General features: G+C 64.0%; 53 protein-coding genes, 2 tRNA genes and 1 pseudogene (1 of these 56 cut by a window edge). 28 read left to right on the forward strand and 28 right to left on the reverse strand.

Features of this window, described 5'->3' with window-relative positions:
* Positions 1–137: 137 nt before the first annotated feature.
* From nadB to radC, 4 genes are all read right to left on the reverse strand, one after another.
* Complete coding sequence (gene nadB / locus FVF58_RS41370) at positions 138–1,736, reverse strand: L-aspartate oxidase (protein WP_149675419.1); 1,599 nt, start codon at positions 1,734–1,736, stop codon at positions 138–140.
* A gap of 245 nt (positions 1,737–1,981) precedes the next feature.
* Entirely contained in the window at positions 1,982–2,149 is a 168-nt protein-coding gene (gene rpmG / locus FVF58_RS41375; protein ID WP_006050116.1) for a 50S ribosomal protein L33, read from the reverse strand.
* Between the two features lie 10 nt (positions 2,150–2,159).
* Positions 2,160–2,393, reverse strand: a complete 234-nt coding sequence (gene rpmB, locus FVF58_RS41380; protein ID WP_007180631.1) for a 50S ribosomal protein L28 — start codon at positions 2,391–2,393, stop codon at positions 2,160–2,162.
* Positions 2,394–2,633: 240 nt separating this feature from the next.
* Entirely contained in the window at positions 2,634–3,422 is a 789-nt protein-coding gene (gene radC, locus FVF58_RS41385; protein ID WP_149675420.1) for a RadC family protein, read from the reverse strand.
* 212 nt (positions 3,423–3,634) lie between these two features.
* Between radC and FVF58_RS41390 the strand changes: the two genes are divergently transcribed.
* The 7 genes from FVF58_RS41390 (at position 3,635) to FVF58_RS41420 (ending at position 10,814) form a co-directional block, all read left to right on the forward strand.
* Positions 3,635–4,090: an FKBP-type peptidyl-prolyl cis-trans isomerase gene (locus tag FVF58_RS41390; protein WP_149675421.1), complete on the forward strand. Its 456-nt coding sequence runs from the start codon at positions 3,635–3,637 to the stop codon at positions 4,088–4,090.
* 2 nt (positions 4,091–4,092) lie between these two features.
* Positions 4,093–5,052 carry a 4-hydroxy-3-methylbut-2-enyl diphosphate reductase gene (gene ispH, locus FVF58_RS41395; RefSeq protein ID WP_149675422.1) on the forward strand — a complete coding sequence of 320 codons (960 nt, stop codon included), beginning with the start codon at positions 4,093–4,095 and terminating at the stop codon, positions 5,050–5,052.
* Between the two features lie 543 nt (positions 5,053–5,595).
* Positions 5,596–6,795: a branched-chain amino acid ABC transporter substrate-binding protein gene (locus FVF58_RS41400; RefSeq protein ID WP_149675423.1), complete on the forward strand. Its 1,200-nt coding sequence runs from the start codon at positions 5,596–5,598 to the stop codon at positions 6,793–6,795.
* Positions 6,796–7,023: 228 nt separating this feature from the next.
* The gene (locus FVF58_RS41405; protein WP_149675424.1) at positions 7,024–7,974 is read left to right on the forward strand and encodes a branched-chain amino acid ABC transporter permease; all 951 of its coding nucleotides are present in this window, start codon (positions 7,024–7,026) and stop codon (positions 7,972–7,974) included.
* Between the two features lie 26 nt (positions 7,975–8,000).
* Entirely contained in the window at positions 8,001–9,170 is a 1,170-nt protein-coding gene (locus FVF58_RS41410) for an ABC transporter permease subunit (protein ID WP_149675425.1), read from the forward strand.
* A gap of 115 nt (positions 9,171–9,285) precedes the next feature.
* The gene (locus FVF58_RS41415) at positions 9,286–10,098 is read left to right on the forward strand and encodes an ABC transporter ATP-binding protein (protein WP_149675426.1); all 813 of its coding nucleotides are present in this window, start codon (positions 9,286–9,288) and stop codon (positions 10,096–10,098) included.
* Positions 10,098–10,814 carry an ABC transporter ATP-binding protein gene (locus FVF58_RS41420; protein ID WP_149675427.1) on the forward strand — a complete coding sequence of 239 codons (717 nt, stop codon included), beginning with the start codon at positions 10,098–10,100 and terminating at the stop codon, positions 10,812–10,814. Before FVF58_RS41415 ends, FVF58_RS41420 begins: the two co-directional genes overlap by 1 nt.
* A 113-nt stretch (positions 10,815–10,927) precedes the next feature.
* Here the strand turns inward: FVF58_RS41420 and FVF58_RS41425 are convergent, their stop codons facing one another.
* From FVF58_RS41425 to FVF58_RS41440, 4 genes are all read right to left on the reverse strand, one after another.
* Entirely contained in the window at positions 10,928–11,398 is a 471-nt protein-coding gene (locus tag FVF58_RS41425) for a GNAT family acetyltransferase (RefSeq protein ID WP_149675428.1), read from the reverse strand.
* 18 nt (positions 11,399–11,416) lie between these two features.
* Positions 11,417–12,601, reverse strand: a complete 1,185-nt coding sequence (locus FVF58_RS41430) for an acetylornithine transaminase (protein ID WP_149675429.1) — start codon at positions 12,599–12,601, stop codon at positions 11,417–11,419.
* Positions 12,602–12,710: 109 nt separating this feature from the next.
* Positions 12,711–12,914, reverse strand: coding sequence for a hypothetical protein (locus FVF58_RS41435; protein WP_149675430.1), 204 nt, complete (start codon positions 12,912–12,914; stop codon positions 12,711–12,713).
* A 57-nt stretch (positions 12,915–12,971) separates the two neighbouring features.
* Positions 12,972–14,003: a CDP-6-deoxy-delta-3,4-glucoseen reductase gene (locus tag FVF58_RS41440; protein WP_149675431.1), complete on the reverse strand. Its 1,032-nt coding sequence runs from the start codon at positions 14,001–14,003 to the stop codon at positions 12,972–12,974.
* 95 nt (positions 14,004–14,098) lie between these two features.
* On the opposite strand from FVF58_RS41440, the gene FVF58_RS41445 reads away from it, so the two are divergent.
* Positions 14,099–15,139: a Rossmann-fold NAD(P)-binding domain-containing protein gene (locus FVF58_RS41445; protein WP_149675432.1), complete on the forward strand. Its 1,041-nt coding sequence runs from the start codon at positions 14,099–14,101 to the stop codon at positions 15,137–15,139.
* Positions 15,140–15,387: 248 nt separating this feature from the next.
* On the opposite strand, the gene FVF58_RS41450 is transcribed toward FVF58_RS41445, so the two are convergent.
* Positions 15,388–15,576, reverse strand: coding sequence for a hypothetical protein (locus FVF58_RS41450; RefSeq protein ID WP_149675433.1), 189 nt, complete (start codon positions 15,574–15,576; stop codon positions 15,388–15,390).
* 167 nt (positions 15,577–15,743) lie between these two features.
* The gene (locus FVF58_RS41455) at positions 15,744–16,454 is read right to left on the reverse strand and encodes a pseudouridine synthase (protein WP_149675434.1); all 711 of its coding nucleotides are present in this window, start codon (positions 16,452–16,454) and stop codon (positions 15,744–15,746) included.
* Between the two features lie 94 nt (positions 16,455–16,548).
* Here FVF58_RS41455 and FVF58_RS41460 point away from each other — a divergent pair, with 94 nt between their 5' ends.
* The 10 genes from FVF58_RS41460 (at position 16,549) to poxB (ending at position 29,474) form a co-directional block, all read left to right on the forward strand.
* Complete coding sequence (locus FVF58_RS41460; protein WP_149675435.1) at positions 16,549–17,802, forward strand: MFS transporter; 1,254 nt, start codon at positions 16,549–16,551, stop codon at positions 17,800–17,802.
* Between the two features lie 172 nt (positions 17,803–17,974).
* On the forward strand, positions 17,975–18,949 hold the full coding sequence (locus FVF58_RS41465; protein ID WP_149675436.1) for a MurR/RpiR family transcriptional regulator: 975 nt from the start codon (positions 17,975–17,977) through the stop codon (positions 18,947–18,949).
* Positions 18,946–19,941, forward strand: a complete 996-nt coding sequence (locus tag FVF58_RS41470; protein ID WP_149675437.1) for an isoaspartyl peptidase/L-asparaginase family protein — start codon at positions 18,946–18,948, stop codon at positions 19,939–19,941. Before FVF58_RS41465 ends, FVF58_RS41470 begins: the two co-directional genes overlap by 4 nt.
* Before the next feature lie 71 nt (positions 19,942–20,012).
* The gene (locus FVF58_RS41475) at positions 20,013–21,935 is read left to right on the forward strand and encodes a dipeptide ABC transporter ATP-binding protein (RefSeq protein ID WP_149675438.1); all 1,923 of its coding nucleotides are present in this window, start codon (positions 20,013–20,015) and stop codon (positions 21,933–21,935) included.
* A 175-nt stretch (positions 21,936–22,110) separates the two neighbouring features.
* Positions 22,111–23,673, forward strand: a complete 1,563-nt coding sequence (gene gsiB / locus FVF58_RS41480) for a glutathione ABC transporter substrate-binding protein GsiB (RefSeq protein WP_149675439.1) — start codon at positions 22,111–22,113, stop codon at positions 23,671–23,673.
* Positions 23,674–23,804: 131 nt separating this feature from the next.
* Positions 23,805–24,725, forward strand: coding sequence for a glutathione ABC transporter permease GsiC (gene gsiC, locus FVF58_RS41485; protein ID WP_149675440.1), 921 nt, complete (start codon positions 23,805–23,807; stop codon positions 24,723–24,725).
* Between the two features lie 7 nt (positions 24,726–24,732).
* Positions 24,733–25,638, forward strand: coding sequence for a glutathione ABC transporter permease GsiD (gene gsiD / locus FVF58_RS41490; RefSeq protein ID WP_149675441.1), 906 nt, complete (start codon positions 24,733–24,735; stop codon positions 25,636–25,638).
* Positions 25,635–26,750, forward strand: a complete 1,116-nt coding sequence (locus FVF58_RS41495) for a DmpA family aminopeptidase (protein WP_149675442.1) — start codon at positions 25,635–25,637, stop codon at positions 26,748–26,750. Before gsiD ends, FVF58_RS41495 begins: the two co-directional genes overlap by 4 nt.
* Positions 26,750–27,583, forward strand: coding sequence for a M55 family metallopeptidase (locus tag FVF58_RS41500; RefSeq protein WP_149675443.1), 834 nt, complete (start codon positions 26,750–26,752; stop codon positions 27,581–27,583). The genes FVF58_RS41495 and FVF58_RS41500 overlap by 1 nt, the downstream gene beginning before the upstream one ends.
* Before the next feature lie 166 nt (positions 27,584–27,749).
* Positions 27,750–29,474 (forward strand): ubiquinone-dependent pyruvate dehydrogenase, encoded by a 1,725-nt coding sequence (gene poxB / locus FVF58_RS41505; protein WP_149675444.1) that lies wholly within the window; start codon positions 27,750–27,752, stop codon positions 29,472–29,474.
* Positions 29,475–29,584: 110 nt separating this feature from the next.
* On the opposite strand, the gene FVF58_RS41510 is transcribed toward poxB, so the two are convergent.
* Complete coding sequence (locus FVF58_RS41510) at positions 29,585–30,508, reverse strand: alpha/beta fold hydrolase (protein WP_149675445.1); 924 nt, start codon at positions 30,506–30,508, stop codon at positions 29,585–29,587.
* A gap of 210 nt (positions 30,509–30,718) precedes the next feature.
* Here FVF58_RS41510 and FVF58_RS41515 point away from each other — a divergent pair, with 210 nt between their 5' ends.
* On the forward strand, positions 30,719–32,104 hold the full coding sequence (locus FVF58_RS41515) for an amino acid permease (RefSeq protein WP_149675446.1): 1,386 nt from the start codon (positions 30,719–30,721) through the stop codon (positions 32,102–32,104).
* A 185-nt stretch (positions 32,105–32,289) separates the two neighbouring features.
* On the opposite strand, the gene FVF58_RS41520 is transcribed toward FVF58_RS41515, so the two are convergent.
* Both FVF58_RS41520 and hemN read right to left on the reverse strand, forming a co-directional pair.
* Positions 32,290–32,374, reverse strand: a tRNA-Leu gene (locus FVF58_RS41520).
* 106 nt (positions 32,375–32,480) lie between these two features.
* Positions 32,481–33,869: an oxygen-independent coproporphyrinogen III oxidase gene (gene hemN, locus FVF58_RS41525; protein ID WP_149675447.1), complete on the reverse strand. Its 1,389-nt coding sequence runs from the start codon at positions 33,867–33,869 to the stop codon at positions 32,481–32,483.
* Between the two features lie 263 nt (positions 33,870–34,132).
* Between hemN and FVF58_RS41530 the strand changes: the two genes are divergently transcribed.
* The 3 genes from FVF58_RS41530 to FVF58_RS41540 all read left to right on the forward strand — a co-directional run bounded on the left by FVF58_RS41530 (position 34,133) and on the right by FVF58_RS41540 (position 36,078).
* The gene (locus FVF58_RS41530) at positions 34,133–34,411 is read left to right on the forward strand and encodes a YkgJ family cysteine cluster protein (RefSeq protein ID WP_149675481.1); all 279 of its coding nucleotides are present in this window, start codon (positions 34,133–34,135) and stop codon (positions 34,409–34,411) included.
* A gap of 146 nt (positions 34,412–34,557) precedes the next feature.
* A complete protein-coding gene (locus tag FVF58_RS41535) occupies positions 34,558–35,151 on the forward strand; it encodes a DUF1439 domain-containing protein (protein WP_149675448.1) in 594 nt (197 codons plus the stop codon).
* A gap of 90 nt (positions 35,152–35,241) precedes the next feature.
* On the forward strand, positions 35,242–36,078 hold the full coding sequence (locus FVF58_RS41540) for an undecaprenyl-diphosphate phosphatase (RefSeq protein WP_149675449.1): 837 nt from the start codon (positions 35,242–35,244) through the stop codon (positions 36,076–36,078).
* Positions 36,079–36,165: 87 nt separating this feature from the next.
* On the opposite strand, the gene trmB is transcribed toward FVF58_RS41540, so the two are convergent.
* The 5 genes from trmB to FVF58_RS41565 all read right to left on the reverse strand — a co-directional run bounded on the left by trmB (position 36,166) and on the right by FVF58_RS41565 (position 39,596).
* A complete protein-coding gene (gene trmB, locus FVF58_RS41545) occupies positions 36,166–36,957 on the reverse strand; it encodes a tRNA (guanosine(46)-N7)-methyltransferase TrmB (protein ID WP_149675450.1) in 792 nt (263 codons plus the stop codon).
* A 405-nt stretch (positions 36,958–37,362) separates the two neighbouring features.
* Positions 37,363–37,436: transfer RNA gene (locus FVF58_RS41550), tRNA-Gly, on the reverse strand.
* Between the two features lie 73 nt (positions 37,437–37,509).
* A complete protein-coding gene (locus FVF58_RS41555) occupies positions 37,510–38,073 on the reverse strand; it encodes a YggT family protein (protein ID WP_149675451.1) in 564 nt (187 codons plus the stop codon).
* 188 nt (positions 38,074–38,261) lie between these two features.
* On the reverse strand, positions 38,262–38,582 hold the full coding sequence (locus FVF58_RS41560; protein ID WP_149675452.1) for an EthD family reductase: 321 nt from the start codon (positions 38,580–38,582) through the stop codon (positions 38,262–38,264).
* 78 nt (positions 38,583–38,660) lie between these two features.
* Positions 38,661–39,596, reverse strand: coding sequence for a Rossmann-like and DUF2520 domain-containing protein (locus FVF58_RS41565; RefSeq protein ID WP_149675453.1), 936 nt, complete (start codon positions 39,594–39,596; stop codon positions 38,661–38,663).
* Between the two features lie 797 nt (positions 39,597–40,393).
* Between FVF58_RS41565 and FVF58_RS41570 the strand changes: the two genes are divergently transcribed.
* Together FVF58_RS41570 and FVF58_RS41575 are read left to right on the forward strand one after the other, a co-directional pair.
* Positions 40,394–40,699 (forward strand): hypothetical protein, encoded by a 306-nt coding sequence (locus tag FVF58_RS41570; RefSeq protein ID WP_149675454.1) that lies wholly within the window; start codon positions 40,394–40,396, stop codon positions 40,697–40,699.
* 172 nt (positions 40,700–40,871) lie between these two features.
* Positions 40,872–41,837 carry a threo-3-hydroxy-L-aspartate ammonia-lyase gene (locus FVF58_RS41575; protein ID WP_149675455.1) on the forward strand — a complete coding sequence of 322 codons (966 nt, stop codon included), beginning with the start codon at positions 40,872–40,874 and terminating at the stop codon, positions 41,835–41,837.
* A 57-nt stretch (positions 41,838–41,894) separates the two neighbouring features.
* On the opposite strand, the pseudogene FVF58_RS41580 reads toward FVF58_RS41575, so the two are convergent.
* A pseudogene (locus tag FVF58_RS41580) lies at positions 41,895–42,573 on the reverse strand (LysE family translocator).
* Between the two features lie 41 nt (positions 42,574–42,614).
* Positions 42,615–44,183: a UbiD family decarboxylase gene (locus FVF58_RS41585; RefSeq protein WP_149675456.1), complete on the reverse strand. Its 1,569-nt coding sequence runs from the start codon at positions 44,181–44,183 to the stop codon at positions 42,615–42,617.
* 607 nt (positions 44,184–44,790) lie between these two features.
* On the opposite strand from FVF58_RS41585, the gene FVF58_RS41590 reads away from it, so the two are divergent.
* On the forward strand, positions 44,791–45,984 hold the full coding sequence (locus FVF58_RS41590; RefSeq protein WP_149675457.1) for a lytic transglycosylase domain-containing protein: 1,194 nt from the start codon (positions 44,791–44,793) through the stop codon (positions 45,982–45,984).
* 214 nt (positions 45,985–46,198) lie between these two features.
* Here the strand turns inward: FVF58_RS41590 and FVF58_RS41595 are convergent, their stop codons facing one another.
* The 8 genes from FVF58_RS41595 to FVF58_RS41630 form a co-directional block, all read right to left on the reverse strand.
* Entirely contained in the window at positions 46,199–47,395 is a 1,197-nt protein-coding gene (locus tag FVF58_RS41595; protein ID WP_149675458.1) for a pyridoxal phosphate-dependent aminotransferase, read from the reverse strand.
* Between the two features lie 143 nt (positions 47,396–47,538).
* Entirely contained in the window at positions 47,539–47,973 is a 435-nt protein-coding gene (nusB, locus tag FVF58_RS41600; RefSeq protein ID WP_149675459.1) for a transcription antitermination factor NusB, read from the reverse strand.
* Entirely contained in the window at positions 47,970–48,476 is a 507-nt protein-coding gene (gene ribH, locus FVF58_RS41605) for a 6,7-dimethyl-8-ribityllumazine synthase (RefSeq protein ID WP_054037335.1), read from the reverse strand. The genes nusB and ribH overlap by 4 nt, the downstream gene beginning before the upstream one ends.
* Before the next feature lie 49 nt (positions 48,477–48,525).
* Positions 48,526–49,659, reverse strand: coding sequence for a bifunctional 3,4-dihydroxy-2-butanone-4-phosphate synthase/GTP cyclohydrolase II (ribBA, locus tag FVF58_RS41610; protein ID WP_149675460.1), 1,134 nt, complete (start codon positions 49,657–49,659; stop codon positions 48,526–48,528).
* Positions 49,660–49,869: 210 nt separating this feature from the next.
* Positions 49,870–50,484, reverse strand: a complete 615-nt coding sequence (locus FVF58_RS41615) for a riboflavin synthase (protein ID WP_149675461.1) — start codon at positions 50,482–50,484, stop codon at positions 49,870–49,872.
* Between the two features lie 15 nt (positions 50,485–50,499).
* Positions 50,500–51,657, reverse strand: coding sequence for a bifunctional diaminohydroxyphosphoribosylaminopyrimidine deaminase/5-amino-6-(5-phosphoribosylamino)uracil reductase RibD (gene ribD / locus FVF58_RS41620; RefSeq protein ID WP_149675462.1), 1,158 nt, complete (start codon positions 51,655–51,657; stop codon positions 50,500–50,502).
* 66 nt (positions 51,658–51,723) lie between these two features.
* Positions 51,724–53,007 carry a glutamate-1-semialdehyde 2,1-aminomutase gene (gene hemL / locus FVF58_RS41625; RefSeq protein ID WP_149675463.1) on the reverse strand — a complete coding sequence of 428 codons (1,284 nt, stop codon included), beginning with the start codon at positions 53,005–53,007 and terminating at the stop codon, positions 51,724–51,726.
* Between the two features lie 138 nt (positions 53,008–53,145).
* Positions 53,146–53,796, reverse strand: coding sequence for a hypothetical protein (locus FVF58_RS41630; RefSeq protein WP_246217446.1), 651 nt, complete (start codon positions 53,794–53,796; stop codon positions 53,146–53,148).
* 268 nt (positions 53,797–54,064) lie between these two features.
* Between FVF58_RS41630 and FVF58_RS41635 the strand changes: the two genes are divergently transcribed.
* The 3 genes from FVF58_RS41635 to FVF58_RS41645 all read left to right on the forward strand — a co-directional run.
* Complete coding sequence (locus FVF58_RS41635) at positions 54,065–55,285, forward strand: Bcr/CflA family multidrug efflux MFS transporter (RefSeq protein WP_149675464.1); 1,221 nt, start codon at positions 54,065–54,067, stop codon at positions 55,283–55,285.
* 252 nt (positions 55,286–55,537) lie between these two features.
* Positions 55,538–55,768, forward strand: a complete 231-nt coding sequence (locus tag FVF58_RS41640; protein ID WP_149675465.1) for a hypothetical protein — start codon at positions 55,538–55,540, stop codon at positions 55,766–55,768.
* Between the two features lie 250 nt (positions 55,769–56,018).
* Positions 56,019–56,395: the 5' portion of a RidA family protein gene (locus FVF58_RS41645; RefSeq protein WP_149675466.1), read on the forward strand. It continues 25 nt past the right edge of the window; only the first 377 of its 402 coding nucleotides appear in the window; it begins with the start codon at positions 56,019–56,021; its stop codon lies off the right edge, out of view.

The following is a 56,395-nucleotide window of genomic DNA, read 5'->3' on the forward strand; positions in this document are numbered from 1 at the left end:
TACTTCGACCGGCTGGGGGTACCCCGACTCTCCTAACCTCAACTCCCCGAACCGCCCGGTGCGGACCCGCATGCCGGGTGGTGTGGCAGGGGTACGGCCTCATAGCCGTCCCCTATGCCGATTTTAGCGCATCGCCATCACACGTTGCGATTGCGCACGTATTCCGGCGATAGAACCGTCGGCAGCGCTTTGGGCAACGTGGCCGGCCAGTCGCGGCTGAAATGCAGGCCGCGGCTCTCACGCCGTGCGCGCGCGCCCTCGACGATCAACGACGCGACGTCGACCAGATTGCGCAGTTCGAGCAGATCGCGGCTGACCTTGAAGTTCGCGTAATACTCGTGAATTTCATCACGCAGCAGCGCCAGCCGATGCTTCGCGCGCGCGAGCCGCTTGTCGGTGCGCACGATGCCTACGTAATTCCACATCAGCCGCCGCAGCTCGTCCCAATTGTGCGCGACCACCACTTCCTCGTCGGGGTCGGAGACGCGGCTTTCGTCCCAGTCCGGCAGCGGGGCATGGACTGCCGCGCTGAAACCTTCTTCCTCGATCGCTTGCGCAGCGGAGCGGCCGATCACGAGGCATTCGAGCAGCGAGTTGCTGGCCAGCCGGTTCGCGCCGTGCAGGCCGGTGCAGGACGTCTCGCCGACGGCATACAGCCCGGCGAGGTCGGTGCGGCCCGCAAGATCGGTCACGACGCCCCCACACGTGTAGTGTGCGGCCGGCACAACCGGGATCGGCTCCTTGGTGATGTCGATGCCGAACTCCTCACAGCGAGCCAGAATCGTCGGGAAATGCTCGCGCAGAAATTCAGGCGGCTGATGGCTGATGTCGAGGTACACGCAGTCGATGCCGCGCTTCTTGATTTCGAAATCGATCGCGCGCGCGACGATATCGCGCGGCGCGAGTTCGGCGCGCTCGTCGTGATGCGGCATGAAACGCGTGCCGTCCGGCAGCTTGAGCACGCCGCCTTCACCGCGCACGGCTTCCGAGATAAGAAACGACTTGGCGTACGGGTGGAACAGGCAGGTCGGGTGGAATTGAATGAATTCCATGTTCGACACGCGGCAGCCTGCCCGCCATGCCATCGCGATGCCGTCGCCTGTCGCCGTGTCGGGGTTGGTGGTGTACAGATAAACCTTGCCGGCGCCGCCGGTGGCGAGCACCGTATGCGGCGCTTCGATCGTCACGGTGCGGCCGCTTTGCAGATCGAGCGCGTACAGGCCATGACAACGGCGGCCGGGCAAACCGAGGCGGTCGGACGTGATCAGGTCGATCGCGTAGTGATCTTCGAGCAGCGTGATGTTGGGGTGGCGGCGCACGCGCTCGCTGAGCGTGGCGACTACGGCGTGGCCGGTCGCGTCCGCGGCATGAATGATCCGGCGATGGCTATGGCCACCTTCGCGCGTCAGATGAAAGCCGAGTTCGGCAGCGTCGTCTTTGGTGAACGGAACGCCTTGTGCGATCAGCCATTCGATCGCGGCCCGGCCATGCTCGACGATGAAGCGCGTGGCAGCTTCGTCGCACAGGCCGCCGCCGGCAACCAGCGTGTCGCGCACGTGATTTTCGATGCTGTCAGCCGAATCCAGTACCGCGGCGATGCCGCCTTGCGCCCAGTCGCTCGCGCCTTCGGTCATCGATCGCTTGGCGATCACCGCAACCCGCCGGGACTCCGCAAGATTGAGCGCGACGCTCAAACCAGCCAGACCGCTACCGACAATCGCCACATCGAATTCCATTGCCTACATCTCCGTCTTTCGTTTTTGCCGTGACGGCGCGCATTTGCCCGCCGCTAAAACGAGAAAGGATACGCGTGGCAGCGGACGAGGGAAAGCTGGCTGAACGGGATAAGACTGTTTGAGAGAGAGGGGAGCGGATAAACGACGCAATCGGACGCGACAAGAGCGCGCCAAACAAAAAAGCCCCGCACGGATGCGAGGCTTTTTTTGCATGTCTTTTGCCTTCGTCAGGCAGGAACCAAGATTTACTTGATCTTGGTTTCCTTGTAGTCAACGTGCTTACGGACGACCGGATCAAATTTCTTGATCAGCATCTTTTCCGGCATGTTGCGTTTGTTCTTCGTCGTCGTGTAGAAGTGACCCGTGCCTGCGGTCGATTCCAGCTTGATCTTGTCGCGTGCGCCTTTCGCCATGATTTACTCCTTAGGCTTCACCGCGTGCGCGCAGATCTGCGAGCACAGCGTCGATACCGTTCTTGTCGATCAGGCGCAGGCCGGCGTTCGAAACGCGCAGACGCACCCAACGGTTTTCGCTTTCCACCCAAATGCGGCGGTTTTGCAGGTTCGGCAGGAACCGGCGCTTGGTTTTGTTGTTCGCGTGGGAAACGTTGTTGCCGCTCATCGGCGCTTTCCCAGTTACTTGGCATACGCGTGCCATGAGAGCACTCCTAATACGCTAATTCTGAGTTCGAACGCCGTGAAAGTTTCCCGAAAAGAGCCGCGCTTAAGTTCCTGGAACTAGAGTCGCTTGGTCCTTCCCGGAACGCCTTGATGGCTTCGGAACAGGGGGTTGGAAATAGGCAAACCGGAATTATAGCGGAAAAAAAGCCGCAAAATCAAACCTTATTTGCGACCTCGGACACGGCACGCCGTGCGTGCGCCCCTGCTTCGTACGCAATCATGGCCAGCCGGCACGCGCGAACGAGTAGACACTGTCGGCGCCGATCACCAGATGGTCGATCAGTTGCACGTCGATCAAAGCCAGCGCATCGCGCAGCGTGTGCGTCAGGCGGCAATCGCTCGCGCTCGGCTGGACGGCGCCCGAAGGGTGATTGTGCGCGACGATCAGGCTCGCGGCATTCACGCTCAGCGCGCGCCGCACGATTTCGCGTGGATACACCGCCATGCGCGTGAACGAGCCTTGGGCGCTTTCCTCGCAGCGGATCAGCCGATGCCGGGCGTCGAGAAAGAGCGACACGAAAACTTCCTGTGGACGGCCGCCGATCAGCAGCCGGAGGTAGTTTTCCACGGTTTCGGGCGAGTTCATCAGCGAGCGCTTGCGCATCTTATCGTCTAGCGAGCGGCGCGCCATTTCCATGATCGCGAGCAGCTGCGCTTTTTTCGCCGGCCCGAGGCCGCGGATGCCGTCGAAGTCCGGGTAAGTCGCGTCGAGCATCGCGCGCATTGAGCCGAATCGGTCGAGCAGCACCCGCGCGACGTCGAACACGTCGTGACCGGGCAGGCCCGAGCCCAGCACCAGCACGATCATCTCGGTGTCCGAAAGCACGCTGGGCCCGCGTTCGATCAAGCGCTCGCGCGGCATGTCGTTTTTGTGCCATTTGCCGCGCACGAGCGCTGAAGGCCCGCTGCGTGCACTTTCGCGGGCCGCGTCGACGACGCGTGCCCGCGGCCGCGGCGGCGGCGCCTGCGTGGGCGCATCGTCATGTGTGCAGGCATGATCGGTCATATAGATAGAATCCTCCGCTTCGGGTTGGTGGCGCGGGGCGGCGCCGCGGCCGTGCCGCCGTGCGCACGACTGACCCAAGCCGCCGCCCGCTATGTGGCTTACAATAGACGCTTTGCGCACGGCACCCCGATGGTCTGCCGCACGCGTGAACTGCGGCGTCAACGGCGTCTGCGGCGCACGCGTGGAGCGCGCTTCGACTGAGCGAGCATTACATGAGCATCATCGACATTTCCGAAGTGAAGCCCGGTTCACACGTGACGCTTCATTACCGGCTTTCCCTTGCCGATGGCGCCGAAGTCATCAACACTTTCAACGACAAGCCGGCCACGCTGCTGCTCGGCGCCGGTCAACTGGCGCCGCCGCTGGAAGATATTTTGCTGGGTTTGAAGGTGGGCCACCATTCGACCTTTCAGCTAACGCCGGGTCAGGCGTTCGGTCCCCGCAATCCGGAGCTGATTCAGCGCGTGTCGCTGGCCACGCTGCGGGAAAACAGCATAATCGGCGAAGATTTTTCGCCAGGTGATCTGGTCGAATTCAACGCCCCGGGCGGCGGGCGCTACGCCGGTGTGCTCAAGGAAGTCGGCGAAACGTCGGCCCTGTTCGATTTCAACCATCCGCTTGCCGGCCAGGCGCTGGCGTTTGAAGTGAAAATCATCGGGATTCTGTAAACATGAGCATCACGGATACGACTCTTGCCGAAGCCGAGATCCTGCTGGCGCAGCCGCGCGGATTTTGCGCCGGCGTCGATCGGGCGATCGAGATCGTCGAGCGGGCCATCAAGCTGCATGGTTCGCCGATCTACGTGCGCCACGAAATCGTCCATAACGCCTATGTGGTCGAAGATCTGCGCAAGAAGGGTGCGATCTTTATCGAACGGCTGGAAGAAGTGCCGGCCGGCAACACGGTCATCTTCAGCGCGCACGGCGTGTCCAAAGCGGTGCGCTCGGAAGCGGAGTCGCGCGGCCTGCGGGTGTACGACGCCACCTGTCCGCTCGTGACCAAGGTGCATATCGAAGTCGCGAAGATGCGCCAGGACGGCTTCGACATCGTGATGATCGGCCACAAGGGCCACCCGGAAGTCGAAGGAACGATGGGGCAGGCGGGCGAGGGCATGCATCTCGTCGAGGACATCGAAGACGTGCAGGCCTTGCAGCTGGCCGATCCGGAGCGGATCGCGTTCGTCACGCAAACCACGCTGTCGGTCGACGACGCGGCCGAAATCATCGGCGCGTTGAAGGCCAAGTATCCGTCCATCCGTGAGCCGAAGAAGCAGGACATCTGCTACGCCACGCAGAACCGCCAGGACGCGGTGAAATTCATGGCGCCGCAATGCGACGTCGTGATCGTGGTCGGAAGTCCGAATAGTTCGAACTCCAACCGGCTGCGCGAACTGGCCGAAAAGCTCGGCGTGCCGGCCTATATGGTAGATTCGCCCGATCAGATCGATCCGGTCTGGGTCGAGGGCAAGCGCCGCATCGGCGTGACGGCCGGCGCGTCGGCGCCGGAGGTGCTGGCGCAGGCGGTGATCGCCCGGTTGCGCGATCTCGGCGTGCGCAACGTGCGCGCGCTCGACGGCATCGAGGAAAACATCGCTTTCCCGCTGCCGCGAGGATTGGGTCTACCGGCCTGACAATCAGCTGGCCGTGTTGAAAGGAAGGCGCGCCCAAGGGCGCGCTTTTTTTACGTCCACGGCGCGGCGGGTGTCCCTCTAAATAAAGTGCCATATCATCAGAACAAGCGGATTTAAGTGGGCTCGCGCACAAAATCTTTTGAATTGTGATCCGGTTTTTTATCCTTTTTTCGGTGATGCGTCCCCATTTTTATAGCCGCTAATTAGTTGCGCCGAATTTTGACGCACTAAAATAGTGCGCAATCCTCGATATCGCGCGAAAGGTAATACTTAACGCGAAGCACGCTGTAACAAGCAATCGCGGCGATCGGCGGCAACACTTGATGCCATCGGCTTCCGCGGTGGTGCAACTGATGCACGAAAAACAGGCGCAACCAGGTTGCGCCTTTTAACGTATTTTGCGTCCAAAATAAGGTTGCAATGCAGGAAAACCCTGCCGGTTCAACAATATTGCCAGCCGCATAATTGGAGTTACAATGCGCGCGTTCTCAAGGCCTTAAGGTCCCGAACAATGGATTTTGCAAGGCGCAGGAGACCTACTTAATGCGAGTCAAATTTGCTTACGCCGTGTCGATCGCGACAGCGGTTGCGATGTTGACCGCGTGCGGCAAGAAACAGGAAGGCGAGGCGGGAGCGGGTGCATCGGCGGCTGCGGTTGCGGCGGCCCCCGCGAGTGAAGCGACTATCGTGAAGATCGGTCATGCGGCCCCTTTGACGGGCGGGATCGCGCATCTCGGTAAGGACAACGAAAACGGCGCGCGTCTGGCGGTCGAGGAAATCAATGCACAGGGTTTGACGATCGACGGCCAGAAGATCCAGTTGCAGCTCGACGCTCAAGACGATGCGGCGGACCCGAAAACGGGTACGGCGGTCGCGCAGAAGCTGGTCGACGACCACGTGGTCGCGGTGGTCGGGCATCTGAATTCGGGGGTGTCGATTCCGGCTTCGAAGATCTATAGCGATGCGGGCATCGTGCAGATCTCGCCGTCGTCGACCAATCCGGCGTACACGCAGCAGGGTTTCAAGACGACCTACCGGGTCGTCGCCACCGACGCGCAACAAGGTCCGGCGCTCGCCAATTACGCCACGAAGGCGTTGGGCGCCAAACGCATCGCGATAGTGGACGATGCAACAGCCTACGGTAAGGGGCTCGCGGACGAATTCGCGAAGACCGTCGAGGGGAGCGGAGCGAAAGTCGTCGCGCGGGAGGCGACGAACGACCGGGCCACGGATTTCCGGGCCATCCTCACAAAGATCAAGAGTGTTCAGCCGGACGTGATCATGTTCGGCGGCATGGACGCGACGGGCGGGCCGTTTACGAAGCAGGCGGCGGCGCTCGGTATCAGGGCAAAAATCCTTGGCGGCGACGGTGTGTGTACCGACAAGGTGGGTGAGCTGGCGGGAACCGCCGTGCAAAACCTGGTCTGTTCGGAAGCAGGACTCGCGCTTTCGAAAATGGACCGCGGAGCGGACTTCGAAAAGAAGTACGAGGACCGCTTCCACACGCCGGTGCAGATTTACGCACCGTTCACGTATGACGCTGTGTACGTGATTGTCGATGCAATGAAGCGCGCTAATTCGATCGAGGCGCCCAAGGTGCTGGCTGCGATGCCGTCGACCGACTACAACGGGGTAATCGGTCACATCGCGTTCGACGACAAGGGTGATTTGAAAGAGGGCGCCATTACGCTTTACGACTTCAAGGACGGCAAGAAAGCCGTTCTCGACGTCGTGAAGATGTGATGACGGGATGTTCAGCCTGACGGCACCGAACCACCCAACGGTGCCGTTTTTGCATCCGTCCAAAGGCAAGCCCGCGACCGCATCACGGTCGTAGAGCGAACCGGCGGCGGATAACCCTTACCGGTCTTTTACATCAGTACCCGCAGTGCCGTTGAGATTCCGTAGCGCATCACCGCCCACCGGCTGATGAAGAACGCGAATCCAGTTGCACGGGCTAAGGAGCATTAAATGGATATCTTCATCCAGCAGATCCTAAACGGACTGGTGCTTGGCAGCGTTTATGCCATCATCGCACTGGGCTATACGATGGTTTACGGCATCCTGGGCATCATCAACTTCGCTCACGGCGACGTGTTGATGGTCGGCGCGATGGTCGCGCTTTCCGCCATAGGCGTGCTGCAGAACCACTTCCCCGGCCTCGGCAACGTGCCGACGCTGATCATTGCGCTGATCATCGCGGCAGTGGTTTGTTCGCTGGTCGGCTACACGATCGAGCGCGTGGCCTACCGGCCGTTGCGTAAAGCGCCGCGTCTCGCGCCGCTGATCACCGCGATCGGGGTGTCGATCCTGCTGCAGACCCTCGCGATGATGATCTGGTCGCGCAACCCGCTGCCGTTCCCGCAGCTCTTGCCCACCGACCCGATCAACGTGATCAAGGCCACCGACACGACGCCGGGCGCCGTGATCTCGATGACCGAAATCGTGATCATCGTGGTGGCGTTCCTCGTGATGGGGGGGCTGCTGCTGCTCGTGCACAAGACCAGGCTCGGCCGCGCGATGCGTGCGATCGCCGAGAATCCGGGCGTCGCGAGCCTGATGGGCGTGAACCCGAACTTCGTGATTTCGGCGACCTTCATGATCGGCTCGGCGCTTGCCGCACTGGCCGGCGTGATGATCGCGTCCGAATACGGCAACGCACACTTCTACATGGGCTTCATCCCCGGCCTGAAGGCCTTTACCGCGGCGGTGCTGGGCGGTATCGGCAATCTCGGCGGCGCGATGGTGGGCGGCGTGATCCTCGGCCTGATCGAACAGCTGGGCGCGGGCTACATCGGCAACCTCACGGGTGGAGTTTTCGGCAGTAACTACCAGGACGTGTTCGCCTTCATCGTGCTGATCGTCGTGCTGGTGTTCCGTCCGTCGGGCCTGCTCGGCGAACGCGTTGCGGATCGCGCTTGATCCCGGGCCATAAGGAGTAAACAGACATGACCTCAATTCAACCGATCGAGCCGTCCACGACGCTCATCCCTGAAAAGAACCTGACGAAGACGCTGACCGTCGGCATCATCACGGCGATCTTCGTGATCGCCGCACCGATGATCATCGGCGCGGCCGGCGGCAACTACTGGGTCCGCGTGCTCGATTTCGCGATGCTGTACGTGATGCTCGCGCTGGGCCTGAACGTGGTGGTCGGCTTCGCCGGCCTGCTGGACCTGGGCTACATCGCGTTCTACGCGATCGGCGCCTACACGGCCGCGTTGCTGAGTTCGCCGCACCTCGCGTCGCAATTCGGGTGGATCGCGCATCTGGCTCCGAACGGGCTGCATGTGCCGATCTGGATCATCGTGCCGGTCGCGATGTCGTTCGCGGCGTTCTTCGGGATCGTGCTCGGTGCGCCGACCCTGCGTCTGCGCGGCGACTACCTCGCGATCGTGACCTTGGGCTTCGGGGAAATCGTGCGGATCTTCATGAACAACCTCGACCGTCCGGTGAACATCACCAACGGCCCGAAGGGGATCACGGGGATCGATCCGGTGCAGGCGGGCGGCTTCAGCCTCGCGCAGACGCACTCGCTGTTCGGCTTCCAGTTCCCGTCGGTGTACTCGTACTACTACCTGTTCGTGCTGTGCGCGCTGTTCGTGATCTGGACCTGTACGCGTCTGCAGCACTCGCGTATCGGCCGTGCATGGGCCGCCATCCGTGAAGACGAAATCGCCGCCAAGGCGATGGGCATCAACACCCGCAACGTGAAGCTGCTGGCGTTCGCGATGGGCGCGTCGTTCGGCGGTCTGTCGGGCGCGATGTTCGGCTCGTTCCAGGGCTTCGTGTCGCCGGAATCGTTCACGTTCTGGGAATCGGTGGTGGTGCTGGCGTGCGTGGTGCTCGGCGGCATGGGCCACATTCCTGGCGTGATTCTCGGCGCCGTGCTGCTCGCGGTGTTCCCGGAATTCCTGCGCTCGACGATGGGTCCGCTGCAGAACATGATCTTCGGCCACGAAATTGTCGATACCGAAGTGATCCGTCAGCTGCTCTACGGTCTCGCGATGGTCGTGATCATGCTGTATCGCTCGGAAGGCCTGTGGCCGTCGCCGAAGCATGAAGACAAGATTGCGAAACTGGCGAAGCGCAGCGGCAAGAAGCCGGTGCGCGCGTAACGAACCGACCGGGCATGGGACCCGAGTAAGCGCTAATGCGCCAACTCCGGTCGACAGCCGTGCATGGGACCGGAGTAAGCGCTGAAGCGCCAACTCCGGTCGACAGGAGAAACACATGAGCGATAACGTAAGCAACAACGTGGGCACCGGTTCGGGCAGCGAGCAGATCCGTCTGTCGGTGAAGGGCGTTAACAAGCGCTTCGGCGGCTTGCAGGCGCTGTCCGAGGTCGGCCTGCAAATCAAGGCCGGCCAGATCTACGGTCTGATCGGCCCGAACGGCGCCGGCAAGACCACCTTCTTCAACGTGATCACGGGTCTGTACACGCCGGATTCGGGCGAATTCAAGCTCGACGGCGAGAACTACACGCCGACCGCGGTGTATCAGGTGGCGAAGGCAGGCATTGCGCGCACTTTTCAGAACATTCGTCTGTTCGGTGGCATGACCGCGCTGGAGAACGTGATGGTCGGGCGCCACGTGCGCACCAAGCACGGTCTGATCGGCGCAGTGTTCCAGACGCCGGCCGAACGCAAGGAAGAACGCGAGATCAAGGAACGCGCGATCGAACTGCTGGAGTACGTCGGCATCGCGCAGTACGCGGACTACACGTCGCGCAATCTGTCCTATGGCCACCAGCGTCGTCTGGAAATCGCCCGTGCGTTGGCGACCGACCCGAAGCTGCTCGCGCTCGACGAACCGGCGGCCGGCATGAACGCGACGGAAAAGGTCGAGCTGACCAAGCTGCTCGACAAGATCCGCGCGGACGGCAGGACGATCCTGCTGATCGAGCACGACGTGAAACTGGTGATGGGTTTGTGCAACCAGATGACGGTGCTCGACTACGGCAAGGTGATTGCACAAGGTCTGCCTTCAGACGTGCAGAAGGATCCGAAGGTGATCGAAGCTTATCTGGGTGCGGGGGTCCACTAATGGCAACGGCAATGTTGAAAATCAAGGGCCTGCAGGTCAATTACGGCGGCATTCAGGCAGTCAAGGGCATCGACCTCGAAGTCGCGCAGGGCGAGCTGGTCACGCTGATCGGCGCGAACGGCGCGGGCAAGACCACGACGATGAAGGCGATCACGGGTCTGAAGCCGTACTCGGCGGGTGACATCGAGTACATGGGCCAGTCGATCAAGGGCATCCCGGCGCACGAACTGCTCAAGCGCGGTCTGGCGATGGTGCCGGAAGGGCGCGGCATCTTCGCGCGCATGTCGATCGTCGAGAACATGCAGATGGGCGCGTATCTGCGCACCGACACGGACGCCATCAAGGCGGACGTCGATCGCATGTTCGGCTTCTTCCCGCGTCTGAAGGAACGCGCGTCGCAATACGCGGGCACGCTCTCGGGCGGCGAACAGCAGATGCTGGCAATGGCGCGCGCGATCATCTCGCGTCCCAAATTGCTGCTGCTGGACGAACCGTCGATGGGCCTGTCGCCGATCATGGTCGAGAAGATCTTCGAAGTGGTGCGGGCGATCTCGGGCGAAGGCATGACCGTGCTGCTGGTCGAGCAGAACGCGCGTCTGGCGTTGCAGGCGGCGAACCGCGGCTACGTGATGGACTCGGGTCTGGTCACGATGTCCGGCGACGCGAAGCAGATGCTGGATGACCCGAAGGTGCGGGCGGCGTATCTGGGTGAATAAGCGGGTGAATGATCCACTTGAATAAGCCCGGCTGAGCCATTCTGCCGTACCGATGAAAAAAGGCCGCATGCGAGAAATCGCATGCGGCCTTTGCCATTCAGGCGTGCGACCGATCAAGCGGCCGACGTAGGATCCGCCAACGCGCCAAGCCGCTTGCCAAGACTGATCACCGCATCGGCGCGATACCCGAGCGCTTCGTAAAACGCGCGCAGATCGTCCTTCGCGGACAATATCTGCAGATTCAGCTTCGGACAGCCGCGCTCGGTCAACGCCTGCTCGACATGCGCGACGAGGCGCGTGCCGATCCCATGACGGCGCAGCGACTCATCCACCGCGAGCGAATACATCCAGCCACGGTGGCCGTCGTAGCCGCCCATCACCGTGCCGACGATACGCTCGTCGAACACCGCGACAAAGAACAGTTCCGGCTGCGTCGCCAGCTTGTTGGCGATCGACAGATGCGGGTTGCGCTGCGGCCTCGTCACATCCCGGTACTCGGGGAAGGCTTGCTGCCACAGCGCGACCACCGCATCGGTATCGCGCGCGTCGAAGCGGCGGATCGATAGCGTGGCGCCAGTCGTCATCAGCGTACTCCTGGTCGGTTATAGCGTGTCGAGAATCGAACGCAGCATCGCCATCATCTGGTCGATCTCTTCGTTCGTCACGTTCAGCGCCGGCATGAAGCGCAACAGATTCGGACGCGCCGCGTTCAGCAGCAGGCCGTCGGGCTGCATGTCGCGTGCCTTCTCGACGATCTGGGGGCCGATGTCCTTATCGAGCAGCAGTGCGCGCAGCAGGCCTTCACCGCGTTCGCCCTTGAAGCCGCGTTCCTCCGACAACTCCAGCAGCTTCGAGCGCAGATACTCGCCGCGCGCCCGCACGCCTTCGAGAAAGCCCGGCGCGGTCAGTTGCGAGATCACCGAATAGCCGACCGCGGTCATCAGCGGATTGCCGTTGTAGGTGCCGCCCTGATCGCCGGCTTCGAACACCGCGACGTCCGCCTTCGACAGCAGCGCCGCGAGCGGCACGCCGCCGCCGATGCCCTTGCCGAGCGTCATGATGTCGGGCTCGATTCCCGACAGCTGATACGCGAACAGCGTGCCCGCGCGGCCGCAGCCGCTTTGCACTTCGTCGACGATCAGCAGCAGATTGTGCTTCTTCGTTAGCTCACGCAGTTGCTGCATGAATTCGCGCGAAGCGGGAATCACGCCGCCTTCGCCCTGAATCGGTTCGAGCATCACGGCGACCGTCTTCGCAGTGATGAGCTTTTCCACCGATGCGATGTCGTTCAGATCCGCCTTCGGGAAGCCCGGCACTTGCGGTGCGTAGATCGTGTCCCAGCCCGGCTTGCCGCTGGCCGACATCGTGGCCAGCGTGCGGCCGTGGAAGCTGTGATCGAACGTGATGATTTCGAACGCGCCGTCCTTGAACTTCCTGCCCCACTTGCGCGCGAGCTTGATCGCGCCTTCGTTGGCTTCGGCGCCGCTGTTCGCAAAGAACACCTTGTCGAAGCAGCTATGTTGCGTGAGCAGGTCGGCGAGCTGCGCCATCGGTTCGTTGTAGAACGCGGGCGACGGATTGAGCAACAGCTTCGCCTGCTTGTTCAGCGCTTCGATCATGCCGTCATTGCAATGACCGAGACTGTTGACCGCCCAGCCCTGAATGAAGTCGAGATAGCGCTTGCCGTTATTGTCATAGAGCCACGAGCCCTTGCCGTGCGTGAAAACGATTTCGGGCCGGTTCGTGATGTACATCAGCGACTCGATAGGGTACTCATTGAAATTCATGTCGGCGGGCTCCAGGGAACGGGGTGAAAGCAGGTGAAAGTGAATGACGGGCAGGCCGAAGATGAAACTGCGGCCGGAAAAAACAAAAAGCCACGGCATGCCGTGGCTTTCATGATTCGAACAGCTTGCGCCCTTGTGCGGCGCGAATCCGTGACGAAGCCAGCGGCGTCCCTAAGGGAGCGGCGAGCGGCGACGTCGAAGTTCGGACTGGATGCGGTTCATGCGCGAAAGAATACGACAGGAAAAGCGATGGTGTAAACCATGAATTTGCAGCGATGCGCATGAAGGCGGATTTTTCCGCGTCCGTCTTCATGCTGACACGTTGTGCGAGAGCGGTCTTATCGACGAGTCGACAAGACCGTTTGATTGCTCAAACCGCGTTCGCCAGATCCGCTTCGCTCGTGAACGAGTCCGCGTAGAACTCGTCTTCCGGCAGGCCGTGATGCTGGGTGAAATCGCGCTGCGCCGATTCGACCATCACCGGCGCGCCGCACGCATACACCTGGTAAGCCGACAGATCGGGCAGGTCTTCGATCACCGCGCGATGTACGAAACCGATGCGGCCCGTCCATGCATCGCTTGCGTCCGGTTCGGACAGCACCGGCACGAACTTGAAGTTCGGAATCTCGCGCGCCCATTGTTCGGCCAGCTCGAGCAGATACAGATCCTTCTTGCGACGCGCGCCCCAGTACAACGTCATGGGCCGCTCCAGGTTCTTGAACACCGCCTGCTCGACGATTGCCTTCAGCGGCGCGAAGCCCGTGCCCGAAGCGAGCAGCACGATCGGCTTGTCCGAATCTTCACGCAGGAAGAACGTGCCGAGCGGTGCTTCGAAGCGCAGGATGTCGCGCTCTTTCATCGTGTTGAATACGTGATCGGTGAAGGCGCCGCCGGGCATGTGACGGATATGCAATTCGACCGGGCCTTCCGTATGCGGCGCGCTCGCCATCGAATAGCTGCGGCGCTTGCCGTCCTTCAGGATGAATTCGAGGTACTGGCCGGCCAGATATTGCAGACGTTCGTTGGCGGGCAGTTGCAGCTTCACGACGATCACGTCGTCGGCCTTGCGCTCGATCGCGTTCACGCGGCAGGGCAGCTTCTTGACCTGAACGTCGCCGACACCGGCCACTTCGCGGATGTCCACTTCGAGATCGGAGCACGCGGTCGCGCAGCACAGCAGTGCCATGCCGCGCGTCTTTTCGTCGTTCGACAAGGCCGACGACGAATGCGCGCGCTGTTCGACCTCGCCGCTCACCACCGCGCCTTTGCACGATCCGCAAGCGCCGTTCTTGCAGCCGTACGGCAGGCCGATGCCCTGACGCAAGGCGGCGCTCAGTACCGGTTCGTCCTGTTCTACCTGAAACTGCCGGCCGCTTTGCCGGAGCGTGACGTTAAATGCCATAGAAGTGTTCGAAATCGTAAAGTCGGGAATCGTTATCGGGCCCGCCGCTCAACCGCGCGCTACCTGCCGCGCTTGACGGCTACAATGCATCCACCATGAAAGCCACACGAAACTTCCGCCGGCCGCGCGTGTTGATCGTAGGATGCGGCGATGTCGGCATGCGCTGCGTGCCCTTGCTGCGGCCGCGCGCGCATATTTTCGCGCTGACCAGCCATGCCGGGCGCTGCGCCGAATTGCGCGCTGCGGGCGTGACGCCGCTGGTCGGCGATCTCGACGTGCGCCGCAGCCTGAAGCGGCTCGCGGGCCTGGCTCCTACGGTACTGCATCTCGCCCCGCCGCAGAAAACCGGCGACGACGACCGTCGTACCCGCGCGTTGCTCGCAACACTGAGCGCGCGCCGCGACGTCGCGCTGCGTGCTGCAGTGACGCCCGCAGTCTCGCTGACAGGGCGATTGCGCCGCGGGTTGCGCTCCGTTCGTGCCTCGTGGGCGCTATCTGAAACAGCCGATATTGTACCCGACGGGGTGCGCCGGCTAGCCGGTTCGCGTGCGTCCGTGCGTCTCGTGTATGCGAGCACGACGGGCGTCTACGGCGATTGCGGCGGCGCGTGGATCGACGAAACGCGCGCAACGCAACCCGCCAACGCGCGCGCCAAACGCCGCGTGTCTGCCGAGCGGCAGTTGCGGCGCGCGACCGCTCACGGGAGCGTCGCGGCGAGCATCGCGCGGATTCCGGGCATCTATGCGCGCAACCGTCTGCCGCTCGCGCGGCTCGGAAAGGGCACGCCCGCGCTGATCGACGCCGACGACGTCTACACCAATCACATTCATGCCGACGACCTCGCCGCGATCCTCGTGCGCCTTGCCACGCACGGCAAGCCGGCGCGCGCGATCCACGCGTCCGACGACTCTTCGCTGAAGATGGGGGAGTACTTCGATGCAGTGGCGGATGCGTTCGACCTGCCGCGCGCGCCGCGCATCACGCGCGCACAAGCCGAGGAGCAGATCGATCCGAGCCTGCTGTCGTTCATGCGTGAATCCAGGCGGCTGGTGAACCGGCGTCTGAAGGATGAGTTGCGCGTGCGGTTGCGGTATCCGAACGTGACGGACTTTCTGCGTGAGGCTGGCGCGAAGTGAACACACGAAGCGAAGCCGTGAAGCGACAGTGTGAAGTGATGGCGTGAAGCGAAGACGTGAGCGGACGGCGAAGGCATTGAGGGCGCTGAAAGCGTCACGGCAAGTCCGCCAAAAAGCCCGATAAAAGCCATGCACGAGTCAAGCCAGACCTCGACACGCACACGATCAAAATCCGACAAAAGCTCACCACGCCAGGCATCGCCCGGCGCAATCCCATCACGCGTCGCGCTCGCGCGCCCCTCGCCGGCTCAGGTCAGCGTGGGCAAAAATTCCAGCAGCACGAAGCACAGAATCCCGCCAATCAAAGCGCCGATCAGGTTCGGATGATATTTGTGCCGCAGCCGCATCACGATCAGCAGTCCGGCGACCAGCAGCAGTGCGAGACATGTGAAAGCAATCGTCACCTGCGACATCGCGATAGTGCCGTCGATATGCATGGCGCCCCTCCTTGTAGCCTTTTGTAGTCGTTTGTTTAGACGAGTATAGGGCGACGTGTAAGGAAGAGCATGCTGCGGCGCAGCGCCTGAACGCACGCTTTGTGCCGGTTATCCGTCAGGGCGCCGGCTTTCCCTGCCGGATCAAGACCTTGAGAATAGCTAGCGGTTTACCCGCTCCGTAAAGAACCGAGGTCGGATTCGTCGAGCCATTGCCATGCGCCGGGCGCAAGCGTCGCAGGCAACGCGAGTCCGCCGATCCGCTCGCGATGCAGCGCCTCGCAACGGTTGCCGGCCGCCGCGATCATCCGCTTGACCTGGTGATACTTGCCTTCCATCACGGTGAGCGCGAGTGAGTGAGCGTCGCGTGCTTCGGCGTCGACCGCGGCGATCGGCTTCGTCTCGCCGTGCAGCAAAACGCCGCCGCGCAGCGCGCTCAATTGCGCGTCGTCGAGCGGGTGACGCGTGGTCGCGACATACAGCTTCGGCACCTTGCGTTTCGGCGATGTGAACAGGTGCACGAACTTGCCGTCGTCGGAGAGCAGCAGCAGGCCGGTCGTGTCCTGGTCGAGACGGCCCACGCATTGCACGCCGCGCTCGGCGAACTGCGGCGGCAACAGGCTGAACACGCTCGGATGATGTTGCGGCTCGCGCGAACACTCGTAGCCGGCGGGCTTGTTCAGCAGCAGATACGCATGTTCGCGATACGGCCAGACGACCCCGTCCACGCTGAAGTGCAGGCTGTCGCCGTGGGTCGGGAAATCGGCGTCGACGTCGGTGCAGACAGTGCCGCCGATGCTCACGCGAGCGTCGGCGATCAGCGCACGGCATTGACGGCGCGAGCCGAAACCTTGGGTGAAGAGGATGCTTTCGAGATTCATGGCGAGCGAAGAATAACACCGCAAGAACCGGAGCGCCGCGCGGCGCGGGACGGACGACGATGGTCTCCCCAAGTCCAGCCGCAGGAGTTCATTCATGCATGCCCGGTCCTCGTCATCGTCCGCGCTTCGTTTGCCGGACGCGTTCCAGCGGCTCGCCTGGTCGAATCTGGCTGCGCAATCCGCCGAGCAGATCAGCCTCGCCGCCGCGCCGCTCGTCGCGGTGTTCGCGCTCGGCGCCGATGCGCACGGCACCGGCCTGTTGCAAACCGCGCAGACGCTGCCGTTCCTATTGCTGTCGATGCCGCTCGGCGTATGGGCGGACCGCCGTTCGCGCCGCATGCTGATGACGCTTGCCGAAAGCGTGCGCGTGTTCGCGATGCTGTGCGTGCTGCTGCTCGTGATGACGCATGCGTTGAGTCTGCCGCTGCTCGCCGCGCTAGGCTTCATCGCGGCGACCGGGACGGTGGCCTACAACGTCGCGGCGCCTTCGCTGGTGCCGTCGATCGTGCCGCGCGAAGCCTATGCGAGCGCGAACGGCCGGCTCGAACTCGCGCGCAGTGTCGCGTATTCGGCGGGGCCGGCGCTGGGCGGGTTGCTGGTCGGCTGGATCGGCGCGGGCTGGGCCTATGGTTGCGCGGCGGCGTTGTCGGCGCTGGCCGTCACGTTGCTGGCCGGGCTGCGCGAACCGCCGCGCGCCGCCGCGCCTACGCGTCACTTCATGCTGGAACTGCGCGACGGCACGCGCTTCGTGCTACGCGACGCACTGCTGCGGCCGATGCTCGCCACCGCCGTGTTCTTCAACCTCGGCTTCTTTATCCTGCAAGCGGTGTACGTGCCGTATGCGGTGCATCGGTTGGGGCTGAGCGCGTCGGCGGTCGGCGTGACGCTCGGCGCTTACGGCGTCGGCATGGTGTGCGGCGCGCTGGCCGCGCCCGCCATCGCGCGACGCCTCGCGTTCGGCCGCATGCTGATCATCGGGCCGTCGTGCGGTTTGCTCGCATCGCTCGTGATGGTGGCGACGCTCGTTGCGCCGTCGTTCTGGCTCGCGACGGCGAGTTTCTTCCTGCTCGGAGCCGGCCCGATTCTGTGGGTGGTCGGCTCCACCACGCTGCGCCAGGCGATCACGCCCGCACGGATGATGGGCCGCGTGTCTGCGCTCATCAGCACCGCCACCTACGGCGCGCGGCCAGTCGGCGCGCTGCTCGGCGCGCTGCTCAGTGCGCGCTGGAACGTCGACGCGTGCCTGGTCGCGGCGGCGGCGGCTTTTCTCGTGCAGGCGCTGATCATCTTCATGTCGCCGGCGGCGCGGCTCGCGCGCATACCCGAGCCCGACGCCGCTGCCTGCTGACGTGAAAACGCATTTTCATCGCGCGGCGTCAGGGGCGGTAGAGCGGGCGCTTTCGCCCCCAGCGCGGATCGGTGAAAACCCTCGAAAATGAAAATGAATTTTTTTCTAAAGGATTTTCATGTAAATATACTTTCATGAATTCCGACATCAATCGACGCCCCAATCCGCTCGCATGATCCATCATCCGCCCGCAGCATCCAGTCCCGCCGAGCAAGCCATTGCCGCGCGCATCGCCGCGGCCATGCCGACGCTGACGCCGATTCACCAGCGCATGGGCGACTACGTGCTGGCCAATCTGTTTCGCGCGGCGACCATGCGGATCGATGAACTGGCGAGTGTGGTCGGCGCGTCGGTGGCGACGGCGAATCGCTTCGCCCGCGCGCTCGGTTTCGACGGCTATCCGCAGTTTCGCGAGGCGTTGGTGCGCGGCTTCGAGGCGACGCTCGCGCCGGTCGAGCGCTTGCGCAGCGCGCAGGAATCGCTCGCGGCCGGCGACGCTCTGGTCGACGCGTCGCTCGAGCAGGCCGCCAACAATCTGCACGCCACGCGCACGGCCATCGACCGCGCCGCCGCCGACGCCGCTGTCGAAGCGATCATCGCCGCGCGCCGCGTGTTCGTGCTCGGCTATGGCGCGAGCGCGTTTCTCGCCGGCCTGATGGAACACGGCCTGATGCCGTATCACGACAACGTGCAGTCGCTCGCGCTGATCGGCGGCCCGTCGCATGCGGCGCGGCGCCTGTTCGCTTCGAACGAACGCGATCTGGTGATCGGCATCGCGTTTCCGCGCTATGTCGAAGACACGATCGAACTCGCGCGCCGCGCAGCCAGCCGGGGCGCCCGCGTGTTGGCGCTGACCGATGGCCCGCGCTCGCCGCTCGCGCAATTCGCGAATCTCTCGCTCTTTATTCGCGCCGACCGGCGTCTCGCGGCGAACGCCGATTCGGCCGTGCTCGCAGTGATCGAAGCGCTGTGCGACGCGGTCGCGTATCGCGCCAAACGCTCAGTGAAGGCGGCCGCCGACGTCAGCGAATTCGTGCTGCCGTGGCTCGTCGAACCGCAGGGCGACGCGGCCCATGCAGCGGGCGACGCGCCGCGCGCCACCCGTCGCACTCCCCGAACCACCCGCACTACCAAAACCAAACGATGAACTCCAACGCAGTCATTGCCATTCATGGCGGGGCAGGGACGATCCTGCGCGCGTCGATGTCGGCCAGCGCCGAGACCGAATACCACGCGGCCTTGCACGCGGTATTGAGCGCCGGCCAGCGCGTGCTCGCCGACGGCGGCAGCGCGCTCGACGCGGTCAGCGAAGCGGTGCGTCTGCTCGAAGACTGCCCGCTCTTCAACGCGGGACGCGGCGCGGTGTACACGGCAGCCGGCACCCACGAACTCGACGCGGCCATCATGGACGGCAGCACCCTCGAAGCCGGCGCGATCTGCTGCGTGAAGCGCGTGCGCAACCCGATTCTGGCCGCGCGCCGCGTGCTCGAAGGCAGCGAGCACGTGCTGTTCACCGGCGAGGGCGCGGAGGCGTTCGCGGCCGCGCAAGGGCTCGAATTGGTCGAGCCTGCCTACTTCGATACCGAAGCGCGTCATCGCCAGTGGCTGCTCGCGCGCGGTCAGCAGCGCGCAATGCTCGATCACGACGGCGCGACGCTCGCCGCCGCATCGTCATCGAATCACGACGACGAACCCACGCCGCACGAGCCGATCGATCCGAACCGCAAGTTCGGCACCGTCGGCGCGGTCGCACTGGATCGGCATGGTCACGTGGCGGCGGCGACGTCGACCGGCGGCGTCACCAACAAGCAGGTCGGCCGGGTCGGCGACACGCCGCTGATCGGCGCGGGCTGTTACGCCGACGACGCGACCTGCGCGGTATCGACCACCGGCTCCGGCGAGATGTTCATGCGCATGGTCGCGGCCTACGACGTCGCCGCGCAAATGGCGTACCGCAACGTCTCGCTGGAAGAAGCGGCTCACGACGTCGTGATGAACCGCTTGCCGAAGATCGACGGACGCGGCGGCCTGATCGCCGTCGATGCGCGCGGCAATGTCACGCTGCCATTCAATACCGAAGGCATGTATCGCGGATTCGCGCGGCTCAGCGAAGCGCCGGTGACGGCGATCTATCGCTAGACCGCTTGCCTGCAGAGCCTGAACCTTCGCCCGACTCCACGTTAGCCGTGTTCGAATTTAAAGGAACCACCGTGCCGACTTCTTCGCACACCGCCCGCCCGCTTATCGAAACCTTGCCGCCGCAACGCGTGCTCGCGGTCGACGACCTTTCGGTCGCGTTCCGCCGCGGCGGCTCGACCTTCAACGCGGTGCGCAATCTGTCGCTGACGGTCGAGCGCGGCGAGACGCTGGCGATCGTCGGCGAATCCGGCTCGGGCAAATCGGTGACATCGCTCGCGTTGATGCGGCTGATCGAGCACGGCGGCGGGCGCGTGGCCGGCGGCAGCATCGCATTCCGGCGCCGCGACGGCAGCGTGCTCGATCTCGCGAAGGCGTCGGCCGGCACGATGCGCGCGATTCGCGGCGCCGACATCGCGATGATCTTCCAGGAGCCGATGACATCGCTCAATCCGGTCTTCACGGTCGGCGACCAGATCAGCGAAGCGATCGCGCTGCATCAGGGCAAGAGCCGCCAGGCCGCGCATGCCGAAACGCTTCGCTTGCTCGAACTCGTTCGGATTCCTGAAGCACGGCGCGTGGCGGCGCGCTTTCCGCATCAGTTGTCGGGCGGCATGCGCCAGCGGGTGATGATCGCGATGGCGTTGTCGTGCAAGCCCGCACTGCTGATCGCCGACGAGCCGACCACCGCGCTCGACGTGACGATTCAGGCGCAGATCCTGCAACTGATTCGCGGCCTGCAGGACGAGATGAACATGGGCGTGATCTTCATCACGCACGACATGGGCGTAGTCGCCGAAGTGGCCGATCGCGTGCTGGTGATGTATCGCGGCGAGAAGGTCGAAGAGGGCGCATCGGACGCGCTGTTTGCCGCGCCGTCGCATCCATATACGAAAGCGTTACTCGCTGCCGTGCCGCGCCTTGGCGCGATGCACGGCACCGATCAGCCCGCGCGTTTTCCGATTCTGACCGTCGAACAGGCCAGTCTGGGCAGCAGCGATCAATCCGTGCGCCCCGCCGCCGCTGTGGCCAGGGAAACGCAGCCGCTGGTGCAGCAAAGCACGCCGCCGATTCTGCGCGTGCGCGATCTGGTCACGCGCTTTCCGGTCCGAAGCGGCCTGTTCGGCCGGGTCACGGGCCGCGTGCATGCGGTCGAAAAAGTCAGCTTTGATTTGCGCCCCGGCGAAACGCTCGCGCTGGTCGGCGAGTCGGGTTGCGGCAAGTCGACCACCGGGCGCTCGCTGTTGCGTCTCGTGGAAAGTCAAAGCGGCGCGATCGAATTCGACGGCAAGGAAATCAGTTCGCTGACCGGGCCCGCGTTGCAGGCCCTGCGGCGCGACATCCAGTTCATTTTCCAGGACCCGTTCGCGTCGCTGAATCCGCGTCTGACGGTCGGCTTCTCGATCATGGAGCCGCTGCTCGTGCACGGCGTCGCGCAAGGCGCGCAGGCTCAGGCGCGGGTCGCATGGCTGCTCGAAAAAGTCGGCTTGCCGGCCGAGGCCGCGCGCCGCTATCCGCACGAATTCTCCGGCGGGCAGCGTCAGCGCATCGCGATTGCGCGCGCGCTCGCGTTGAACCCTAAAGTCGTGATCGCCGACGAATCCGTGTCCGCGCTCGACGTGTCGGTGCAGGCGCAGATCGTCAATCTGATGCTCGATCTGCAACGTGAACTCGGCGTCGCGTATCTGTTCATTTCGCACGACATGGCCGTGGTCGAGCGTGTCAGTCATCGCGTCGCGGTGATGTATCTCGGCCAGATCGTCGAGATCGGTCCGCGCCGCGCGGTGTTCGAAGCGCCGCAGCATCCGTACACGCGCAAGCTGATGGGGGCGGTGCCGGTGGCCGATCCGGCTCGCCGTCACGCGAAGCGCATGCTCGCCGCCGACGACATTCCGAGCCCGATCCGCGCGCTCGACGACGAGCCCATCGTCGCGCCGCTCGTGGCGGTGGGACCGGATCATTTCGTCGCGCAGCATCGGGTCGGCGGCGCTTACTGACGCGACGACGCGAAGCGATCAATGAAGCAAAAAACCGAAGCAATAAACCGAAGCAAGTAAGCGAAGCAAGTAAGCGAAGCAAGTCAGCGCAGCAAAAGACCGAAGCCCAACCCAAAGCAAAGCGATTCCTCTCGCAACCTCAACCTGTTTCATCTCGCAGCCTGGAGCCAACCTCATGAACCTGCTGGTCCCGTCTTCTCCGTTTCGTTTGCGCGCGCTGGTCAGCGGCGGCGCGGTGGTGTTCGCGATGCTCGCGGGCAATGCGGCGCACGCCGACACGACCGTCGTGATGGCGGTCGCGTCGAACTTCACGTCGCTCGATCCGTACGACGCCAATGACACGCTGTCGCAAGCCGTCTCCAAGTCGTTTTATCAAGGCCTGTTCGGTTTCGACAAGGACATGAAGCTGATCAACGTGCTGGCCGACAGCTACGAAGCGAGCCCGGATGCCACGGTCTACACGTTCAAGCTGCGTCACGGCGTGAAGTTCCAGGACGGCACCGACTTCAACGCCGCCGCAGTGAAAGCGAACTTCGATCGCGTGACCGATCCGGCGAACAAGTTGAAGCGCTACAACATGTTCAACCAGATCGATAAAACCGAGGTGGTTGATCCGTACACGGTGAAAATCACGCTGAAGGCGCCATTCTCGGCGTTCATCAACGTGCTGGCGCATCCTTCGGCGGTGATGATTTCGCCGGCCGCGTTGAAAAAATATGGTAAGGAGATCGCCTTCCACCCGGTTGGCACGGGTCCGTTCGAACTCGTGAAGTGGGACCCGGCCGGCGATCTGACGGTCAAAAAATTCGCCGGCTACTGGAAAAAGGGCTACCCGAAGGTCGACGCGATAGATTGGAAGCCGGTGGTCGACAACAATACGCGCGCGGCGTTGATGCGTACCGGCGAAGCCGATTTCGCGTTCCAGGTTCCGTTCGAACAGGCCGCGCAGTTGCAGTCGAACCCGAAAGTCGATCTGATCGCTTCGCCTTCGATCATCCAGCGCTACATCAGCCTGAACGTCAACCAGAAGCCATTTGACAACCCGAAGGTGCGCGAAGCACTGAACTACGCGATCAACAAGGATGCACTGACCAAAGTGGCGTTCGCCGGTTATGCGACGCCGGCCGACGGCGTCGTACCGCAAGGCGTCGACTACGCGGTAAAGCTTGGTCCCTGGCCGTATGATCCGGCGAAGGCGCGCGAACTGCTGAAGGAAGCGGGTTATCCGAACGGCTTCGAAACGACGCTGTGGTCAGCCTATAACTACTCGACCGCGCAGAAGGTGATCCAGTTCGTCCAGCAACAACTGTCGCAGGTCGGTATCAAGGCTCAGGTCGAAGCGCTTGAAGCCGGCCAGAGCGTGGCGCGGGTGGAGAGCGCGCAAGACCCGGCGACCGCGCCGGTGCGGATGTATTACATCGGCTGGTCAGCATCGACGGGCGAAGCGAACTGGGCGCTGTCGCCGCTGCTCGCCTCCGCGTCGTCCCCGCCCAGGCTGATGAATACCGCGTACTACAAGAACGACACGGTCGATAGCGATCTGTCGAAGGCGCTCCTGACCACGGACCGTACGCAGAAGACCGCTCTCTACACCGACGCGCAAAAGCGCATCTGGGCCGACGCGCCGTGGATCTTCCTCGTCAAGGAGAAGGTCGTGTACGCGCGCAGCAAACGTATGTCGGGCGCTTACGTCGCGCCGGACGGCTCGTTCAACTTCGACGAGATCGCGATCAAGTGACGAGGTAACGCACTGAACGTGCGAGCCGGCGCGCTGCTGTTGTCGTTGTTCCAGCAGCGCACCGGACCGCACGGTCGCGATACCGCCGCACACGATTCCTCGTTGCCCGCATCATTGCCGGATTGGGTTCCATGCTGAACTTCCTCGTCAAACGTCTCTCTGGCCTGCTGCCGACGCTCTTCATCGTCGCCGTGCTGGTCTTCCTGTTCGTGCATCTGCTGCCGGGCGATCCGGCGCGGCTCGCCGCCGGTCCCGAAGCGGACGAGGCGACCGTCGCGCTGGTGCGCGCCGACCTCGGTCTCGACCGGCCGATGCCGCAGCAGTTCGTCCACTTCTTCTGGCGCATCGCGCATGGCGACTTCGGTATCTCGACGCGCAGCAAGCGGCCGGTCAGCCAGGAAATCGCCGAGCGCTTCATGCCGACGCTGTGGCTCACGGTCGCGAGCATGGCATGGGCGGTCGTGATCGGCATGGCGCTCGGCATCGTCTCGGCGGTGTGGCGCAACCGCTGGCCCGACCGGCTCGGCATGACGCTCGCGGTGTCGGGCATTTCGTTTCCTGCGTTCGCGCTCGGCATGGTGCTGATGGAGATTTTCTCCGTGAAGCTCGGCTGGCTGCCGATCGTCGGCGACGGCTCGTGGCAGAGCTACGTGCTGCCGTCGCTCACTTTGGGCGCGGCCGTCGCGGCGGTGATGGCGCGCTTCACGCGGGCCTCGTTCGTCGAAGTGATGCACGAGGATTTCGTGCGCACCGCGCGCGCCAAGGGTGTGCCCGAGCGGCTCGTGATCGTCAAACATTGCCTGCGCAACGCGCTGATTCCCGTCATCACGATGATGGGGCTGCAATTCGGCTTTCTGCTGGGCGGCTCGATCGTCGTCGAAGTGGTGTTCAACTGGCCAGGGCTTGGACGCCTGCTGGTGGACGCCGTGTCGATGCGCGACTATCCGGTGATTCAGGCCGAAGTGCTGTTGTTCTCGCTTGAATTCATCATCATCAACCTGATCGTGGACGTGCTGTACGCCGTGATCAACCCGACCATCCGTTTCAAGTGAGGCCCGCATGAGCACGACCGCCACCGAGCCGAACGCGGCCATTGCCGCTCCCGCCGAACGCGCGATCCGCACCCCGTGGAGCGAGTTCTGGCGCAAATTCCGCAAGCAGCACGTGGCGCTCGCCGCCGGCATTTTCGTGCTGCTGCTGATCGTGGTCGCGATCGCCGCGCCGCATATCGTGCCGTACGACCCGGAGAATTTCTTCGACTACGACGCGTTGAACGCGGGGCCGTCCGCCGCGCACTGGTTCGGCGTCGATTCGCTGGGCCGCGATATTTTCAGCCGCATTCTCGTGGGTTCGCGCATTTCGCTCGAAGCGGGCTTTCTGTCCGTGGCGATCGGCGCGGTGATCGGCACGTTTTTCGGACTGATGGCCGGTTACTACGAAGGCTGGTGGGATCGCATCACGATGCGCGTGGCCGACGTGCTGTTCGCGTTCCCCGGCATTCTGCTGGCGATCGGCGTGGTGGCGATTCTCGGCAACGGCATGATCAACGTGATCTGTGCAGTGGCGATCTTCAGCATTCCCGCGTTTGCGCGGCTCGTGCGCGGCAATACGCTGATGCTCAAGCAGCTCACGTATATCGAAGCGGCGCGCAGCATCGGCGCATCGGACTGGACCATCATCGTGCGGCACATTTTGCCGGGCACGATATCGTCGGTGGTGGTGTACTTCACGATGCGTATCGGCACGTCGATCATCACGGCGGCGAGCCTGTCGTTCCTCGGCCTCGGCGCGCAACCGCCGACCCCCGAGTGGGGCGCGATGCTCAACGAAGCGCGCGCTGACATGGTCACCGCGCCGCACATCGCGCTGTTTCCGAGTCTCGCGATTTTCCTGACCGTGCTGGCGTTCAATCTGCTCGGCGACGGCTTGCGCGACGCGCTCGATCCGAAGCTCGACCGGCCATGAGCGCGGCCGATAATTCAGCGCTGCCCGCGCCGCATATCGGCACGTCGCCGAGCGGGCCGCTCGGCACGATCGCCGATGTTGCCGGCGTGACGGTTGGACATTGCACGCTCGATCAAGGCGTGTTGCAAACCGGCGTGACCGTGATTCGTCCGCATCAGGGCGATCCGTACCTCGACAAGGTGCCGGCGGCGGCGTCGGTGATCAACGGCTTCGGCAAGAGCATCGGGCTGGTGCAGGTCGACGAACTCGGCACGCTGGAAACGCCGATCGCGTTGACCAATACGTTCGGCGTCGCGGCGCTCGCGCAGGCGCAGATTCGTGCGGCGATCCGCGCGAATCCGCAGATCGGACGCGAGTGGTCGACGGTCAATCCGTTGGTGTTCGAATGCAATGACGGCTACCTGAACGACATCCAGGCGTTGGCCGTCACCGAGCGGCATTTCGACGACGCATTCGACAACGCCAGCACGCAGGTCGCGAGCGGCGCGGTCGGCGCGGGGCGGGGGATGTCGTGCTTCGATCTGAAGGGCGGCATCGGTAACGCGTCGCGCGTGGTCGACGTGGCGGGCAGTGGCTATACCGTCGGCGCGCTGGTGCTGGCGAACTTCGGGCGCCTGCCGATGCTGACGATCGACGGCACGCCGCTTGGCCGCGTGCTGGCCGAACGCGCACGCGCGGCACGAGCGGCACGACCGGCTGCCGAAGCAGCGGCAGCGGATGCTTCGGTCACGAAGCCCGAGCAAGGCTCGATCATCATGATCGTCGCCACCGATGCGCCGCTCGACGCGCGCCAGCTCAAGCGTCTCTCGTTGCGCGCCGCAGCCGGTCTCGCACGAACCGGCTCGGTCTACGGCCACGGCAGCGGCGACATCGCGCTGGCGTTTTCGACCGCCTACACGGTGCCGCACGCCGCCGACTTCATTACGCTGCCGCCGCTCATCGCCGACGCGCATCTGGACCCGCTGTTTCGCGCGTGCGCGGACAGCATCGAGCAGGCGATCGTCGATGCGTTGTGGAGCGCCGTTTCCGTGACGGGCCGCGACGGTCATCGGCGCTTGTCGCTGCACGACAGCCTGCCCGACCTCGCTCAACTACTGAAGTCCAAGTCCTGATGAAAGTCCTGATTTCCGCCGATATCGAAGGCGTGGCCGGCGTGTTTCATCCCGAGCAGACCCGCGCTGGCAACGGCGAATACGAAGCCGCGCGCCGCTGGATGACGCTCGAAGCGAACGCCGCGATCGAAGGCGCGTTCGACGGCGGCGCCACCGAGGTATGGGTGAACGACTCGCACGGCGGCTTTCGCAACCTGCTGCCTGATCTGCTCGATGCGCGCGCCGAGGTCGTGCTCGGCAAGCCGCGCATGCTTGGCATGATGGCCGGGCTCGAATACGGCGCGGCGCTGGTCTTCATGATCGGCTATCACGCGATGTCGCAAACGCGCGGCGTCCTGGCGCACACGATCAACAGCTTTGCTTTCGCGCGGGTGTCGTTCAACGGCGTCGAGGTTGGCGAGGCGGGCGTGTATGGCGCGCTGGCCGAAGAATATGGCGCACGCGTGGTGCTTTTATCCGGCGATGACATCTTTGCCGAAGAAACCGCGCTGCGTTTTCCGCACGCGCGTTTTGTCGTCACGAAGAGCGCGACCGGGCATGCGAGCGGCGTCACGCAATCGCCGGCGGCCGCGCGCGCGGCGATCGGAAGCGCCGCGCGAGAAGTGGTCCGGCAGCATGTCGCAGATGGTTATGCGCCGCACGCGACGCGGGCCGATGCGAAGCCGGTCGACTGCGAACTGCGCGTGCAGACCAGCGCGCTCGCCGATCTGTTTTGCCAATGGCCGACGCTCACGCGCGTCGACGCGGTGACGTTGCGCTTTAGCGCGGCGTCGGCGGAACATGCGGTGCGGATGCTGAACTGTCTGTCGGCGATGTCGTTCATGCTGCGATAGCGGCAGTGATCGCAGCAGGCGGGCGCTCGCCGTGTGGCTCGCCTGCGCGGTTATTCCACTACGCTTACAACTCGCCGCGAAGGAGCCCCCAGGCGACACGTTTTGCGCGGAAGCTGTACTCTCTGGCATTCCAGAGGCACCGTCTTTTCACTGAGCGGGGTACAGCATGGGTAAGCAGACTATTGCGGATTATCTGGCCAAAACACTGGCGGCAGCGGACGTCGAACGGATCTGGGGCGTGACGGGCGACAGCCTGAACGGCTTGTCGGATAGCTTGCAACGGCTCGGCTCGATTCGCTGGATGCACACGCGTCATGAAGAAGTGGCGGCCTTCGCTGCCGGCGCCGATGCCGCCGCGACCGGCAAGCTCGCGGTCTGCGCAGGCAGTTGCGGTCCGGGCAATCTGCACCTGATCAACGGCCTGTATGACTGTCATCGCAATCATCAGCCCGTGCTCGCGATCGCCGCGCACATTCCATCCTCGGAAATCGGCCTCGGCTACTTTCAGGAAACCCATCCGCAAGAGTTGTTCAAGGAGTGCAGTCACTTTGTCGAGCTGGTGACGAATCCCTCGCAGTTTCCCCGCGTTCTGGCGCGCGCGATGCGTACCGCGATCGAGGAGCGGGGCGTCGCGGTGATCGTGCTGCCGGGCGATGTCGCGCTCGGCGACGCGCCCGAGGAAACGCCGGCGTGGGCCGGCACGCTGGAGCGTTCGACGCTGGTGCCGTCCGCGGCCGATCTCGACCGGCTCGCCGATCTGCTCAATCAGGCGGGCGGCGTGACGCTGCTGTGCGGCAGTGGCTGCGCGGGTGCGCACGACGAAGTGCTCGCCTTCGCCGACCAGCTCGGCGCGCCGACCGTGCATGCGCTGCGCGGCAAGCAATACGTCGAGTGGGACAACCCGTTCGACGTCGGCATGACCGGGCTGATCGGCTTCAGCTCCGGCTATCACGCGATGATGTCGTGCGACACCCTCGTCATGCTCGGCACCGACTTTCCGTATCGCAACTTTTATCCGTCGCATGGGAACGTGGTGCAGATCGACCGGCGCGGCTCCGCACTCGGCAAGCGCGCGCCGTTGAAGCTCGGTCTCGTCGGCGACGTCAAGGCGACCTTGCAGGCGCTGTTGCCGAGGCTCAAGCGCAAGACCGACCGGCGCTTCCTCGACAACGCGCGCAAGCATTACGCGGACACGCGCAAGGGGCTCGACGATCTCGCGCGGCCGTCGGATCCGGGGCGCGCGATTCATCCGCAGTACCTCACCAGCATCGTCGACAAAGTCGCCAACGAAGACGCGGTGTTCTGCGCCGACGTCGGCACGCCGACGCTGTGGGCCGCACGCTATCTGACCATGAACGGTCGGCGCAGCCTGCACGGGTCGTTCAACCACGGTTCGATGGCGAATGCGATGCCGCAGGCGCTCGGCGCGCAAGCGGCCGAGCCGGGCCGCCAGGTGATTTCGCTGTCGGGCGACGGCGGGCTGTCGATGCTGCTCGGCGATCTGCTCACCGCGCGTCAGCTCGATCTGCCGATCAAGGTCGTGGTGTTCAACAACAGCACGCTCGGCTTCGTCGCCATGGAGATGAAGGCGGGCGGCTACCTTGAAGCCGGCACAGATCTCGCCGCGACCGACTTCGCGGCGATTGCGCGAGGCGCGGGAATCTACGGAGTCCGTATCGAGCACTCGGAGAATATCGAACCGGCGTTGCGTGAGGCGTTCGCGCATCCGGGGCCGGCGGTGATCGACGTGGTGACCGCGAAGCACGAGCTTGCGTTGCCGCCGAAGATTCAGTGGGCGCAGGCGAAGGGCTTCAGCCTGTACATGCTGCGGGCGGTGCTTAATGGGCGAGGGGATGAGGTCGTCGAACTGGCGACCACCAATCTGCGCTGAACGCTGAAGTGGACTGATGCGCGTTCGAAGGTGCGCTCAGTAGTGCGAGTGGATGCGCGCCGACGATCGCTGATGATCGCCGACATGCGCGCGCATCCCCACCCGTCACGCTACTGCTGCCGGCTCAACTCACGCGCCGCGCGGTCGATCACATCGGCAATCGCGCCCGCATGCGACACCGGCGCGAGGTGGCTCGACGCCATCGGCACGACTTTCGCGCCCATCCGGTCAGCCATGAATTTCTGCACTTCCGGCGACACCGCGCGGTCCTTGGTCGTCAGCACGTACCACGACGGCTTTTCCTTCCAGGCGACCTGGCTCACTGTCTCGCTGAACGCCTTCTCGGAGATCGGCGCTTGCGCGGCGGAGAGCACGCGCGTCACGTTCTCGGGCACGTCCGCAGCGAAGTCGGCGTGATAGCGGCCACGGTCGAGCCACAGAAAGCCGCTCGAGTCCGTAATCATGGCCTGGCCCGCGGGCATCGGCGGGGCACGCTTGAGCAGGTCCATCGCCGACTCGCGCAGCGTCGGCGCGATCGCGGCGACAAACACGAGGCCCGCGACGTTCGGCGCGTTCGCGCCCACTTCGGTGATCACGACGCCGCCCCACGAGTGGCCGACCAGGATGGTGGGACCCTCCTGGCGCGCGAGCACGCGGCGGGTCGCGGCGACATCGTCGGCGAGCGACGTGAGCGGGATCTGCACCGAGCTCACGTGATAGCCCTTTTGTTGCAATTTCGCGACCACGCCGTTCCAGCTCGACCCGTCGACGAACGCGCCGTGAACCAGCATGACGTTGCGCACCGGGCCGCTCATCGGCGCAGCGGAGGCCTTGGGAGTCACGGCCATTGGCGCTGCGGGTGCGGCGGCCGGCGCCGTGGCGGCAGGAGCGGGCGTCGGCGCCTCGGGCGCGCTGGCTTGTGCGGCGGGCTCGTCGGCCGGTGCGGACGCGGGCGCCGCCGTTTGCGCGACGGCGGCCACCCCCACGAAGCAGAGAGATACAGCAGCGGCGCAAAGCAAACGTTTGAGCAACATATCGAATCTCCGCAGGCTGAAACCGAACTAGGGAACATACCGAAGCGCCACGCGAGTGACAATCACAATCCTCGCCGTTAAGTGCGGCGCAGAACCAACGCGGGTTGATCCCAGTATTTAGGCCATTTCGGCTGAGGTAAAGTCATCGGTTTTGCCGGGCCGGGCCACAAGTCCGACTGGGTGTTCGATATCCATACACTGGAGCGCAATTTGAATAGTGCACAGCACCAAGACGGCCTGAAGCGCGGGCTGAAGAATCGCCACATCCAGTTGATCGCGCTGGGCGGCGCCATCGGCACGGGCCTCTTTCTCGGCTCCGCGAGCGTGTTGCAGGCGGCCGGGCCGTCGATGATTCTCGGCTACGCGATCGGCGGCATCATCGCCTTCATGATCATGCGGCAGTTGGGCGAGATGGTCGCGCAGGAACCGGTCGCCGGTTCATTCAGCCACTTCGCCTACAAATACTGGGGCGATTTCCCCGGCTTCCTGTCCGGCTGGAATTATTGGGTGCTGTACGTGCTCGTGAGCATGGCCGAGCTGACCGCGGTCGGCACCTATGTGCATTACTGGTGGCCGGGCGTGCCGACGTGGGTGTCGGCGCTGGTGTGCTTCGCCGGCATCAACGCGATCAATCTCGCCAACGTCAAAGCCTACGGCGAAACCGAGTTCTGGTTCTCGATCATCAAGGTGGTGGCGGTGATCGGCATGATCGTGTTCGGCGGCTATCTGCTGATCAGCGGGCACGGCGGCCCGCAGGCGTCGATCACCAACCTGTGGAGTCATGGCGGCTTTTTCCCGCACGGCTTCCACGGCCTCTTCATGATGCTCGCGGTGATCATGTTTTCGTTCGGCGGGCTGGAGCTGATCGGCATTACCGCCGCTGAGGCCGCCGATCCGCAGAAGAGCATTCCGAAGGCGGTGAATCAGGTGATCTACCGGATTCTGATTTTCTACATCTGCTCGCTGGCGGTGCTGCTGTCGCTGTATCCGTGGAACGAGGTCGCTGCGGGCGGCAGCCCGTTCGTGATGATCTTCTCGCAGATCGGTTCGACGCTGACCGCGAACGTCCTCAACGTGGTGGTGCTGACGGCGGCGCTGTCGGTGTACAACAGCGGCGTGTATGCGAACAGTCGCATGCTCTATGGTCTCGCGGAGCAGGGCAATGCGCCGCGCGCGCTGATGAAGGTCGACCGGCGCGGCGTGCCGTACATGGCGATCGGTTTGTCGGCGCTCGCGACGTTCACCTGCGTGATCATCAACTACCTGATCCCGGCCGAAGCGCTCGGCCTGCTGATGGCGCTGGTGGTCGCGGCACTGGTGCTGAACTGGGCGCTGATCAGCCTGACGCATCTGAAGTCGCGCAAGGCGATGGTGGCGGCGGGCCAGACGCTGGTGTTCAAGTCGTTCTGGTTTCCGGTCAGCAACTGGATCTGCCTCGCGTTCATGGCGCTGATCCTCGTGATTCTGGCGATGACGCCGGGGCTGTCGATGTCGGTGTTGCTCGTGCCGCTGTGGCTGGTGGTGATGTGGGGCGGCTATGTGTTCAAGCGTCGGCGCGCGCAAACGCAGGGTGGCGTGCAAGTGACGGGGCGATAAGGATGTGGCGAGGCGGCGTGGGCGGCGGGTTTTGCGCTCACGCTGCCTGGTCTGGCGCGAGGCAGCCTGGTTCGATGCGGTCTTGCGGGCCGCCGAATCCGGCCGCCCAGAAACGACAAACCCCGCAGGCAGCAAGCGCTGGCGGGGTTCGAGGAAAAGCAAAACAACCGGTCAATCGAATTCTTTGGTGCCCAGGGCCGGAATCGAACCGGCACGCCTTGCGGCGGGGGATTTTGAGTCCCCTGCGTCTACCAATTTCACCACCTGGGCAGATCTTGCAGCGTGCGCGTCAGAACATGGCGCGCCGCGAAGACGCAGATTATGGCCGAAAATTCGACGACGGGCAAGCCACTTGCTTGCCTCCGCCGCGAAGCGCCTAGACAGTGCGGGAAAACCGTTCGAGGGTCTGCTGGCCGAGATAGCGGTCGAACACCATCGCGATGTTGCGCACCAGCATGCGTCCGGCCATCTGCACTTCGAGCTTGCCGGCGCTGATCGACACCAGACCGTCCTGCTCGAAGCCGCGCAAGCGCTCCAGTTCCGGCGCGAACGTTTCGGCGAAACGCAGCCCGTAAGCGGCTTCGAATTCATCGAAGCGCAATTCCAGGTTGCACATCACCTGCGTGATCACGTCGCGGCGCAGGCGGTCGTCGGCGGTGAGGCGAAGGCCGCGCGTGATCGCTAGCTGGCCCGCGTCGATCGCCGCCGCATAGCCGGGCAGGTCTTTCGCGTTCTGCGCGTACACGTCGCCGACCTTGCCGATCGACGACGCGCCGAACCCGATCAGATCGCATTCCGCGCGCGTGCTATAGCCCTGGAAGTTGCGCTGCAAAGTGCGTTGCGCTTGTGCGCGCGCGAGTTCGTCGGTAGGCAGCGCGAAGTGATCCATGCCGATGTACACATAGCCCGCGCCCGTCAGGCGCTCGACCACCCGTTGCAGCAGCGCGAGCCGCTGCTCAGGCGAGGGCAGCGTGGCGGGGTCCATCTGACGCTGCATCTTGAAGAGCTGCGGCATGTGCGCGTAGGCGAACACCGACAGACGGTCGGGCGCGAGTTCGATCATCGTGTCGAGCGTGCGGCTGAAGCTGTCGACGGTTTGATGCGGCAGGCCGTAGATCAGATCGACCCCGATCGAATGAAAGCCGGTGTCGCGCGCGGCCTGCATCACCGAGGTGGTCATCCCGAGCGGCTGAATGCGGTTGATCGCCTGCTGCACGACCGGATCGAAGTCCTGCACGCCGAGACTCATCCGGTTGAAGCCGAGTTTGCGCAGATGCGCGACGGTGTCGGGCGACGCTTCGCGCGGGTCGACTTCGATCGAATATTCGGCTTCGGCATCGGGCAGCAACGTGAAGTGCTCCCGCGTGGCGGCCATCAGCTCAGCCATTTCGTCGTGCGACAGGAACGTCGGCGTGCCGCCGCCCCAATGCAGTTGCGACACCGGACGCTGCTTGTCGAAGCACGCGGCCTGCAACGCTATCTCGCGCTTCAGTCGATCGAGGTATGGACGCGCGTGCGCGCGGTTTTTCGTCGCGACCTTGTTGCAGCCGCAGTAGAAACACACGGTGTCGCAAAAGGGAATGTGGAAGTACAGGGAGAGATCGGTGCCGGACGCACCCGGGTCGGCGGCGGCGCGCAGATAGTCGGCGGGGTCGAAGTTGTCGCGGAACTGTAGCGCGGTCGGATAGGACGTATACCGTGGACCGTTCGCGCTGTATCTGGCGAGCAGGTCGGGACGGAATAGCGTGTTGGCGACGGTGGTCATGAGGGGCTCGGGTCGGTTGGCCACAGTGGCGCAGGGGGTCGCCGCTGGTGGCCTTTCGGAGCCTTCAAGTTTAAGAGTGCGACCCACGGCCGGATTGCGTAAAAAGGTCGCACGGAATGCGGGTGGCACAATGCGGGTCTGATAATGCGTTGCCCGTTTTCGGGATCAGGAAGAGTGTCGTGAGTGATGTGCAGAAAAGCGTGCGCGAGAGTGCGCGGACAAACTTGCCAAACGGCGTCGTGAAGCGTGAGCCGCCGTTTCACGTGGCCGATCATGCGTGCCGCCCAGATTGCGGCGCGTGCTGTATCGCGCCGTCGATTTCGAGCCCCATTCCGGGCATGCCGGATGGCAAGCCGGCGGGCGTGCGCTGCGTGCAACTCGGCGACGACCTGCGCTGCGCGATCTTCGGCCGGCCGGAGCGGCCGGCGTGCTGTTCTGGCCTGCAGCCGCAAACCGAAATGTGCGGGACGAACCGCGCCGAAGCGCTCGCATGGCTGACGCAACTCGAAGTTCAAACTCAGCCGCAAGCGGCCGCGCGGTAGTCCCGCGGTGGTCTCGCAGTAGTCCTATAGCGCTTTAAGCCCGTTAAGTTAATGACCTTTGCCACGCGCGCCAGTCCAACCCGCATCGGCCAAACCTCGAGCCAGCCCACCCGTGTGCTCGACAAGGCTTTCCCAGGAGATCTCGCATGACTCGACCCGCAGCGCCGGCCCGGCGCCGCTTTCTGAACGCCGCGCTGACCGGCTGTAGCGCGCTTGGCATCACCGTATCGCTGGCGGCCTGCGCGACGCCGATTTTTCCGTTCATTCCGTCGCACTACACGTTCTCGCAGCAGCAAGTGCAGGACGCTGTGCAGCGCAAATTCCCGTATCAGCGCACGGTCTCGCAAGTGTTCGATGTCGCGTTGACCAACCCCGTGGTCGGTTTTCTGCCGGACGCGAACCGCGTCTCGGTAAAGCTCGACGCGCGCTTTGCGAGCCCGTTCATGCCGCAGCCAGTCGACGGCGTGTTCACGCTGTCGAGCGAACTGGCCTACGACGCTGCCAGCCGTTCGGTCGTGCTCAAGTCGCCGAATGTCGACAACGTCAGCGTGAGCGGCCAGGCACAGGTCTACACGCAGCAGATCAGCGCGGCCGCGGCGCTGCTCGCGACCCAATTGCTGACCAACTATCCGATCTACACGTTCAAGCCAGAACAACTGCAATTTGCCGGAGTGAATTATGAACCCGGTACAATCACAATCCTTTCAAACGGCATACGCGTTCAAATCGTCGAAAAATGACGGTGCGCGCGGCCGGCAGGGCCGCGAGCGCATGTGACTGTACGTGCCGGTCCTGTTCGTTCCGACAATCTACCGAGATGGGAAGCACGGATGGACTGGCTACTGGCTTGCAAGGCGCTGATTCTGGGCGTCGTCGAAGGTTTGACGGAGTTTTTGCCGGTGTCGAGCACCGGGCATCTGATCGTCGCTGGCAGTCTGCTGAATTTCACGGACGAACACGCGAAAACCTTCGACGTCGTGATCCAGCTTGGCGCGATTCTCGCCGTGTGCTGGGAGTTCCGCCGCCGCATCGGCAGCGTGGTGGCCGGCCTGCCAAGCCGGCCGGAGGCGCGCCGCTTCACGCTGAACGTGATCATCGCGACGATTCCGGCGGTCGTGCTCGGGCTGCTGTTCGAAAAATCCATCAAGGAAGTGCTGTTTTCGCCGGTGCCGGTGGCGCTCGCGCTCGTGGTCGGCGGCCTCGTGATTCTGTGGGCGGAGGCGCGCCAGCGGGCGCGCGGCGACGCGGTGGTGCGGGTGCGCGACGTGGACGACCTGAGCGCGCTGGATGCGCTGAAGGTGGGCCTCGCGCAGTGTTTCGCGCTGATTCCGGGTATGTCTCGCTCGGGCTCGACGATCATCGGCGGGATGCTGTTCGGGCTGGAGCGGCGCGTCGCCACGGAGTTTTCGTTTTTTCTCGCGATTCCTATCATCTTCGGCGCGACCGCTTACGAGTTGCTCAAGGACTGGCACCAGCTGTCCACCGACGCGCTCGGCAACTTCGCGATCGGCTTCGCGGCGGCCTTCGTCAGCGCTTTTATTTGCGTGCGCTGGCTGTTGCGCTACATCGCGTCGCACGACTTCACTGTGTTTGCGTGGTATCGGCTTGGCTTCGGGCTGTTGATCCTGCTGGTCGGCTATAGCGGCGCGTTGAGCTGGACCGACTGACGGCTCTCGTTGCGCCCGCGCCATGAAAAAAGGTCCGCGTTTGCGGACCTTTTTGCTATCGGCCAGCGGGCGCCCGGTGCGCGCTTTTTACGCCGCGCCACGTTTGCGGAACACCAGATCCCACACGCCGTGCCCGAGCCGCAGCCCACGGCGCTCGAACTTCGTCACCGGACGATACTCCGGGCGCGGCGCATAGTTGTCGGCGGTGTTCGCCAGCGCGGGCTCGGCGCCGAGCACTTCGAGCATCTGCTCGGCGTAGTTCTGCCAGTCGGTTGCGCAATGCAGATAGGCGCCGGGCTTCAGCCGCGACACCAGCAGCGCGACGAACTTCGGCTGGATCAGCCGGCGCTTGTGGTGACGCGCCTTGTGCCACGGGTCGGGGAAGAAGATGTGCACGCCGTCGAGGCTGTCCGGCGCGATCATCTGTTCGAGCACTTCGACCGCGTCGTGCTGAATGATGCGAATATTTGACAGCGAATGCTCGCTCATCAGCTTGAGCAACGCGCCCACACCGGGTTCGTGCACTTCGACGCCGAGGAAGTCGTCGCCCGGACGGTCCGACGCGATTTCCGCAGTCGTCGCGCCCATCCCGAAACCGATTTCCAATACGCGCGGCGCCACGCGGCCGAACACGGTGTCCCAGTCGGGCTGCTGCGGCGCGAAGGGCACCACGAAACGCGGGCCCAGTTCGTCCATTGCGCGGCGCTGGCCGGTCGACACGCGGCCGGCGCGCGTGACAAAGCTGCGGATGCGGCGACGGTGCAGGGCTTCCCGGGATGCTTGCTGGGGCGCGGCGTCGCCGGCGGGTTGGTCTTCGGCTCCGTTGGAGGGCGTTGGGAGTTCGTCCGGCAAGCCGGTGTCGTTTGGATCGTGGATCATCGTCGATGCTGCTGCTAGGGTGAGGGCTTTGCGGCTTGCGTGGTACGGCAACGCGACGGCCTGACCGCGCTGGCGCGGCGGCAGCCGCGAATCGTGCGCGCGGCAGGCAGACGCAGCTCGCTATGCCGAGCCGCCGCCGCTACAAAAAAGCCGCCTTCATGGAGGCGGCTCGTGCTGGATTTCCGCTGAAGGCTCAGCCGGAAGGTGGAGCGGGCGTTGCAAGTGCGCGTAAGGTAGCACAACCGAAAAGGGTGCGTCCAGACGAAGGGCGGTTGATGTGGCCGCGCAAATGGGTGTGGCGCGAGTGCGCGCGAACGCGACGGCGCTCGGGACATCTGGAAAGTGTGGATTTTTTGCAAACCGCCTGCGCGTGGTTGAACCGCGTGGTGCAGGCTGGAAAGTGTCTGGAGCGGGCGATGGGAATCGAACCCACGGCTCTAGCTTGGGAAGCTAGGGTATTACCATTATACGACGCCCGCAGAGCGCACAATTCTACTCGGGAAAGGGTGTTCAGCGCAAATCACACACCCTTCCCGCTCACGCATCACGTCATCAGATCACGAAGTAAGTCAGCTGAACGGCTGCGCGCGTGACCACCATCAACAGCACCTGCACGATCACGAACAGCAGAATCGGCGACAGGTCGATCCCGCCGAGTTGCGGCAACACGCGGCGCAGCGGATTCAGAAACGGCGCGGTCAGTTGATACAGAATCGGCATGGCCGGCGAGCGCGGATTGAGCCACGACAGGAGCGCCATCAGGATCGTCATCCAGATGATCAGATTCAGCGCCCACTTGATGAGCGTCAGCACGGCGACGATCAGCAGCGTCGGCAGCAGCGTGAGCGGATCGGCGCCGGTGAGGACCACCATCAGCACCACATAGACGATCGCCGCGAGCAGCGCCGCGACGAGGCTCGCCCAGTCGATGCTGCGCGTGCTCGGCAAGATGTGGCGCAGCGGCAGCACGATCCAGTTGGTGGCTTGCAGCACGGCATTCGTCACCGGATTGTAGGGCGGCATACGCACGACCTGCAGCCAGGCGCGCAGCAGCAACGCCGCGCCGAACAGCGTGAAGACGGTATTGAGCAGAAAACGGGCGATATCGCCAAACATCTCGTGTCCTTATGCTTCGGATGGCGGCCGCCGATCGGCCGCGGGTGCCGGCGTGGACCGATCGTGCGCGCCGGCGGTTCATTGGGATTGCATGCGCGTTTCGCGCGGTGATTCGGTGACGCGGCCTCGATCCGGATGCGATGGCTGCCTGAATGAGACGCCGCAGTTTCGCTTCCGTCTGCTCGTCATCACACGGAAATCTTGATCTCGCTGATCAGAATCGTGCCGTTGCCGCCGTCGGTGTAGTTGGGGATGTCGGCCATCAGCCGCTCGGAGGCCGGTTTGAAGACCTTATAGAAATCATCCGCGCTATCGAACAGGAAGTGCCCCGCGGCGACGTACGGCGGCGGCGTTCCCGGCGGCCCGGCATTGATGCCGACATCGACCGACCAGCCCTTCAGCGACGCCCCGAACAGCTTCGCCGCCAGCGGCATGTGCGTGACGCAGTAATACTCCACGTCGAAGTGCCCGTTTTCCCGATACGGATAGAGGATGCTGACCTTGATCATTGTGCGTTCTCGTCTGTTGGTCCCGATGCGCGGCGTTCGCGGATTGCGTGCGGCCGCCGGACGCCACATTATCACGGCTTACTTGACCCTTGCACCTGCTGCGGCCTGATTCAGCGACCGGTTGAGGGAATCCTCGACCGTCGCGAAAATCGCTTCGAGCGCGGCGGGCGGTGTTACCCGACGTTCGGCCAGTCCGACCGCGCGCCGCGACAACAGACCGTAGAGCGCCGCGTGATCGCCGCCGAGCCCTTCGAGCAGTGCCAACTGCTTGGCCACGACCCCCGTGTCGCCACGCGACACCGGGCCCGCGAGTGCGTTGGGCAAGCCCTTGTCACGGGCGGTTTCGATCGTGCCCGCGAGCATTGGCAGCAACGCGCGCAGCGCGTCGTCTTCGGCGAAACCGAGCGTGCGCCATAGCGCGACGCATTCGGCGAGGCTGCACAGCGCGAAGCTGGCCGCATAGTGCGCGGCGGCGTGATAGAGCATGCGGCCGCCCGCCGGAATCGACAGAGGATGGCAGCGCAACGCGACGGCCAGCGCCGTCAGCGTGTCCTTCAACGCGCCGTCGGCCTCGATCGTCACCGAGCAGCCGGCGATCCGCTCGAGGTCGGCGAGCTCTCCGCTAAAGAGGTACAGTGGATGAAAACCGCCGATCGATGCCCCCTGGTCGCGCGCCGGGGCCAGCAGCTCGACCGGCGAAGCGCCGCTGCAATGCACGAGCGCCTTGCCGTGCCGGCTGGCGGCGTCCGGGCCGAACCGCAGTGTGTGCGCTGACGTACCGATGCTGTCATCAGGAACCGCTAAAAACACGATGTCGGCGGCGTCGACGACCTGCTGCGGCTGGTCAGATGCCACGCAATGCTCGATTTGACTGGCAAGCCGGCCGGCCGAGGCCGACGAACGGCTCGCCACCGCCGTGACCGGGTAGCCGGCGCGTGAAAAGCTCAGCGCGAGACAACGCGCGAGTCGGCCCGCACCAATAAAGCCAAGGCGCGGCAAAGGGAACTGGGACATGATTGCCTGCTCCGGACGGAACATTTGAACGGGAAAGCAGAAGTATCGCGCATTCGGTGTCGGCGGCGTGATCCGGCTCGATTTTCCTGAGAACAGTTTGCGCCCGATATGGCGCATGCAGCCGGACATGCGGCGGCGCGTCGCCCGCAAGGTCAAAAGCTGCTCACAATCGGTCAAGACTCGTTTGGCAGTGGCTGTTTCTGGGTACTTCGTTACGCAGTCAGATTCGGGAGGTTCACGATGAGTATTTTTTCTTACCGAAAACATTTGCGGTTCCTGACACACGCACAGCGCCGCCGCTGGTGGGACCAGAAGAAACGCCTGACTCCGCGCGTTCGCATTAGCGGCGCGTACGTTCCGCCCAGCGTGTCGCGCGAATTTGCGTACGTGAAAGTCGGCTGAATCGGCTGCGTTCACTGGTGAGAGATGCCCGGCGATTCGCCGGGCATTTTTTATGGGCGGCTCGGTTGGGTTGTCAGCGCAACTGCCTTGTCAGTATTGAAGCTAATTTGTAATCAAAGATTACCGAAACGCGAAGCAAGAAATTCCACGCGCCGCACAAACCGGCGCTCGACGCGTTTCGACTCCGCCCAAACCCTTGTTCTTCAGTTCAAAACGCCGCCGCGGCGCGACCGGACGCGCTCGCGCGAAGGGGGGCTGAATGGCGGCCTATTGCCGCGCATTGCAATTTGCAACAAATGCGAACAGATATGCCCGGCCTTTTTCGATACATTGATTAAAGAGCATGCAAGGCATGCGCAGTCGGCGTCCTTGATAGGTCGCGCTAGGAGAATAAAGTGAAAAAGATCGTTCCGTTTGTCGTTGCTGCACTCGGCTTGGGACTCGCCGGGGTGGCAGAGGCACATGTTTCCGTCGGTATCGGCATCGGGGTTCCGGTCGCGCCAGCTTATCCGGTATATGCGGCGCCGCCGCCGGTCTATTACGCACCGCAGCCGGTTTATGCGCCGCCTGTCGTGTACGCGCCGCCTGTGGTAGTGGGTGGCTATTACGGCTACGGCCGTCCGTATCCGTATTATCGTCACGGCTATTACCGCGGCTATTACGGTCATGGTTATTACGGTCACGGTTATTACCGCCGCTAATCCCGGCAGTCAAAGCGTGATCGCCCGCGGCGTAACGCCGGCATGATTGCCGGGTTACGCCGTTTTTGTTTCCACGTTTGTTTTCATTCCTGCGCCCACATGCGCGGCGTTCCAAAGCATGGACGAAGCTGGGAGAATGGCTGTCTAGCCACCGCTCAGGAGAGTTTCGCCGATGCAAGCGCTTCCCGCTCCCACTTTCGACGACGTACTCGACGCCGCAGCGCGTCTCGAAGGCGTCGCCCACCGTACCCCCGTGCTGACCTCGAGCACATTCGACGAGCGCACGGGCGCGTCGGTCTTTTTCAAGTGTGAAAATTTCCAGCGCATGGGGGCGTTCAAGTTTCGCGGCGCCTATAACGCGATTTCACACTTCGACGCGGTGCAGCGCAAAGCGGGCGTGCTGACGTATTCGTCGGGCAATCATGCGCAGGCCATCGCGCTGTCGGCGCGCCTTGCCGGCATCCACGCGACGATCATCATGCCGCATGACGCCCCCGCGGCCAAAGTCGCGGCGACCAAGGGGTATGGCGGAGAAGTGATCACCTACGATCGCTATACCGAGAACCGCGAAGAGATCGGCCGGCGGCTTGCGCAAGAGCGCGGCATGACGCTGATTCCGCCGTACGACCATCCGCACGTGATCGCCGGGCAGGGCACCGCGGTGAAAGAGTTGATCGACGAAACCGGTCCGCTCGACACGCTCGTCGTGTGCCTGGGCGGCGGCGGATTGCTCGGCGGCAGCGCGTTGTCGGCGGCGGAATTGAGCCCGGCGTGCACGGTGATCGGCGTGGAGCCGGAAGCCGGCAACGACGGCCAGCAATCGCTCGCGCGCGGCGAGATCGTGCATATCGACACGCCGCGCACGATCGCTGACGGCGCGGCCTCCACGCATCTCGGCGATTACACGTTCGCGATCATCCGCGAGCGGGTGGCGCGGATCGAGACCGTCAACGACGAACAGTTGATCGACACGATGCGCTTTTTCGCGCAGCGCATGAAAATGGTGGTCGAGCCGACGGGTTGTCTCGCGGCGGCGGCGGTGCTCAACGGCATCGTGCCAGTGAGGGGCAAGCGGGTCGGCGTGGTGGTGAGCGGCGGCAACGTCGATCTGCCCAAGCTCGCACAGTATCTCGCCTGAGCGAACGGCGCGAACCCGATTGGAGAAAACGGCTTGCTCACGCAAGCCGTTTTTTTATCAGCTCGCCATCTGCGAGGTCTGCACGATCAGATCGCGATACCCGTTGACGATCACGCTATACGAGAAGTACGCAAACAGCAGCGCGGATAACACGTGGCAGGCGCGCAGCAAACCAGCGCCCGCGCGCTTGCGCCCGTGACTGCCGAGTCCGCAGATAAAGATGGTCCAGCACAGACCGCCGAGAAAAAATCCGCCGAGGAACACCAGCGCGGTTGTCGGGCTGGTGGCCCCCGCTTTCGCGATCAACGCGCCACCGACGGCCGCGAACCATAAAATCGCCGACGGCGACGACACGGCCAGCAGCACGCCACGCAAAAAACCGCGCCACGGCGACAGATGCGGCGCATCGGCGCCGCCTCCGCCTGCCACCGCCGGCGCGGCTGCCGGGAACATCGCTTCGCGCGCCATCTTCCAGGTCAGGAACAGCAGGATCGCCGCGCCGCCGATCCACACCACCCAGCGCACCGATTCGAACTGCAGCAGCGCGGCCATGCCCGCGAGCGCGAGCGCCGCGTAGATCAGATCACCGATGCAGGATCCGAGGCCGAGCCAGAAGCCCGGCTTGAAACCATGCGACAGCGTCAGCGAAATTATCGCGACGTTTACGAGACCGATGTCCAGGCACAGCGACAACGACAGAAAAAAAACCGTCCGACATCATTGAAAAGGCGTGCATCCGTGCAACTGCTCCATCTGTTTTTGTTGTTACGGCTCGCCTTACAGGCCCAACTCGTTCCACAAGGTATCGACGCGCTGCTTGACCGCGTCGTCCATCACGATCGGGCGGCCCCATTCGCGATCGGTTTCGCCGGGCCACTTGTTGGTCGCGTCGAGCCCCATCTTCGAGCCGAGGCCCGCCACGGGTGACGCGAAATCCAGATAGTCGATCGGCGTGCGATCCACCAGCACTGTGTCGCGCGCCGGATCGATGCGGGTGGTGATCGCCCAGATGACTTCCTTCCAGTCGCGGATATTGACGTCCTCGTCGACCACCACGATGAACTTCGTATACATGAACTGCCGCAGAAAGCTCCACACGCCGAACATCACGCGCTTGGCGTGGCCGGGGTAGCTCTTCTTCATCTGCACGATCGCCATGCGGTAGCTGCAGCCTTCGGGCGGCAGATAGAAATCGGTGATTTCGGTGAACTGCTTCTGCAACAGCGGCACGAACACCTCGTTGAGCGCGACGCCGAGCACGGCGGGCTCGTCGGGCGGTTTGCCGGTGTAAGTGGAGTGATAGATCGCGTCGCGCCGCATCGTGATGCGCTCGACGGTGAAGACCGGAAACCACTCCTGCTCGTTGTAGTAGCCGGTGTGGTCGCCGTACGGGCCTTCGAGCGCATGTTCGTACGCCGCCGACGCGCCCTTCACCGGTCGCGGCGGCGCGCCTGCGGGGGCGGGTGAGGGCGTGCCCTCCTGCGGATAGATGAAGCCTTCGAGCACGATTTCGGCGCGCGCGGGCACCTGCAGGCCGTCGACGCCCGGCGTGAGGCACTTCGCAAGCTCGGTGCGCGCGCCGCGCAGCAGGCCGGCGAACTGGTATTCGGACAGCGTGTCGGGCACCGGCGTGACCGCGCCGAGGATCGTCGCCGGATCGGCGCCGAGCACCACGGCCACCGGATACGGCTTGCCGGGGTTGCGCAGCGCGAATTCGCGGAAATCGAGCGCGCCGCCGCGATGCGCGAGCCAGCGCATGATCAGTTTGTTACGGCCGATCAATTGCTGGCGATATATTCCTAAATTTTGTCGGCTCTTATTCGGCCCTTTAGTGACGGTCAGGCCCCATGTGATCAGCGGGCCGGCATCGCCCGGCCAGCAGGTCTGGATTGGCAGCCTGGCGAGGTCGACGTCAGTGCCCTCCCAGACAATTTCCTGGCAGGGCGGCGCGTTCACCGTCTTGGGCGCCATGTCCCACACCGCCTTGGCCAGCGAAAACAGCTTGCCCGCGTCCTTGAGCCCCTTTGGCGGCTCCGGCTCCTTCAGCGCGGAGAGTAACCGGCCGACGTCGCGCAACGACTCCAGCGCCGCGCCGTCGCCTTCGCCGGCTTGCGCGTCGACACCCATGCCGAGCGCGACCCGGCGCGGCGTGCCGAACAGGTTGCCGAGCACCGGGAACCCATACTGCGCTTTGTTCTCGAACAACAACGCGGGGCCGCCGGCGCGCAGCACGCGGTCGCACACTTCGGTCATTTCCAGCCTGGGCGACACGGGTTGCGAGATACGGCGCAGTTCACCGATCGTTTCGAGGCGGCTGACGAAATCGCGCAGGTCTTTGTATTTCATCTGTTGCGGTTCAGTGCCGCGTCAGCGGCGAAAGGAAAGGGCGGGGCGGGTTGCCCGGCGCCAGCGGAATTGTCGATTTTACCTGCGTTGGCTAGCGCACGTAGATCGTCCAAATGATCTAGCCGGAACGGCGGAGTGCAGACCGCTCAAAAGGCGCATGCCGCGCGGTTTTCGACGAACTGAACACCGTTCATTATTACAAATAGTTATACTTTTGCTGTTTTATAGTGTTGACGATCTATAAAACCCTGCATAGAATCCGTTCACATTGGTTGCAGGGCATGAACCTTTTTACCATTGCCCCCGGTCCCATCTGACGCGACGCGTCACCGCTTTACCGCCCCCTGCACGGTATTTGACGGCTATTGAAGTTCTCACCAGCGCTTGTCGACGCTGGTATTTCGCGTGGGAGCCAACGCCAACATGCTCTTTTGGCATGGCGCGGGCCATTTCAAGATGGCTCCCCACAGACGGTATTTGCCGTTTTCCCGACGTCGCTGCTGCCCTAACCAGACAGAGCACGCGATGTCTTGACTCTGCGAACGTGTCGTGCCGCCGTTTTCATCTGTTGGCGGAGTTCGCGGATCATGCAACATGGGAGATCTGAATGAACGCCTGGTTATCGTGGCGTCCCGATGAGCGGATCGCGCAAGTTGTGCGCGGTGTGTTGCGTCGCGGGACGCGAATGAGTCATCACCTGTTCAGCATCGTCGGCGGTATCGCTGTCGTGCTGGCAATCGTACTGTGGCTGATGCCGGCTTGGCGCGGCACCTTGGCCGCGCGGCTGATGCCGGTCATCTCCGCCGCTGTGCAGGCGGGTCCAGCCCGTCTGCTGCAAGGCAATCCGCTGCCGTCCTTCGGGCCGCCCAGCCATGCTGCTGCGCCGTCCGACGACTCGCTGTCGTCCAATTCGCCGATTGGCGCCGATACCGCAACCGGTGCGAACACCGGCAGCACCAGCTTCACTGTGGGTAACACCAGTTTCGACGGTGCTTTCGACGGCTCCGGTTCGGCCGGCATGGGCGTCGCGGCGCTCAATGGGCTCGATCCGCGCACGATGCAAAGCGTCAGCGCGCTGGCGCGCCTGATTCCGGCCCAGCGGGTGGCCGCCGACGCGCGCGACGATCGCGTGCTGGTTTCGAGCCGTGAGCAGAATCTGGTTGCGACTTATCTGGCGCGGCGTTATCGCGTCGCTCAGGAGCCCGTCAGCGAACTCGTGAAGGCCGCCTTCGATACCGGCCGCGAAGTCGGTCTCGATCCGTTGCTGTTGCTGTCGGTGATGGCGATCGAATCGGGCTTCAACCCGTACGCCGAGAGTGGCGTGGGCGCGCAAGGTCTGATGCAGGTGATGTCCAAAGTGCATTCGGACAAGTTCCAGTATTTCGGCGGCGAGGCCGCAGCGCTCGAACCGGTCGCGAACATCAAGGTGGGCGCGCTGGTGCTGAAGGATTGCATCGCCCGCGGCGGCTCGTTGCCAGGCGGCTTGCGCCTGTACGTCGGTTCGAGCACGCAGGACGACGGCGGCTACGGCGCCAAGGTGATGGCCGAGCGTGGCCGTCTGCGTGACGTGGCGCGCGGGCGCAAGGTGCCGATCAACGCACCGCAGGCGCCGGTTCTGACCGCATCGGCCAATACGAATGCGGCGGCGGTTGCTTCCGGTGGCGGCAAGCGCGTGCAGGTGACGCTTGGCGGCGGCCATCCGTTGAGCGCGGCAACGCCGGCAAAGACGCCGGATTCCGAACAGGACGACGCCGATTCCAATACGAAGCACGTGGCATCCGCTTCGGAGTTGGGCGCCTGAGTTGAAGCACGCGATGCCGATGGCGTGATTGACGCGAGAGTGGCCACGAAAAGCGGCTGCCAGAAAAAAGGACACCAGTTGGTGTCCTTTTTTGCGTCTGGCGGGTCAGGGTGATCGTGAGGGGCTCCGCTGCCCGCGATGTCCGACGGGGCACGCGTGCCTTCACATCTGCCCGCGAGTCCCGATCAAAGCCGCAGCCGCCACGCCAGGCCGGTCAGTGCCGCCCAAACAGCTTCGCCAACCGCTCGACCGCCTCTTCCAGCTTCGGATAAGCGGTCGCGTACGACAGCCGGATGTACTCCTTCGGTGCATGCGTGCCGAAGTCCATGCCCGGCACCAGCACCACGCCCGCGTCGTGCAGCATCGACCTGGTGAGCGCGGCACTGTCGCCGGCCGCCGGATGCGCGACGGTGCGGCAATCGGCATAGACGTAGAACGCGCCGTCGGGCATCACCGGCACTGTGAAGCCCAGCGATTCCAGCGCCGGCGCGATGAAGTCGCGGCGGCGCTTGAACTCGAGACGCCGCGCTTCGTAAGTGGCAATGGTGGCGGGCTCGAAACAGGCAAGCGCCGCATGCTGGGCGAGCGCCGACGCGCAGATGAACAGGTTCTGCGCGAGCTTTTCAAAGGCGCCGACCATGCCGGGCGGCACCACGAGCCAACCCAGCCGCCAGCCGGTCATGTTGAAGTACTTCGAGAAGCTGTTGACGGTGACCACGTCGTCGCCGAACGAGAGCGCCGACACGGGCTTCGCATCGTAGCTCAAGCCCTGGTAGATCTCGTCGACGATGGTGAAGCCGCCGCGCGCCCGCACGGCCTTGACGATGCGTTCGAGTTCGGCCGGCTCGATCGACGTGCCGGTCGGGTTCGACGGCGACGCGAGCAGCACGCCGCGGGTCCGCTCGTTCCACAGGCGCTCGACATCGGCGACGGTCAGCTGGAAGCGTTCGGCCGGGCCGCTCGGCACCATCACCGGCTTGCCTTCGGCGGCAATCACGAAATGACGGTTGCACGGGTAGCACGGATCGGGCATCAGCACTTCGTCGTCGCGATCGACGAGTGCCGCGCAGGCCAGCAGCAATGCGGCGGACGCACCGGCGGTGACGACGATTCGCGCCGGATCGACCTTCACGCCGTACACCTCGGCGTAGTGCGCTGAAATCGCTTCGCGCAACGCGTGCAGGCCGAGCGCGTTGGTGTACTGCGTGACGCCACGGCGCAGTGCGTTGGCCGCCGCCTCGATGACCGGCTCGGGCGCGGTGAAATCGGGTTCGCCGATTCCCATGTGAATGATGTCGCGCCCGTCGCGCTCGAGGAGCGCGGCCTCCTTGGCCAGTTCCATCACGTAGAAAGGCTGGATGGCGTCGACGCGCGCAGCAAGCCGCACCAAAGGTTCGGTCACGGAGTTCATACGATCAAATCCAATTCAGAAGCAAAAGCGGGACGGCGCCTGCGCGAACAGTCATGCGCGCGGCGGTGTCCTTGCGGGCGGCTCGACTGGCCGCATTGGGCGCGGCGCATGACGCGATCCTGCCGGGGTCATGCGCGTGACGCTCAACGCTTCCTGGCCGCCTGCGTTTCTTCGGCGCGCAGTTGCGCCGACAGCTTGTCCAGCACGCCATTCACGTACTTGTAGCCGTCCGCGCCGCCGAACGTCTTGGCGAGTTCAACCGCTTCGTTGATGATCACGCGATACGGAATGTCGACGTGATTCTTCAGTTCGAACGCGGCGACCAGCAGCACGGCGCGTTCGACCGGCGAGAGCTGCTCGAGCGGGCGGTCGAGACACGGCGCGATGGCCGCGGACAGCGCTTCCGAATCGCGGATCACGCCGTGCAGGATCGCGTCCAGATGCTCGTGGTCCGCCTTGTCGAAACCTTGCGCGCCGCGCAGTTGCGCGTCGATCTCACCGGCGGGCGAACCCGACAGCAGCCACTGGTAAAGCCCCTGCGTGGCCAGTTCGCGGGAGCGTCGGCGGGCGCTCTTCATGCCTCTTCCTCTTCTTCGTCTTCTTCTTCGTCGTCGCCGCCGAGCTGTTCGAGCGCGACAGAGAGGTTCGCCATTTCGACGGCCACGCGTGCGGCGTCACGACCCTTTTCGGTCATGCGGGCGACGGCCTGTTCGTCGTTTTCGGTGGTCAGCACGGCGTTCGCAACCGGGATGCCGAAGTCCAGGCCGATGCGCGTGATGCCCGCGCCGCTTTCGTTCGAGACCAGTTCGAAGTGGTACGTTTCGCCGCGGATCACCGCGCCGAGCGCGATCAGCGCGTCGAATTGCGCGCTTTCCGCGAGCTTTTGCAACGCCAGCGGAATTTCCAGCGCGCCCGGCACGGTGACGAGCAGCACGTCTTCGCCGGTCACGCCCAGGCGTTCGAGTTCTTCGATGCAGGAGTCCGCGAGACCGTTGCAGACGGGTTCGTTAAAGCGCGCCTGGACGATGCCGATACGCAGTCCGTCGCCGTCCAGATTCGGTTGGTATTGTCCGATTTCCATGTGAATTCCGTAGTGTTTTGAGTGGGCGCTAAGCGCGTGAATGGTCGGATCAGCCTTGCGGAGCCTGCGCGGTGCTGCCCGGCATCGGTACGAAGCCCGTGACTTCGAGACCGTAACCCGACATGCTGCCCAGCTTGCGCGGGTTCGACAGCACCTGCATCTTGCCGACACCGAGTTCGCGCAGAATCTGCGCGCCGATGCCATACGTCTTGAAGTCGACCGGCCGGCGTTTGAGCGCCTGCGCCTTTTCCTTCGAGTCGAACGCCTTGAAAACGTCGATCAGATGGTCCTTCGAGTCGCCGCAATTGAGCAGCACGATCACGCCGAGATCGCGTTTGGCGATTTCTTTCATCGCTGCGTCTAGCGTCCACGAGTGGGTGGATTCGCCGACTTCGAGCAGATCCAGCACCGACAGCGGTTCGTGCACACGGACCAGCGTGTCCTGCTCGGGCGTCGGCGTGCCACGCACGAGAGCAATGTGCGGATGGCCGCTCGGCTGGTCGAGATACATGACCGCGCGAAACGCACCGTACGCTGTCTGCATGGTGCGCTCGCAAATCCGTTCGACGATCGACTCGGTGCGGCTGCGATAGTGGATCAGATCTGCGATCGTGCCGATTTTCAGACCGTGTTCCTGTGCGAACTCCATCAGGTCCGGCAGGCGCGCCATCGTGCCGTCGTCCTTGATGACTTCGCAGATCACCGCGGCCGGCGTGAGGCCTGCCAGCGCCGTGAAGTCGCAACCCGCCTCGGTATGGCCGGCGCGCACCAGCACGCCGCCGGGCTGGGCCATGATCGGGAAGATATGGCCCGGCTGCACGATGTGGTCGGCCTTGGCGTCCGGCGCGACCGCCGCGGCGATCGTGCGGGCGCGGTCGGCTGCCGAAATGCCGGTGGTCACGCCTTCGGCCGCTTCAATGCTGACGGTGAAGGCGGTGCCGTACTGCGTGCCGTTGCGGTAAGTCATCAGGGGCAGGTTCAGCAGCTTGCAGCGTTCCTGCGTCAGCGTCAGGCAGATCAGGCCACGGCCGTAGCGGGCCATGAAGTTGATCGCTTCCGGCGTGACGAACTCGGCGGCGATCACGAGGTCGCCCTCGTTTTCGCGATCTTCTTCGTCGACGAGGATCACCATCCGGCCGGCTTTGAGTTCGGCGATGATCTCTGGGGTGGAGGCGAGCGTCATGTTGGCGAGATTTTCGGGAAAGCGCGTATTTTACGCCACCCGCGAGTGCAAGTCGCCTCCGCCGGATGGCACAGGCGGTTTGACCGACTGGCGACGAGCCGTACGCCGTTGCTATGCTCGTCGAAACGATGGACGCATGAACCGGCTGACAGCGGCAGGGCGCCGCCGCCAGTCCATACGTGGCCGGGCCTGGGGCTTTGCGCCAGCCCGTTATTTCGGCGCGTTCAGCATGCGCTCGACGTACCGCGCGATCAGATCGATTTCCAGATTCACCTGCGTGCCTTCACGCAGACGCTTGAGCGCGGTCACTTCGACCGTGTGCGGAATCAGGTTGATCGAAAACTCGCAGCCATCGTCGCGATCTTTAACCGAGTTGACCGTCAGACTCACGCCGTTGACCGTGATGGAGCCTTTGTACGCCAGATAGCGGCCGATCTCGCGCGGCGCCAGCACGCGCAGTTCGTGAGATTCGCCGACCGGCGCGAAATGCGTGACCGTGCCGAGGCCGTCCACGTGGCCGGAGACGATATGGCCGCCGAGCCGGTCGTGCGCGCGCAGCGCCTTCTCGAGATTGACTTCGCCAGTCTCGCCCAGGCCCGCCGTGCAGTTCAGGCTTTCGCGCGACACGTCGACTTCGAACGAATGAGCGGTTTTCGCGACCACGGTCATGCAGGCGCCCTGGATCGTGATGCTGTCGCCGAGCTGCACGTCGCCGAGGTCGAGACCGCCGGCCTCGACGTTCAGGCGCACGCCCGCGTCGCCGTCGGTGCCCAGCGGACTGACTGATTCGATGCGGCCCACTGCCGCGACGATTCCTGTGAACATCGTGCTAATCCTTGGTCATTTCGAAACGGATGGAGGCGCGGGAGTGGTGCCGGCTTCGAGTGCGGCCTGTGGCGCGAAGCGCGCGAGAATCCGCAAGTCGTCGCCGATCCGGTCGACCGCGTGGAAATTCAGTTTGACACGGCCCTCGAGTGTTTCGGGCGCGCCAAGATTGAACATGCTCATCGAATCCATGCCGAGCAGGCTCGGCGCGAGATACACGAGCAATTCGTCGACGCAGCCTTCGCGCAGCAGCGAACCGTTCAGCTTGTAGCCCGCCTCGACGTGCAGTTCGTTCACGCTGCGCTCGCCGAGCACGCTGAGCACAGCAGGCAGATCGACCTTGCCGGCCGCGTTCGCCAACTGGACGATCTCCGCGCCGCGCTCGCGCAGCGCGTTGGCGCGATCCGTGTGACGCGAATCGAGATTACCGCAGAAGATCAGCGTGGGTGCGCCGGCCAGGATCTGCGCGTCCGGCGGCACGTCGAGCTGGCTGTCGATCAACACGCGTTGCGGCTGGCGCGGCGTGTCGACGGCGCGCACCGTCATGCGCGGATTGTCTTCCCTGACGGTGCCGATGCCGGTCAGGATCGCCGAAGCACGGGCGCGCCACGCGTGCCCGTCGGCACGCGCCGCTGCGCCGGTAATCCATTGGCTCACACCCGACGGCAGGCCGGTGCGGCCGTCCAGCGAAGCCGCCACCTTCATGCGTACCCAGGGGCGGCCGCGCGTCATGCGCGACACGAAGCCGATGTTCAGCTCATGCGCTTCGCTGGCGAGCAGTCCGCAGCGCACTTCGATGCCGGCGTCGCGCAGCATCGCGAGACCTCGTCCGGACACTTGCGGATTGGGATCTTCCATCGCCGCGACCACGCGCGCCACCTGCGCTTCGATGAGCGCGTTTGCGCACGGCGGCGTGCGGCCGAAGTGGCTGCACGGTTCGAGCGTCACGTAGGCGGTGGCGCCGCGCAGATCATGGCCGCGCGAGCGCGCGTCCTTCAACGCGCGGATCTCCGCATGATCCTGGCCGGCCGGTTGCGTGAAGCCTTCACCGATCACTTCGCCGTTCTTGACGAGCACGCAGCCCACCCGCGGATTCGGGTCGGTGGTGTACATGCCGCGCCTCGCTAATGCAAGCGCGCGTTCCATATGGACGAAGTCGGTTTGCGAAAACATCGGGTCGGGTGCGGTGGTTGGGTCGCGCTGAGTTTCGGTTCAGGTGCTTGCTATGCGGTGCCGGCCTCAGGCCACGAGCGACGCGAAGGCGCCGCGCGCCGCGTCGATCGTGCCGTCGATGATCGCGTCGTCGTGAGCGATCGAAACGAAGCCCGCCTCGTATGCCGACGGCGCGAAGTACACGCCCGTGTCGAGCATCTTGTGAAAGAACGCGTTGAAGCGCGGCACGTCGCTCTTCGTGACTTCGGCGAAGCTGGTCGGGATCGACTCGGTGAAGTAGAGGCCGAACATGCCACCGATCGAGTCGGCCGAAAACGGCACTTTCGCTGCGCGTGCGACCTCGGAGAGACCTTGCGCGAGACGCGCGGTGCGCGCGGCGAGCGTGTCGTAAAAGCCCGGCGCCTGGATCAGCTGCAACGTCTTCAGGCCGGCCGCGACCGCGATCGGATTGCCCGACAGCGTGCCCGCCTGGTAGACGCCGCCGAGCGGCGCGAGGTGAGCCATGATATCGCGCCGGCCGCCGAAGGCCGCCGCCGGCATCCCGCCGCCGATCACCTTGCCCAGACACGTGAGGTCCGGCGTGATGCCGTACACCTGTTGCGCGCCACCGAGCGCGACGCGGAAGCCGCACATCACTTCGTCGAAGATCAGGACCGAGCCGTATTCGCTGCACAGACGCCGCAACGCTTGCAGGAATTCCGGCGTGGCGCGCACGAGGTTCATGTTGCCGGCGACCGGCTCGACGATCACGGAGGCGATTTCGTTGCCGAATGCCTGGAACGCTTCTTCGAGTGCAGCCACGTTGTTGTATTCGAGGACGGTGGTGTGTTTGGCGATATCCACCGGCACGCCCGCCGAAGTCGGATTGCCGAACGTCAGCAGACCCGAGCCGGCCTTCACGAGCAGGCTGTCCGCGTGACCGTGGTAGCAGCCTTCGAACTTGACGATGCGGCTGCGGTTCGTGAAGCCGCGCGCGAGACGCAGCGCGCTCATGGTTGCTTCCGTGCCGCTCGACACCATCCGGACCTGTTCGATCGACGGCACCAGCTTGCAGATTTCTTCGGCGATTTCCACTTCCGACTCGGTCGGCGCGCCGAACGAGAACCCGTTGGCGAGCACGCGTTGGACCGCTTCGAGAACTTCCGGATGGACGTGGCCGAGAATCATCGGGCCCCACGAGCCGATGTAGTCGGTGTAGCGCTGACCGTCCGCGTCCCAGAAGTACGGGCCTTGCGCGCGTTCGATGAAGCGCGGCGTGCCGCCGACGGAGCGAAAGGCGCGCACCGGCGAGTTCACGCCGCCGGGAATGGTGCGTTGCGCGCGTTCGAAGAGGGTTTCGTTTCTGGACATGGCGATGGCTGGAATTGGGGTTGCGCAGCGGCGCACGCCGCTCGTGGGCGATTCGCGCGATGCTGGGATAGGTGGAGAAATTGTACCGGAGTCAGCATGAACAGGTCTTGCGGCTGCCCTGGCAACGCGCGCTTGTGGTCAACCCTGTTGTACGCGTTTCGTCGCTATCTTCTTCGTTACTGGTCGGGGCACGGGTTGGGTGGTCTCGGGTTGGGTGGTCTGTTTGCTCGCCGTCTTCGGCTTCGTGCCTGACTGATTCGTCACTGCCGCGCTTTTTGCCGCGGCCGCGGCATGCGCGGTGACTTTGCTGGAGCGTGTGGGGCCCACGGGCGCTTCAAGCTTCGGCGGCTTGCGTTTGCCGGTGAGTTCGGCCCAGCGCTTTTCCAGTGCGCCTTCCGCGATTGGCTTGATCACCGTGCCCGAGCTTTGCGCGTCCCACGTCTGCACGGAAAACGGATGCGCGCGCAGCATCTCGCGTGAGATCACCGGCGCTTCGTGCGCGTCGACCAGCCAGTCGTACACGAAGTCGATGCACAAACGGTAGCCCCGCTTGGTCGCCGCGTCAGGCACCTCGTAGGGCGCGCGGGTCACATAGCCGGAGCCGAAAATGCCCTTCGGCTCCTGGGCGACGCGATGCAGAAACACGCGATCTCCCGGCAGGATGCCGCGCGCAAATCCGCAGCCCCACACGTCGCTGACAGCGACGCCCGCGGCGACGCGTTTCGCGATGTCGGGCAGCTCGGGCCACGGCCATTTCTTGGGGCTCCAGATCAGCAGGAAAGCGGTCATCGCGTGTTCGGAACAGGATATTGGGGAAGGGGAGTGCGAACACGTCGCGCGCTCCCTAGCGTTCAGGCGGCAGCTTAACCGATCGGCTGCGCAGTTGCCGCGAGCCGCCGCCGCGACCCATGATCCAGCAAGGCAGCTCGACGCAGCAGACACAGCGGCCCCCTCGTGAGCATGATCCCTCGCGTACAATCGAGGCCGTCAAGTTGGTGCTTTCACCGTTCCACCCGTTCCGCTGCCGATCACGGTGCGGCGCTCCATCCGGATTCCCATGTCTCACGTCACCAGAAGCCGGCCTGATGGCCGGCTGATTCTGTTGCTCGGTGCGCTTGCCGCATGCGGGCCGATTTCCATCGATATGTATTTGCCGAGCCTGCCGACCATCGCGCAGGCCTTCGCGATCAACACGGGCGCCGCGCAAGCGACGCTCACCAGTTTCATGTTCGGCTTTTCGATCGGCATGTTGCTCTACGGTCCGCTGTCGGACACGTATGGACGGCGGCCGGTGTTGCTCGGCGGCATCGTCATGTATGCGCTGGCGAGCGTGGCGTGCGCGTTGTCGTTTTCGATCGGCTCGCTGGTGGCATTTCGCTTCGTGCAGGCGCTGGGTGCCGGCGCGGCTTCGGTGCTGGCGCGCGCAATCGCGCGCGACGCGCACGGCCCGACCGATGCAGCCCGTGTGTTGTCGATGCTCGCGATCGTCACGTCGATCGGCCCGTTGCTCGCGCCGCTGATCGGCGGCCAGTTGCTGCTGCTGGGCGGCTGGCGCGTGGTGTTCATCGTGCTGACGCTGTTCGGCGTGGTGTGCGCGGTGACCGCGTTCTTCAAGGTGCCGGAAACGTGGCCGCGCGAGAAGCGCGCGCATTCCGCGTTGCTGAAATCGTTCGGCGCTTACGGCAAGCTGCTGCGCGATCCGGTCGCGTGGGGGCACATGCTGTGCGGTGGCATGGCGTTCGCGTCGATGTTCGCGTACATCACGGCGACCCCTTTCGTCTACATCGAATACTTCCATGTGTCGGCACAGCATTACGGCTTCCTGTTCGCGTTGAACATCGTCGGGATCATGTTGGGCAACTTCCTGAATACACGCCTCGTGGGCCGGCTCGGCTCGCTGCCAATCATCTCCTTTGCGGCAACCGTGAGCTTCGGTGCTTCGCTGTTCGTGTCTCTCGTGTCGCTGACGGGCTGGGGCGGATTGTGGTCGATCGTGTTCGGTCTGTTCTTCGTGGTCGGGGTGGTGGGGTTGTTGTCCGCCAACTGCACGACTGATTTGATGCACCGTTATCCGGTCAACGCGGGCGCCGCGGCCGCTGTGTTCGGCGCGGTTCAGCTGGCGCTCGGCGCGTTGTCGAGCCTGGCGGTCGGCCTGTGGCAGGACGGCTCACCCAGGGGCATGGGCATCGTGGTGGGCGTCGCGGGAACGCTGTGTTACGTCGGCCGGATGCTGGTCGTCAGGTGGCATGGGACGAAGGCGCCGGTCGCGGCGATGTGATGCTTGGCTGGTGGTTGGGTGAACGTTGCGTGAAGGTCGCGTGAGGGTTGTGCGGCGGTTGCGTGTGGCTTGCCCGCGCACGGCCTGAAGCGAACAATGCCGGCGTAGACGATACGGCTGACATCGCATGCAGACCTGACGACGACGCCCGGCGCGCCGTGTCTACGGAAAACACCAGGTGTTGCGTGCGCGCGACCGTGCGTAGCAAATTGGGTTGCTATGATGGAGTCACTGTTCCTCGGAGCGGCAATCATGGCGATCAGAGACTTGATGAATGGCGAACGGCAACAAGCCGCTTTCGCCGAAGCGCAGAAGCTGGCTGACAGCGGCGCCTATCACGACTACACGGACATCGAATACGTCTTGCGCTTTGATTTTGGTTTGACCGATGTATCGGCTTTGCTCGACAGCCAGCCGATGCATCGCGACCTGAATCGCCGTTGCGCCGATGCGCGCGAGAAACTGGAGGCGCTTAGCGTGTGACGCGTGGTCGGACGCGGGCGCTGATTGAAGCGTGCGAGGTGCGCGAGGTGCAGTGAACGCTGCGCAATGTGATGCATCGCGTCTTGTTGCATTCAACGCTGCACGTTCATTTGCTGGGACCACATTGCCCGTGACTGCGCATTGCTTCGCGCATGCGACTAAAGACGCTGCCATGGGAGTGCGCAGCACGCGTCATCGCGCGTGCGACCACGCGCCTGCTGGGCGTTCGTTATCTATTGGAGTCGTAGTCATGGCCGGTAGCCAGCATCCACGTTTGCCACAGACGGACAACCCGACCGCGCTCGCAAAGCCGGGCGGCCACTACAGCCATGTCGCGATCGCGAATGGCTTCGCATTCGTTTCGGGGCAATTGCCGATCGACGCGCAAGGCAACAAGCTGGCCGATGCGTCGTTTGAGGCGCAAGCCGAACAGGTGCTGGCCAATGTGAAAGCCGCGCTCGAGAGCGTCGGCAGCAGCATCGCGCAACTGGTGCAGGTGCGCGTCTATATCGTCGAGATTGAAAACTGGATGAGTTTCAACCAGATTTACGCGCGCTGGGCAGGTGAAGCGCGACCGGCGCGTGCTGTCGTGCCAGTGCCGCAATTGCACTATGGCTTCAAGATCGA

Source organism: Paraburkholderia panacisoli (assembly GCF_008369935.1).
Lineage (GTDB): Bacteria > Pseudomonadota > Gammaproteobacteria > Burkholderiales > Burkholderiaceae > Paraburkholderia > Paraburkholderia panacisoli.

Coding starts and splice junctions, on each gene's coding strand:
- nadB (WP_149675419.1), bottom strand. CDS start 1,736: ATGGAATTCGATGTGGCGATTGTCGGTAGCGGTCTGGCTGGTTTGAGC.
- rpmG (WP_006050116.1), bottom strand. CDS start 2,149: ATGGCGAAAGGCGCACGCGACAAGATCAAGCTGGAATCGACCGCAGGC.
- rpmB (WP_007180631.1), bottom strand. CDS start 2,393: ATGGCACGCGTATGCCAAGTAACTGGGAAAGCGCCGATGAGCGGCAAC.
- radC (WP_149675420.1), bottom strand. CDS start 3,422: ATGACCGATCATGCCTGCACACATGACGATGCGCCCACGCAGGCGCCG.
- FVF58_RS41390 (WP_149675421.1), top strand. CDS start 3,635: ATGAGCATCATCGACATTTCCGAAGTGAAGCCCGGTTCACACGTGACG.
- ispH (WP_149675422.1), top strand. CDS start 4,093: ATGAGCATCACGGATACGACTCTTGCCGAAGCCGAGATCCTGCTGGCG.
- FVF58_RS41400 (WP_149675423.1), top strand. CDS start 5,596: ATGCGAGTCAAATTTGCTTACGCCGTGTCGATCGCGACAGCGGTTGCG.
- FVF58_RS41405 (WP_149675424.1), top strand. CDS start 7,024: ATGGATATCTTCATCCAGCAGATCCTAAACGGACTGGTGCTTGGCAGC.
- FVF58_RS41410 (WP_149675425.1), top strand. CDS start 8,001: ATGACCTCAATTCAACCGATCGAGCCGTCCACGACGCTCATCCCTGAA.
- FVF58_RS41415 (WP_149675426.1), top strand. CDS start 9,286: ATGAGCGATAACGTAAGCAACAACGTGGGCACCGGTTCGGGCAGCGAG.
- FVF58_RS41420 (WP_149675427.1), top strand. CDS start 10,098: ATGGCAACGGCAATGTTGAAAATCAAGGGCCTGCAGGTCAATTACGGC.
- FVF58_RS41425 (WP_149675428.1), bottom strand. CDS start 11,398: ATGACGACTGGCGCCACGCTATCGATCCGCCGCTTCGACGCGCGCGAT.
- FVF58_RS41430 (WP_149675429.1), bottom strand. CDS start 12,601: ATGAATTTCAATGAGTACCCTATCGAGTCGCTGATGTACATCACGAAC.
- FVF58_RS41435 (WP_149675430.1), bottom strand. CDS start 12,914: ATGAAGACGGACGCGGAAAAATCCGCCTTCATGCGCATCGCTGCAAAT.
- FVF58_RS41440 (WP_149675431.1), bottom strand. CDS start 14,003: ATGGCATTTAACGTCACGCTCCGGCAAAGCGGCCGGCAGTTTCAGGTA.
- FVF58_RS41445 (WP_149675432.1), top strand. CDS start 14,099: ATGAAAGCCACACGAAACTTCCGCCGGCCGCGCGTGTTGATCGTAGGA.
- FVF58_RS41450 (WP_149675433.1), bottom strand. CDS start 15,576: ATGCATATCGACGGCACTATCGCGATGTCGCAGGTGACGATTGCTTTC.
- FVF58_RS41455 (WP_149675434.1), bottom strand. CDS start 16,454: ATGAATCTCGAAAGCATCCTCTTCACCCAAGGTTTCGGCTCGCGCCGT.
- FVF58_RS41460 (WP_149675435.1), top strand. CDS start 16,549: ATGCATGCCCGGTCCTCGTCATCGTCCGCGCTTCGTTTGCCGGACGCG.
- FVF58_RS41465 (WP_149675436.1), top strand. CDS start 17,975: ATGATCCATCATCCGCCCGCAGCATCCAGTCCCGCCGAGCAAGCCATT.
- FVF58_RS41470 (WP_149675437.1), top strand. CDS start 18,946: ATGAACTCCAACGCAGTCATTGCCATTCATGGCGGGGCAGGGACGATC.
- gsiB (WP_149675439.1), top strand. CDS start 22,111: ATGAACCTGCTGGTCCCGTCTTCTCCGTTTCGTTTGCGCGCGCTGGTC.
- gsiC (WP_149675440.1), top strand. CDS start 23,805: ATGCTGAACTTCCTCGTCAAACGTCTCTCTGGCCTGCTGCCGACGCTC.
- gsiD (WP_149675441.1), top strand. CDS start 24,733: ATGAGCACGACCGCCACCGAGCCGAACGCGGCCATTGCCGCTCCCGCC.
- FVF58_RS41495 (WP_149675442.1), top strand. CDS start 25,635: ATGAGCGCGGCCGATAATTCAGCGCTGCCCGCGCCGCATATCGGCACG.
- FVF58_RS41500 (WP_149675443.1), top strand. CDS start 26,750: ATGAAAGTCCTGATTTCCGCCGATATCGAAGGCGTGGCCGGCGTGTTT.
- poxB (WP_149675444.1), top strand. CDS start 27,750: ATGGGTAAGCAGACTATTGCGGATTATCTGGCCAAAACACTGGCGGCA.
- FVF58_RS41510 (WP_149675445.1), bottom strand. CDS start 30,508: ATGTTGCTCAAACGTTTGCTTTGCGCCGCTGCTGTATCTCTCTGCTTC.
- hemN (WP_149675447.1), bottom strand. CDS start 33,869: ATGACCACCGTCGCCAACACGCTATTCCGTCCCGACCTGCTCGCCAGA.
- FVF58_RS41535 (WP_149675448.1), top strand. CDS start 34,558: ATGACTCGACCCGCAGCGCCGGCCCGGCGCCGCTTTCTGAACGCCGCG.
- FVF58_RS41540 (WP_149675449.1), top strand. CDS start 35,242: ATGGACTGGCTACTGGCTTGCAAGGCGCTGATTCTGGGCGTCGTCGAA.
- trmB (WP_149675450.1), bottom strand. CDS start 36,957: ATGATCCACGATCCAAACGACACCGGCTTGCCGGACGAACTCCCAACG.
- FVF58_RS41555 (WP_149675451.1), bottom strand. CDS start 38,073: ATGTTTGGCGATATCGCCCGTTTTCTGCTCAATACCGTCTTCACGCTG.
- FVF58_RS41560 (WP_149675452.1), bottom strand. CDS start 38,582: ATGATCAAGGTCAGCATCCTCTATCCGTATCGGGAAAACGGGCACTTC.
- FVF58_RS41565 (WP_149675453.1), bottom strand. CDS start 39,596: ATGTCCCAGTTCCCTTTGCCGCGCCTTGGCTTTATTGGTGCGGGCCGA.
- FVF58_RS41575 (WP_149675455.1), top strand. CDS start 40,872: ATGCAAGCGCTTCCCGCTCCCACTTTCGACGACGTACTCGACGCCGCA.
- FVF58_RS41585 (WP_149675456.1), bottom strand. CDS start 44,183: ATGAAATACAAAGACCTGCGCGATTTCGTCAGCCGCCTCGAAACGATC.
- FVF58_RS41590 (WP_149675457.1), top strand. CDS start 44,791: ATGAACGCCTGGTTATCGTGGCGTCCCGATGAGCGGATCGCGCAAGTT.
- FVF58_RS41595 (WP_149675458.1), bottom strand. CDS start 47,395: ATGAACTCCGTGACCGAACCTTTGGTGCGGCTTGCTGCGCGCGTCGAC.
- nusB (WP_149675459.1), bottom strand. CDS start 47,973: ATGAAGAGCGCCCGCCGACGCTCCCGCGAACTGGCCACGCAGGGGCTT.
- ribH (WP_054037335.1), bottom strand. CDS start 48,476: ATGGAAATCGGACAATACCAACCGAATCTGGACGGCGACGGACTGCGT.
- ribBA (WP_149675460.1), bottom strand. CDS start 49,659: ATGACGCTCGCCTCCACCCCAGAGATCATCGCCGAACTCAAAGCCGGC.
- FVF58_RS41615 (WP_149675461.1), bottom strand. CDS start 50,484: ATGTTCACAGGAATCGTCGCGGCAGTGGGCCGCATCGAATCAGTCAGT.
- ribD (WP_149675462.1), bottom strand. CDS start 51,657: ATGTTTTCGCAAACCGACTTCGTCCATATGGAACGCGCGCTTGCATTA.
- hemL (WP_149675463.1), bottom strand. CDS start 53,007: ATGTCCAGAAACGAAACCCTCTTCGAACGCGCGCAACGCACCATTCCC.
- FVF58_RS41630 (WP_246217446.1), bottom strand. CDS start 53,796: ATGACCGCTTTCCTGCTGATCTGGAGCCCCAAGAAATGGCCGTGGCCC.
- FVF58_RS41635 (WP_149675464.1), top strand. CDS start 54,065: ATGTCTCACGTCACCAGAAGCCGGCCTGATGGCCGGCTGATTCTGTTG.
- FVF58_RS41640 (WP_149675465.1), top strand. CDS start 55,538: ATGGCGATCAGAGACTTGATGAATGGCGAACGGCAACAAGCCGCTTTC.